61 protein-coding genes and 6 tRNA genes (1 of these 67 running past the window's edge) are annotated in these 57,671 nt (G+C 33.7%); 57 read left to right on the top strand and 10 right to left on the bottom strand.

Annotation, left to right across the window (positions count from 1 at the left end):
* The 4 genes from grcA3 to EDD66_RS14585 form a co-directional block, all read right to left on the bottom strand.
* Nucleotides 1–55, bottom strand: the start of a protein-coding gene (grcA3, locus tag EDD66_RS14600) for an autonomous glycyl radical cofactor GrcA3 (RefSeq protein WP_330511293.1). 182 nt of this gene lie to the left of the window's left edge; the window shows 55 of its 237 coding nt (coding positions 1–55); the start codon lies at nt 53–55; its stop codon lies off the left edge, out of view.
* Nucleotides 56–147: 92 nt separating this feature from the next.
* On the bottom strand, nt 148–351 hold the full coding sequence (locus EDD66_RS14595) for a hypothetical protein (protein ID WP_123610319.1): 204 nt from the start codon (nt 349–351) through the stop codon (nt 148–150).
* 9 nt (nt 352–360) lie between these two features.
* Nucleotides 361–2,409 carry a formate C-acetyltransferase gene (gene pflB, locus EDD66_RS14590; RefSeq protein ID WP_123610318.1) on the bottom strand — a complete coding sequence of 683 codons (2,049 nt, stop codon included), beginning with the start codon at nt 2,407–2,409 and terminating at the stop codon, nt 361–363.
* Between the two features lie 302 nt (nt 2,410–2,711).
* Complete coding sequence (locus EDD66_RS14585; protein WP_123610317.1) at nt 2,712–3,512, bottom strand: adaptor protein MecA; 801 nt, start codon at nt 3,510–3,512, stop codon at nt 2,712–2,714.
* Between the two features lie 391 nt (nt 3,513–3,903).
* Between EDD66_RS14585 and EDD66_RS14580 the strand changes: the two genes are divergently transcribed.
* The 8 genes from EDD66_RS14580 (at nt 3,904) to EDD66_RS14545 (ending at nt 11,550) form a co-directional block, all read left to right on the top strand.
* Nucleotides 3,904–5,361: a serine/threonine-protein kinase gene (locus EDD66_RS14580; RefSeq protein WP_170164375.1), complete on the top strand. Its 1,458-nt coding sequence runs from the start codon at nt 3,904–3,906 to the stop codon at nt 5,359–5,361.
* The gene (locus EDD66_RS14575) at nt 5,333–5,971 is read left to right on the top strand and encodes a hypothetical protein (protein ID WP_123610315.1); all 639 of its coding nucleotides are present in this window, start codon (nt 5,333–5,335) and stop codon (nt 5,969–5,971) included. Before EDD66_RS14580 ends, EDD66_RS14575 begins: the two co-directional genes overlap by 29 nt.
* Nucleotides 5,972–5,997: 26 nt before the next feature.
* Entirely contained in the window at nt 5,998–6,732 is a 735-nt protein-coding gene (locus tag EDD66_RS14570) for a hypothetical protein (protein WP_123610314.1), read from the top strand.
* Between the two features lie 161 nt (nt 6,733–6,893).
* Entirely contained in the window at nt 6,894–7,142 is a 249-nt protein-coding gene (locus EDD66_RS14565) for a hypothetical protein (protein ID WP_123610313.1), read from the top strand.
* Between the two features lie 228 nt (nt 7,143–7,370).
* Nucleotides 7,371–9,074, top strand: coding sequence for a glycosyl hydrolase family 18 protein (locus EDD66_RS14560; RefSeq protein ID WP_243115381.1), 1,704 nt, complete (start codon nt 7,371–7,373; stop codon nt 9,072–9,074).
* A 111-nt stretch (nt 9,075–9,185) separates the two neighbouring features.
* Nucleotides 9,186–9,890, top strand: coding sequence for an N-acetylmuramoyl-L-alanine amidase (locus EDD66_RS14555; protein WP_123610312.1), 705 nt, complete (start codon nt 9,186–9,188; stop codon nt 9,888–9,890).
* 118 nt (nt 9,891–10,008) lie between these two features.
* A complete protein-coding gene (locus EDD66_RS14550) occupies nt 10,009–11,058 on the top strand; it encodes an L-threonylcarbamoyladenylate synthase (RefSeq protein WP_123610311.1) in 1,050 nt (349 codons plus the stop codon).
* Nucleotides 11,059–11,088: 30 nt separating this feature from the next.
* Nucleotides 11,089–11,550 carry an arsenate reductase/protein-tyrosine-phosphatase family protein gene (locus tag EDD66_RS14545; protein ID WP_123610310.1) on the top strand — a complete coding sequence of 154 codons (462 nt, stop codon included), beginning with the start codon at nt 11,089–11,091 and terminating at the stop codon, nt 11,548–11,550.
* Nucleotides 11,551–11,630: 80 nt separating this feature from the next.
* On the opposite strand, the gene EDD66_RS14540 is transcribed toward EDD66_RS14545, so the two are convergent.
* Nucleotides 11,631–12,113 carry a DUF402 domain-containing protein gene (locus EDD66_RS14540; RefSeq protein ID WP_123610309.1) on the bottom strand — a complete coding sequence of 161 codons (483 nt, stop codon included), beginning with the start codon at nt 12,111–12,113 and terminating at the stop codon, nt 11,631–11,633.
* 291 nt (nt 12,114–12,404) lie between these two features.
* On the opposite strand from EDD66_RS14540, the gene EDD66_RS14535 reads away from it, so the two are divergent.
* The 12 genes from EDD66_RS14535 to EDD66_RS14485 all read left to right on the top strand — a co-directional run bounded on the left by EDD66_RS14535 (nt 12,405) and on the right by EDD66_RS14485 (nt 23,078).
* Nucleotides 12,405–12,713 carry a hypothetical protein gene (locus EDD66_RS14535; RefSeq protein WP_123610308.1) on the top strand — a complete coding sequence of 103 codons (309 nt, stop codon included), beginning with the start codon at nt 12,405–12,407 and terminating at the stop codon, nt 12,711–12,713.
* Between the two features lie 37 nt (nt 12,714–12,750).
* Complete coding sequence (locus EDD66_RS14530) at nt 12,751–14,763, top strand: V-type ATP synthase subunit I (RefSeq protein ID WP_123610307.1); 2,013 nt, start codon at nt 12,751–12,753, stop codon at nt 14,761–14,763.
* On the top strand, nt 14,756–15,238 hold the full coding sequence (locus EDD66_RS14525) for a V-type ATP synthase subunit K (RefSeq protein WP_123610384.1): 483 nt from the start codon (nt 14,756–14,758) through the stop codon (nt 15,236–15,238). Before EDD66_RS14530 ends, EDD66_RS14525 begins: the two co-directional genes overlap by 8 nt.
* A 19-nt stretch (nt 15,239–15,257) precedes the next feature.
* Nucleotides 15,258–15,854, top strand: coding sequence for a V-type ATP synthase subunit E (locus EDD66_RS14520; protein WP_123610306.1), 597 nt, complete (start codon nt 15,258–15,260; stop codon nt 15,852–15,854).
* A gap of 23 nt (nt 15,855–15,877) precedes the next feature.
* Complete coding sequence (locus EDD66_RS14515; RefSeq protein WP_123610305.1) at nt 15,878–16,846, top strand: V0D/AC39 family V-type ATPase subunit; 969 nt, start codon at nt 15,878–15,880, stop codon at nt 16,844–16,846.
* Entirely contained in the window at nt 16,839–17,162 is a 324-nt protein-coding gene (locus EDD66_RS14510) for a V-type ATP synthase subunit F (protein WP_123610304.1), read from the top strand. The genes EDD66_RS14515 and EDD66_RS14510 overlap by 8 nt, the downstream gene beginning before the upstream one ends.
* 19 nt (nt 17,163–17,181) lie before the next feature.
* Nucleotides 17,182–18,951 carry a V-type ATP synthase subunit A gene (locus EDD66_RS14505; protein WP_123610383.1) on the top strand — a complete coding sequence of 590 codons (1,770 nt, stop codon included), beginning with the start codon at nt 17,182–17,184 and terminating at the stop codon, nt 18,949–18,951.
* Nucleotides 18,951–20,321: a V-type ATP synthase subunit B gene (locus EDD66_RS14500; RefSeq protein ID WP_123610303.1), complete on the top strand. Its 1,371-nt coding sequence runs from the start codon at nt 18,951–18,953 to the stop codon at nt 20,319–20,321. The genes EDD66_RS14505 and EDD66_RS14500 overlap by 1 nt, the downstream gene beginning before the upstream one ends.
* A 124-nt stretch (nt 20,322–20,445) precedes the next feature.
* On the top strand, nt 20,446–21,123 hold the full coding sequence (locus EDD66_RS14495) for a V-type ATP synthase subunit D (protein WP_123610302.1): 678 nt from the start codon (nt 20,446–20,448) through the stop codon (nt 21,121–21,123).
* Between the two features lie 248 nt (nt 21,124–21,371).
* On the top strand, nt 21,372–22,142 hold the full coding sequence (locus tag EDD66_RS14490; protein ID WP_123610301.1) for a YwmB family TATA-box binding protein: 771 nt from the start codon (nt 21,372–21,374) through the stop codon (nt 22,140–22,142).
* A gap of 233 nt (nt 22,143–22,375) precedes the next feature.
* A complete protein-coding gene (locus tag EDD66_RS18505; RefSeq protein ID WP_170164374.1) occupies nt 22,376–22,552 on the top strand; it encodes a hypothetical protein in 177 nt (58 codons plus the stop codon).
* Between the two features lies 1 nt (nt 22,553).
* Complete coding sequence (locus EDD66_RS14485) at nt 22,554–23,078, top strand: GNAT family N-acetyltransferase (RefSeq protein WP_170164373.1); 525 nt, start codon at nt 22,554–22,556, stop codon at nt 23,076–23,078.
* Between the two features lie 193 nt (nt 23,079–23,271).
* On the opposite strand, the gene EDD66_RS14480 is transcribed toward EDD66_RS14485, so the two are convergent.
* Entirely contained in the window at nt 23,272–24,780 is a 1,509-nt protein-coding gene (locus EDD66_RS14480) for a DUF1846 domain-containing protein (RefSeq protein ID WP_123610299.1), read from the bottom strand.
* A 192-nt stretch (nt 24,781–24,972) separates the two neighbouring features.
* Here EDD66_RS14480 and EDD66_RS14475 point away from each other — a divergent pair, with 192 nt between their 5' ends.
* From EDD66_RS14475 to EDD66_RS14340, 28 genes are all read left to right on the top strand, one after another.
* Entirely contained in the window at nt 24,973–25,749 is a 777-nt protein-coding gene (locus EDD66_RS14475) for an ABC transporter ATP-binding protein (RefSeq protein WP_123610298.1), read from the top strand.
* A gap of 1 nt (nt 25,750) precedes the next feature.
* A complete protein-coding gene (locus EDD66_RS14470) occupies nt 25,751–26,971 on the top strand; it encodes an ABC transporter permease (protein WP_170164372.1) in 1,221 nt (406 codons plus the stop codon).
* Between the two features lie 13 nt (nt 26,972–26,984).
* Nucleotides 26,985–27,713, top strand: coding sequence for a tRNA pseudouridine(38-40) synthase TruA (gene truA, locus EDD66_RS14465; protein WP_243115380.1), 729 nt, complete (start codon nt 26,985–26,987; stop codon nt 27,711–27,713).
* Between the two features lie 163 nt (nt 27,714–27,876).
* On the top strand, nt 27,877–28,425 hold the full coding sequence (spoVT, locus tag EDD66_RS14460; protein ID WP_123610295.1) for a stage V sporulation protein T: 549 nt from the start codon (nt 27,877–27,879) through the stop codon (nt 28,423–28,425).
* Nucleotides 28,426–28,726: 301 nt separating this feature from the next.
* Entirely contained in the window at nt 28,727–30,802 is a 2,076-nt protein-coding gene (locus EDD66_RS14455) for an NAD(P)/FAD-dependent oxidoreductase (protein ID WP_123610294.1), read from the top strand.
* A 13-nt stretch (nt 30,803–30,815) separates the two neighbouring features.
* Nucleotides 30,816–31,772 carry a polyprenyl synthetase family protein gene (locus EDD66_RS14450; protein WP_243115379.1) on the top strand — a complete coding sequence of 319 codons (957 nt, stop codon included), beginning with the start codon at nt 30,816–30,818 and terminating at the stop codon, nt 31,770–31,772.
* A 67-nt stretch (nt 31,773–31,839) separates the two neighbouring features.
* The gene (locus tag EDD66_RS14445) at nt 31,840–32,742 is read left to right on the top strand and encodes a UbiA family prenyltransferase (protein WP_123610292.1); all 903 of its coding nucleotides are present in this window, start codon (nt 31,840–31,842) and stop codon (nt 32,740–32,742) included.
* A 14-nt stretch (nt 32,743–32,756) separates the two neighbouring features.
* Nucleotides 32,757–33,149: a NusG domain II-containing protein gene (locus tag EDD66_RS14440; protein ID WP_123610291.1), complete on the top strand. Its 393-nt coding sequence runs from the start codon at nt 32,757–32,759 to the stop codon at nt 33,147–33,149.
* Nucleotides 33,150–33,160: 11 nt separating this feature from the next.
* Nucleotides 33,161–33,706, top strand: coding sequence for a Gx transporter family protein (locus EDD66_RS14435; protein WP_243115378.1), 546 nt, complete (start codon nt 33,161–33,163; stop codon nt 33,704–33,706).
* Between the two features lie 28 nt (nt 33,707–33,734).
* Nucleotides 33,735–34,820 (top strand): hypothetical protein, encoded by a 1,086-nt coding sequence (locus EDD66_RS14430; protein ID WP_123610290.1) that lies wholly within the window; start codon nt 33,735–33,737, stop codon nt 34,818–34,820.
* A gap of 60 nt (nt 34,821–34,880) precedes the next feature.
* The gene (locus tag EDD66_RS14425) at nt 34,881–35,933 is read left to right on the top strand and encodes an FAD:protein FMN transferase (RefSeq protein ID WP_330511276.1); all 1,053 of its coding nucleotides are present in this window, start codon (nt 34,881–34,883) and stop codon (nt 35,931–35,933) included.
* A gap of 61 nt (nt 35,934–35,994) precedes the next feature.
* Nucleotides 35,995–36,789, top strand: coding sequence for a nucleoside triphosphate pyrophosphohydrolase (mazG, locus tag EDD66_RS14420; protein WP_123610288.1), 795 nt, complete (start codon nt 35,995–35,997; stop codon nt 36,787–36,789).
* A 55-nt stretch (nt 36,790–36,844) separates the two neighbouring features.
* Nucleotides 36,845–37,120, top strand: coding sequence for an HU family DNA-binding protein (locus tag EDD66_RS14415; protein ID WP_123610287.1), 276 nt, complete (start codon nt 36,845–36,847; stop codon nt 37,118–37,120).
* A gap of 64 nt (nt 37,121–37,184) precedes the next feature.
* Nucleotides 37,185–37,424 carry an RNA-binding S4 domain-containing protein gene (locus EDD66_RS14410; RefSeq protein WP_123610286.1) on the top strand — a complete coding sequence of 80 codons (240 nt, stop codon included), beginning with the start codon at nt 37,185–37,187 and terminating at the stop codon, nt 37,422–37,424.
* Between the two features lie 102 nt (nt 37,425–37,526).
* A complete protein-coding gene (gene yabP, locus EDD66_RS14405) occupies nt 37,527–37,814 on the top strand; it encodes a sporulation protein YabP (RefSeq protein ID WP_123610285.1) in 288 nt (95 codons plus the stop codon).
* A 9-nt stretch (nt 37,815–37,823) separates the two neighbouring features.
* Complete coding sequence (gene yabQ / locus EDD66_RS14400; RefSeq protein WP_123610284.1) at nt 37,824–38,324, top strand: spore cortex biosynthesis protein YabQ; 501 nt, start codon at nt 37,824–37,826, stop codon at nt 38,322–38,324.
* A 36-nt stretch (nt 38,325–38,360) separates the two neighbouring features.
* Entirely contained in the window at nt 38,361–38,654 is a 294-nt protein-coding gene (locus EDD66_RS14395; protein WP_123610283.1) for an FtsB family cell division protein, read from the top strand.
* 89 nt (nt 38,655–38,743) lie between these two features.
* A tRNA-Met gene (locus EDD66_RS14390) sits at nt 38,744–38,817 on the top strand.
* Between the two features lie 311 nt (nt 38,818–39,128).
* Complete coding sequence (gene spoIIE / locus EDD66_RS14385) at nt 39,129–41,453, top strand: stage II sporulation protein E (protein WP_123610282.1); 2,325 nt, start codon at nt 39,129–39,131, stop codon at nt 41,451–41,453.
* Nucleotides 41,454–41,539: 86 nt separating this feature from the next.
* Nucleotides 41,540–42,964, top strand: a complete 1,425-nt coding sequence (gene tilS, locus EDD66_RS14380) for a tRNA lysidine(34) synthetase TilS (protein WP_170164371.1) — start codon at nt 41,540–41,542, stop codon at nt 42,962–42,964.
* On the top strand, nt 42,948–43,469 hold the full coding sequence (gene hpt, locus EDD66_RS14375) for a hypoxanthine phosphoribosyltransferase (protein ID WP_123610280.1): 522 nt from the start codon (nt 42,948–42,950) through the stop codon (nt 43,467–43,469). Before tilS ends, hpt begins: the two co-directional genes overlap by 17 nt.
* A gap of 30 nt (nt 43,470–43,499) precedes the next feature.
* Entirely contained in the window at nt 43,500–45,344 is a 1,845-nt protein-coding gene (gene ftsH / locus EDD66_RS14370) for an ATP-dependent zinc metalloprotease FtsH (protein ID WP_123610381.1), read from the top strand.
* Between the two features lie 477 nt (nt 45,345–45,821).
* Nucleotides 45,822–47,900, top strand: a complete 2,079-nt coding sequence (locus EDD66_RS14365; RefSeq protein ID WP_123610279.1) for a glycoside hydrolase family 13 protein — start codon at nt 45,822–45,824, stop codon at nt 47,898–47,900.
* A gap of 362 nt (nt 47,901–48,262) precedes the next feature.
* A tRNA-Tyr gene (locus tag EDD66_RS14360) sits at nt 48,263–48,344 on the top strand.
* A 4-nt stretch (nt 48,345–48,348) separates the two neighbouring features.
* Nucleotides 48,349–48,434: transfer RNA gene (locus tag EDD66_RS14355), tRNA-Leu, on the top strand.
* Nucleotides 48,435–48,484: 50 nt separating this feature from the next.
* A tRNA-Phe gene (locus EDD66_RS14350) sits at nt 48,485–48,557 on the top strand.
* 12 nt (nt 48,558–48,569) lie between these two features.
* Nucleotides 48,570–48,640: transfer RNA gene (locus tag EDD66_RS14345), tRNA-Gly, on the top strand.
* 189 nt (nt 48,641–48,829) lie between these two features.
* A tRNA-Gly gene (locus tag EDD66_RS14340) sits at nt 48,830–48,901 on the top strand.
* 329 nt (nt 48,902–49,230) lie between these two features.
* On the opposite strand, the gene EDD66_RS14335 is transcribed toward EDD66_RS14340, so the two are convergent.
* Together EDD66_RS14335 and EDD66_RS14330 are read right to left on the bottom strand one after the other, a co-directional pair.
* Nucleotides 49,231–49,788 (bottom strand): hypothetical protein, encoded by a 558-nt coding sequence (locus EDD66_RS14335; RefSeq protein WP_123610278.1) that lies wholly within the window; start codon nt 49,786–49,788, stop codon nt 49,231–49,233.
* A 139-nt stretch (nt 49,789–49,927) separates the two neighbouring features.
* On the bottom strand, nt 49,928–50,194 hold the full coding sequence (locus EDD66_RS14330) for a hypothetical protein (protein ID WP_123610277.1): 267 nt from the start codon (nt 50,192–50,194) through the stop codon (nt 49,928–49,930).
* Nucleotides 50,195–50,519: 325 nt separating this feature from the next.
* Here EDD66_RS14330 and EDD66_RS14325 point away from each other — a divergent pair, with 325 nt between their 5' ends.
* From EDD66_RS14325 to EDD66_RS14305, 5 genes are all read left to right on the top strand, one after another.
* Complete coding sequence (locus EDD66_RS14325; RefSeq protein WP_123610276.1) at nt 50,520–50,789, top strand: hypothetical protein; 270 nt, start codon at nt 50,520–50,522, stop codon at nt 50,787–50,789.
* 152 nt (nt 50,790–50,941) lie between these two features.
* Entirely contained in the window at nt 50,942–51,157 is a 216-nt protein-coding gene (locus EDD66_RS14320; protein WP_123610275.1) for a hypothetical protein, read from the top strand.
* Nucleotides 51,158–51,335: 178 nt separating this feature from the next.
* Nucleotides 51,336–51,884, top strand: a complete 549-nt coding sequence (locus tag EDD66_RS14315) for a sigma-70 family RNA polymerase sigma factor (protein ID WP_123610274.1) — start codon at nt 51,336–51,338, stop codon at nt 51,882–51,884.
* 2 nt (nt 51,885–51,886) lie between these two features.
* Complete coding sequence (locus tag EDD66_RS14310; RefSeq protein ID WP_123610273.1) at nt 51,887–52,555, top strand: hypothetical protein; 669 nt, start codon at nt 51,887–51,889, stop codon at nt 52,553–52,555.
* A 212-nt stretch (nt 52,556–52,767) separates the two neighbouring features.
* On the top strand, nt 52,768–53,340 hold the full coding sequence (locus EDD66_RS14305) for a histidine phosphatase family protein (RefSeq protein WP_123610272.1): 573 nt from the start codon (nt 52,768–52,770) through the stop codon (nt 53,338–53,340).
* 87 nt (nt 53,341–53,427) lie between these two features.
* On the opposite strand, the gene EDD66_RS14300 is transcribed toward EDD66_RS14305, so the two are convergent.
* Together EDD66_RS14300 and EDD66_RS14295 are read right to left on the bottom strand one after the other, a co-directional pair.
* Nucleotides 53,428–53,889 (bottom strand): hypothetical protein, encoded by a 462-nt coding sequence (locus tag EDD66_RS14300; RefSeq protein WP_123610271.1) that lies wholly within the window; start codon nt 53,887–53,889, stop codon nt 53,428–53,430.
* A gap of 11 nt (nt 53,890–53,900) precedes the next feature.
* A complete protein-coding gene (locus EDD66_RS14295) occupies nt 53,901–54,149 on the bottom strand; it encodes a hypothetical protein (RefSeq protein ID WP_170164370.1) in 249 nt (82 codons plus the stop codon).
* Nucleotides 54,150–54,579: 430 nt separating this feature from the next.
* Between EDD66_RS14295 and EDD66_RS14290 the strand changes: the two genes are divergently transcribed.
* From EDD66_RS14290 to EDD66_RS14275, 4 genes are all read left to right on the top strand, one after another.
* Nucleotides 54,580–55,071, top strand: a complete 492-nt coding sequence (locus EDD66_RS14290) for a hypothetical protein (RefSeq protein WP_123610269.1) — start codon at nt 54,580–54,582, stop codon at nt 55,069–55,071.
* 5 nt (nt 55,072–55,076) lie between these two features.
* Entirely contained in the window at nt 55,077–55,550 is a 474-nt protein-coding gene (locus EDD66_RS14285; protein ID WP_123610268.1) for a flavodoxin, read from the top strand.
* Nucleotides 55,551–55,660: 110 nt separating this feature from the next.
* The gene (locus EDD66_RS14280) at nt 55,661–56,428 is read left to right on the top strand and encodes a MerR family transcriptional regulator (protein ID WP_123610267.1); all 768 of its coding nucleotides are present in this window, start codon (nt 55,661–55,663) and stop codon (nt 56,426–56,428) included.
* Between the two features lie 42 nt (nt 56,429–56,470).
* The gene (locus EDD66_RS14275) at nt 56,471–57,568 is read left to right on the top strand and encodes a PfkB family carbohydrate kinase (protein WP_123610266.1); all 1,098 of its coding nucleotides are present in this window, start codon (nt 56,471–56,473) and stop codon (nt 57,566–57,568) included.
* The last annotated feature ends 103 nt before the right edge of the window (nt 57,569–57,671 follow it).

Genomic DNA, 57,671 nt, shown 5'->3' with positions numbered 1-57,671 from the left:
GCTCTACATATCCATCTAACATATTAACTAAATTATCAATTTGTTGATTATTCATAATAATGTCCTCCTTTTACAATAGAAACAGTAATGATTCCTATTTCTATCTTTATTTTAGTCTTTCTTTCTATATAAGTCAATACTAATCAGCTATATTTCATCATCAATATCTTTATGAAGAGTAGGGACAGAACAAGCCATATTATTGTTGCAGATTACGCTGTTGAATGTTTCAACTGCTACTTCAGAAATATTTTCTGAGTCACTGACTTGAACATTCATATGTCCACCGCCATTTCCCATAAAACTGTCTAACATAGTAATTAAGTCATCTATACGTTGTTCTTCTGTCATATTGTCACCTTATTTCTCATCCATTAATCGATCCAGATCTAATTCTCCCATAAATACCTGATCATCTTTTCCAAGAGCGCCCGGGATGATTGAGAAAGTATTTGAAATACCATCTTGAGCATCTTTAAATGGAAGTTTTGCAACAGATGCTAAAGATGCGACTGCACCATGGGTATCACGTTTATGCATTGGGTTAGCTCCAGGAGCCAAAGGTTCTCCCATTCTTCTTCCGTCCGGTGTATTACCAGTCTTTTTACCATATACAACATTTGAAGTAATTGTTAAGATTGACATGGTAGGGAAGCCATCACGGTAAGTATGATGTTTGCGGATTTTATCCATGAAAGTATGAACAAGATTTACAGCAATTTGATCCACACGGTCATCGTTATTACCGTATTTAGGGAAATCACCTTCTACTTCATAATCTGTTATGATACCATCTTCGTCACGAATCACTTTTACTTTTGCATATTTAATTGCACTTAATGAATCGGCAACAACAGATAAACCAGCAATACCAGTAGCAAAATAACGTTTTACTTCTCTATCATGTAATGCCATTTGGATTTTCTCATAAGCATATTTATCGTGCATATAATGGATGACATTAAGAGTATTTACATAAAGACCGGCTAACCATTCCATCATATCATCAAATTTTTGCATTACATCATCGTAGTCCAGATAATCACCTTCTATAGCACGATATCTTGGACCAACTTGTATTTTTAGTTTTTCATCTATACCGCCATTGACAGCATATAATAAACATTTTGCTAAGTTGGCGCGGGCACCAAAGAATTGCATTTCTTTACCGATTCTCATAGAAGATACACAACATGCGATTGCATAATCATCACCATGAGTTACTCTCATCAGGTCATCATTTTCATATTGAATTGCTGAAGATTGAATGGACATCTTAGCACAGTAGCGCTTAAAGTTTTGTGGAAGACGTGTTGACCAAAGAACAGTCAGGTTTGGTTCCGGTGCAGGTCCTAAGTTTTGTAAAGTGTGAAGATATCTGTAGGAACTCTTAGTTACCATATGACGTCCATCAACACCAACACCACCAATTGTTTCAGTTACCCAGGTTGGGTCTCCTGAGAATAATGCATTGTATTCTGGCGTACGTGCAAATTTAACAAGGCGTAATTTCATAATAAAATGATCAATATATTCCTGTGCCTGTTCTTCTGTAATAACACCGTTATTTAAATCTCTGGTGATATAGATATCAACGAAGGTTGAAGTACGTCCAAGACTCATTGCAGCTCCGTTTTGTTCTTTCACAGCGGCTAAGTATCCAAAGTATAACCATTGGATTGCTTCTTTGGCATCCTTAGCAGGCTTTGAAATGTCAAAACCATAGATATTACCAAGTTCTTTTAATTCTTCTAAAGCGCGAAGCTGTTCTGCTAATTCTTCACGCAGACGCATATTATCTGATGTCATACGAACAAGAGAAGTTGCAAGCTGATTCTTCTTGTCTTCAATTAAAAAGTCAATTCCATATAATGCTACACGGCGATAATCACCGATGATACGTCCTCTGCCATAAGCATCTGGAAGACCTGTAATAATGGCAGATTTTCTGGCTAATTTCATCTCTGGAGTATAAACATCAAACACACCCTGATTGTGTGTTTTGCGATATTTTGTGAAGATATCTACAATTTCAGGGTCTACTTCATAACCATTTTCATGACAAGCATTTTGGGCCATACGGATACCACCAAATGGTTGAAGAGAACGTTTGAATGGTTTTTCTGTTTGAAAACCAACGATAGTCTCTAAACCTTTGTCAAGATATCCAGCTCCATGTGAAGTGATAGTGGATACTACATGAGTATCCATATCTAAAACACCACCAGCTTCTCTTTCTTGCTTTGATAATTCTAATACTTGATCCCATAATTTATTGGTTGCTTCTGTAGGGCCAACTAAAAATGATTCGTCACCATCATACATGGTGTAATTTTTTTGAATAAAATCTCTTACGTTAACGGTTGAAGTCCACTTTCCTTCTCTAAATCCGTTCCATTCTGTGTACATAAGATAACCTCCTAATAATATAATGAATGAACAGACATGATATTTTCACATCTGCAGTTACCGAAATAATATAATTTTCAAATCTTTGGATACTGTATACAATATATATATCCTGTGTATTTTGTATTATATATGAATACTGTATACACGTCAAGTTCTTTGGATACTAAAATGATAAGAATTCTTGTATTTTTTCAGAAACATAAAAATATTTATCAATAACAAAATGAGATGCGGTTTTTATGTAAGTAAGAGGGATTCCTATTACATAAAAAATGCCCCGCAAATAGGGGGCATTTTGTCTACATGGAAGATAATAATTGTATTGCTTGATCTCTGATTATAATTTGATAATGCTCATCAAAATAAGAAGAACTTGCATAAGTAGTGCGTTCAATCTTTCCATATTCAGATATTATATTACATACTTTATTGTATTCTTTTGGTGAATGATCTGATTTATAAGTTATTAGATAATATCTTTTATTATCCTGATTCTTATAAAGACTATTCTTACCTTTATAGTAGAATACAACAATATTAGCTAAATGAATTACATCATCAAGTGTATCAAAGGAATACACTTTCATAAGATTCATGGCCGGAGTAACTTCTTTCACCTCTTCTTTTTTATTAGACTTACTGGAACCTAAAGCCTTAGGGAGAGGTATAAAGTTAGTATCTTCTTCGGTATTCTTAGATTCAGGATCCAATATTTCATCTAAATGGGCAAAAGAATTAATAATTTCATCTGCATAAGAATTATCGGTATCTTCAGTATTTTCATAGTCGAAATCTTCCATATCGCTGTCACGGGATTCAGAAAACTTTGAGAACCTGGTATCAAGTTCATCTGGATTTTCAACTTTAGTAATTACCAATATTAAGCATTCGCTGGATATTGGTATTGCTTCTATCATGAGAGGAATATCATCTGCTTCAAAGCCAAATTCATATGAAGCTTGTTGCATCATATCACGAAAAAGATTTTTTGCTTTTTCAGTTCCATAAGCTAGTTCACTGATCCTAAGTTCTCTGTCTGCCAAGTCTTCTTTACTTAAAGTGCAACGGATTTGATTATCACTGATCTTTTCTATCTTCATAGAATCACATCCTTTTTATATAATCGGCATCAGCCATTGTTAGTTCTAAATCTTAGTATTAATATAATATATTATCATCTTCTAGTCTATAGTATTGACATGATACATTATATATTATAATGTAAAAAAAGTATAAGTTAAAAACCATATAAAGTCAATAAATAAAGTATTAAATTATTATGACAATACATAACAAAGTATAACATAGTTTCGTATAAAAAAGATATCCTTTTTTCGGTATAATATTACAAACATATACAAAATATTTGTTTATTTTCACCATTAAAAAATTATTGCAACTGTATGTTAATAAGTTTATAATCTTTTTAAGAGATATATGATTCAAAAGATAATATTTCTGATGGAAAGGAGATAATGTATACAGCAAATATTGTTTGACAAGTATCGTATCGTTAAAATACTTGGAAGTGGTGGCAGCGCTACGGTTTATCTTGCTAGGCATATCAAATTAGAATCTTTTAGAGCAATTAAGTGTATTAGAAAAGACAATCCATTCTATAAGGATGCACTTAGGGAAGCTTACATTTTAAAAAATCTTAGACACTCAAATATTCCTATAATATATGATATTGAAGAAGACCCCAGGTGTTCCTACATTATTGAAGAATATATTGAAGGAGAATCTTTAAAGTCATTTCGACTTAATCATCGTTTTATTCAAGAAAGCATCATTATTAATTTCTCAATGCAAATCTGCGAATTAATTCAATATTTACACAAAAATGAAAAACCGATTTTATATTTGGATTTAAAGCCAGAGAATATTATGGTTTCAAATCATACCCTAAAATTAATTGATTTTGGCACGGCAGTCTATTTTAAAGAACCTGAAAAGTATACACATACGGTAGGAACAAAAGGGTATGCTGCTCCTGAACAATATAAAAAGGGAAAGATAGATGAACGCTGTGATGTATATGGTATAGGAATGTTACTTTTCTATCTGGTGACTGGAAGAACATTTGATTGGAAAATCAATGAGTTTAAGAATATTGATAAAGTATCAAACTGTTCCAAGAAGTTAAAAGGGATTATAAATAAGTGTCTAAAATATTACCCCTCACATAGATATCAGTCGGTTTTACATCTGTACAATAAATTATCAGAAATAAGGCAGAACAGTCTAGCTGCAAATCTTTTGAAATCTGACAAATCTCTTACTGTCTCTCTGGCAGGCTCCCAAAACAGGATCGGCACTACTCATACAGCACTTCTTATAACTTCCTATACTAATAAATATGTAGCAAACAGCATTTACATGGAACAAAATGATCATAGAGTTGTAAAATCCATAATCCAAAGATATAAAAATGTGAAAGAGAAAAGACACATCTATACCCTGTTTGACTGTAATATGACAGAAGTACAAGAGCTGGATAAAGAGCTTCTTAAAAATTATCAGATTATAGTGAAAGATTTTGGGGTCTTAACCCAGGAGAATCTCATAGATTTTCTTGATGGAAATATTCGAATTTTAATTCTTGGCGCTAAGGAATGGGAACTTTCTAACTCAGAAAGAGTGTTAAATGAATTAATAGAATATAAAGATATTACTTATTTATTTAACTTTGTTGATGGGAAAGTGTTTAGAGAAGCAGTGAAATCTATGGATGGTAAAAATTGCAGCAGAATTCCATATGTAGTGAATCCGCTAAAGATAACTCATAACGAAAGTATTTCTGAACTTATTAAGGAGATATTGGGTCATAGTTATTTTAATAGGAAAAAATCTAAAATATTCAAGTTCATATATCAAAGAATCAGATCATATACAGTGGATCAGGAAAAGGGGTTGCTGGGTGAAGAAAAACCCGATATTAATACGTAATATAATAAGGGGCAGGAAAAACCCTGATAAGATCGTCATAGGATTAATTGGAACTCACAAAGGAGCAGGAGTGACCCATACCAGCATCATGCTTGCAAACTATTTAAGTAAATGCAGGGGATTTAAAACTGCCTATCTTGAGATGAATGAAGAAGATGATATTAAACATCTTCTGTATGCATATGAAAATAATGGGGATAAATTTTATGAGAAAAGAAAGTTTAAAATATACACTACTACCTATTACAAAAATGTGAGGGAGAAAGATCTTATAGAAATATTAAATGAAGAGTATGAATATTTTATCTTAGATTTTGGGATGGATTTCAATAAGAATAAAAGCGAATTTTTGCGTTGTGATGTGAAATTAGTGATAGGAAGTTTGACAGAATGGAAAAGGCACACTCTTTTTTTGTTTGTTAAAAGCAAAAAAGAATTACCTGGGTTTTTATATTGGAAGTATCTTATAGTTTTTGCTCAAAAAAAAGATATTAAAATTGCTTCAAATGAATTACATTTGAAATTAGATAGTATTGGGTATGAACCAGATCCACTTCTACTTTCCAAGGAAACCAAAGAATTGTTTCAAAAAATAATCTTTCCATCATAACTGACTATTATAAAAGGAGGTGAAATGTGTCAGTTATACGACAAAGAAAGATACGTTTAAAAAGACGTGGTATTATAATAGGTATGGTTTTATTTATAGTTGCTATAATATCTTTATCTTCTATTCTTTACTTTAACTCAAGGGCAGAGCCTGATGGAGAGGATAGACAAGAATATAAAGAAGAAATCACTATAAAAGATGAAATGCAGGCAAAGCCTATTAAGAATCTATTAAGAGAAGAGATTGCAGCGGATTTAAGGCTGCATTATTATAATAATATTAAATTATCAGATAAGATATCAATTGGCGATTACATTGATATCAGAATATCATATGAGAATGGTATGGATTTTATTGTATTGCCAAAGAAAAGAGTGATAGACGTATCAATATCTAATAATAATCTGGAAAGTTGTATATGGCTTGAAGTTTCGGAAGAAGAGATACTTAGAATGTCAAGTGCTTTTGTGGATTTATACCACTATGAAAGAAGTGTGATTTATGCGGTTAAGTATCTGAATGAAGCACAGAATATAGCAAAAGCCAATTATCCAGTCAACGATGAAGTTAGAAAATTAATTGACAGTGATCCAAATATCATAAATAAAGGGATTCATCTGAAAGAATCAATATATCGTAAAGTAATTGATAAATTGGATCATATGTCAGATGCTTTAGTGGAAGACACTGCAACCTGGGGAGAGGGCAGTCATACAACTAATGCAAATGATTATGATGAGGACATTGTATACTTAGATTAACAGAATAAAGCTGAAGAAATAATTACTTTAGATAATTAGTGTAATATATCACAAACATGACCTACTTATCGAATGTAAAATGCACTGTTTTATTTTAACGGTTTTATTGGTATCTTAAAGAATTGGATATTATTATCAGATAAAATAGAGGGAGAATTAGTATGTTAATAAGGGAAACAATCGCTCATCAGAAAAGGGATGAGAATTATTATAAGGGAAATATTGAAGAAATGATCTGGGCACAAGATTTAGGTATTAGTTTTGTAATTGATAATAGAACCTGTTCGTATGTTAATGATTATCATTTTATCTGTAATATACTTTCAGATGACAGCTATATGAGAGACTATATTCCTGATGAACAGGGGAAAATCATTCAGATTCGTCTAGATAAAGTTAGCAATTATTAGCAAGCATATCGTATAATGGGCTGTTGCGAATATATTAATTTTCCTCATAACATTTATAGAAGATATTTATATTTACAACAGCTCCTTAAAAAAAATTCATCATTGGCCTCAAGAAAAAAGGGATAATTTTATAGTAAAAGAAAAATTTGATTGAGAAAAGTCGAATTCGCTAATGACGATTCTAAGAATCAATGTTATAATAAGAAAGATTAAAGTGGAGGTGCAAAGATGGATCGAAGAAAAAGACAAGCTATTATGGGAACACTCATAGTACTTTTTATAATAACAATAGCGATATCAGCAATTTTAATAAAGAAATTAACTCCTAGTAAAAAAGTCATGGATTTAACTGACTATTATCAAATAAAAGGGGAAGAAATCGTAGTTGTTTTGCAGAATGATATACATGAAACCAAAGGTATTCTAAAAGGAAACCAGATTTACATTAATTACAATACAGTGGTAGAATATCTTAATCCCAGATTTTATTGGGATGAAAAAGAAAATATTTTAATCTATACTACTCCTAATGAAATAATTAAATCAGATGCAGCAAGTCAGGATTATTTTATTAATAAAAGTAAAAATACGGTAGAATATCCCATCACCAAAGTGGATGGTGATAATGTTTATATTGCGTTAGATTTTGTTAAAATGTATTCAGATCTAAAATATGAGGTATATAAAGATCCCAACAGAGTTGTTATAGATTATAAATGGGGAGAATATTTATATGCCAGTGTAAAAAAGAAAACTCAGTTAAGATATAAACCTGATATAAAAAGTGATATCTTAGTTCAATTAAAGGAAGGGCAGAAAGTAGAGTTTGTAGATAGTGGTGAAAGTGCAGTAGAAGGTTTTAGCAAGGTTATAACTGAAGATGGTGTGATTGGTTACGTTAAAACAAAATATGTAAAGAACTCTTATTACGAAGTAACAGAAAGTAATTTTAAAGAGCCTGAGTACACAAGCATCCACAAAGACTACAAAATTAATTTGGCATGGCATCAGGTAACGAATCAGACAGCGAATAATAATTTACTTTATATGCTTGAAGCTGTGAAAGGAGTAAATACTATTTCTCCTACTTGGTTTTCTGTCATTAGCGAAGATGGAGAACTATCTTCACTTGCCAGTGAAAGATATGTAGAAAGAGCTCATGATTTAGGAATAGAGGTTTGGGCTCTGGTGGATGATTTTAATCCGGATATAAATATGTATAATCTATTATCTGTAACTTCAAAGAGAGAAAAACTAATTAATAATTTGATTGCATATGGAATTCAGTATAACTTAGACGGAATTAATATTGATTTTGAGAAAGTTTCATTAGATACAGGAGTTCATTTCATTCAATTTATCAGAGAACTTTCTGTGAAATGCAGAAACAATGGTATCATATTATCGGTAGATAACTACGTGCCAACTGCATATTCTGCATATTATAACAGAGAAGAACAGGGTAATGTAGTTGATTATGTTATTACTATGGCATATGATGAAACTCATGGAGGATCAGAAAAGAGTGGTTCTGTAGCATCTTATAATTTTGTGAAATCGGGTGTTGAGAATACTTTAAAAGAAGTACCAAAAGAAAAAGTAATTATAGGAATTCCGTTCTTTACCCGCCTTTGGAAAGAGACCCCGGAAGGTGAAGGCGTTAAGGTAACATCACAAGCTTATGGAATGAAGGAAGCGGCTAACGTGCTTGATAGAAATGATGCAAAAATTGTATGGGATGAGGAACTAAAGCAGAACTACGGTGAATTTGAAGAAGATGGCGCAACATTTAAGATGTGGCTTGAAGATGAACAATCTTTAGAGGCTAAATTAAAAGTAATTAGCGATAACGATGTGGCTGGAGTTGCGGCGTGGAAGTTAGGCTTAGAAGATAAGGGCATTTGGAATACGATTATTAAATATATAAATTAATAACAAAGGCGGAGCTTAAAAACATTTTCATTCATTTTTAACGTTCTGCCTTTGTTCTTTCTTTCATAGAATATATTAAAAATTAGTTAGAGACTATTTAGGAATTCATCTATGAAGAAATATTTTGATACTATATTTTTAGTAATTGTTTTTATAACAATGGTTTTATTCTCAACAAAGGGCAGGGATGCAATAAAAAGTGTTATGAATCATAGTAAAAGCAGACCTGAGAAGTTAGTGGTTCTAATCGATGCCGGACATGGGGGAAGAGATCCAGGCAAAATAGGTGTGAATAATGTACTTGAAAAAGACATTAATCTGGCTATTGCTATGAAATTAAAAAGTTTTCTTGAATTAAATGATATAGAAGTCGTTATGACAAGAACTGAGGATATGGGGCATTATAGCGAGTCTGATAGTAATAAAAAAATGGCTGATCTTAGAAAAAGAATTTCCATGATGGATGAAAGTAACCCAATTATTGCAGTAAGCATACATCAAAATAGTTTTGAGCAAAAGAAATATAAAGGGGCTCAAGTATTTTATCATTCAAAATCCACAGAGGGTAAGGCACTTGCAGAAATCGTTCAGGCACAGATAAAAGAAACTGTCAAAGATGACAATACAAGAAAAGCAAAAGCTAATAGTGATTATTATTTATTAAAAAAATCATCTTGTCCGTTAATTATTGTAGAGTGTGGTTTCTTATCCAATGATCAGGAAGCAGAGCTTTTAGCGAATGAAGTCTATCAGGAAAAAATGGCATGGGCAATCCACCTTGGGATAATGAGACATATTAGCGGGATAGTAGAATAACTTCATAAATAAGTTTAAGTACATAACAACAAAAGGAAATATATGTAAAATATTACTTGCTTTTATTGCCAAGTTTTATAAAGAGTGTTATAATGACAAAGGAAAAGTGGAGATTATTATGAATACAGAAATTATTAAAATAGATAAAGTAAAATTTGAAACGAAAGAGTTAGAAGAAGCAATTAACATATTAAGAAGAGGCGGACTTGTAGCATTTCCAACAGAAACGGTCTATGGTCTTGGTGCCAATGCGTTAAATGAAGAGGCAGCCAGGAAAATTTATGCAGCTAAGGGCAGGCCTTCAGATAACCCTTTAATTATTCATATTGCAGATAAAGATGCATTAAATGAATTAGCAAGTGAAATTCCTAAAGTAGCAGAAAATTTAGTAGAGGCATTTTGGCCAGGGCCTCTAACAATCATATTTAAGAAAAGCGATAAAGTTCCTATGAGTACAACAGGGGGGCTGGATACAGTTGCTATCAGAATGCCGGAAGAGCCTATCTCTCTTGCGCTGATTAAAGAATCAGGAGTATATATTGCGGCTCCTAGTGCCAATACATCTGGAAGACCAAGCCCAACGAAAGCAGAACATGTTATGGATGACCTTAATGGTAAAATCGATATGATAATCGATGGCGGCCCGGTTGGAATCGGTTTAGAATCAACAATTGTTGATGTAACATCCGATATACCGACAATACTTAGACCTGGCTTTATAACAAAGGATATGTTGGAGACGGTGATCGGTGAAGTTGAGATTGATCAGGCGATACTGGACTCAGAGAGCGACATAAAACCCAAAGCTCCTGGTATGAAATACAAACATTATGCACCTAAAGGGGATATTACAATATTTGAAGGAAATTTAGAGGATGTCATATCCCAGATAAACAAAAAAGCCAAAGAGAATGTTTTAAATGGAATTAAGGTTGGTATTATAGCAACGGATGAAACGGTTCATTCTTATAATTATGGGATAATAAAATCTATTGGTACCAGAAAGGATAATACTTCCATTGCAAGAAGTATGTTTGCTTTGCTTAGAGAATTTGATGATCTAGAGGTAGAATATATTTATACTGAAAGTTTTAGGGATGCCGGCCTTGGACAAGCAATTATGAACCGTTTATTAAAAGCAGCTGGACATCATGTGATTAATGCATAGTCCATGTAGGACTATATAAGGAGAGACACAATGATTAAATATGATAAGATTATCTTTGTTTGTACTTCGAATACCAGTCGAAGTGTGATGGCAGAGACGATATATAAAAGCCTGGAAACAAATAGCGATATTGAAGTCATTTCCAGAGGGCTTGTCGTGCTATTTCCTGAGCCGCCGAACCCCAAAGCTGTAATTGTAATGGATAATCATCACCTATCTATAAAAGATCATACATCTATATTATTAAGATCAGAAGATATTACAGAGGATTCATTGTTACTTACAATGAATAACCAGCAAAAAGAAAAATTGATAGAAGACTTCGGATTTGATTTAAATGCCTTTACATTGAAGGAGTTTATTGGTGAAACTGGAGATGTTACAGATCCTTATGGTAAGACACTTGTTGAATATGAAGAATGTTATATTGAATTGGCAAGATTGCTAAAGAAAGCAGTCTATAAATTAAATAAAGATGTGGATAAAGAATAAAATATTTATCTAAAGTAAAATATACAGGGGGGACGTTCTTTGCTAAAGAATGTCCCTATTTTTAAAAGTTATAAAAATATTTAAGATTCATAATCATTTATGTATTTTTGGAGAGTATAAAATCTATCGGTATAGATAATATCTAACAAAGTATCAAGTGTATAGAGAGCCTTTAGGGCTGTTGGTCCATCAATTAAATTCTGTTCAACAGCATCTGCTATTTCTCCTATGTCCAATACTTTAACGAAACCATTCTCATAAATTACTACGTCTGCAAGTAAATCATTAAATATGATGGAATGATTTTTTAAATCAATGATAGTATCAATGATGTCGCAATACCAATATACCAGATTGCCTTCTTCATCATAGATTTTACTGACCTTGATTCCTTTTTTCAGAAAATAAGCGGAAATGCCCCTTGCAATATCTTTTCTGGGTTTTAGGGTATTCCATTTGGTTATAATTAAATCTTCATCTAAAAATAATATTTTATCATCCTTAAGATGAATTGTTTCGTTTGGAATGAAGCGTCTTCGATATAGATTAATTTTATCCTTCAATGGGCTACCTCCAAAATATCGTAAATGTCAGAATTATTATAGGGACGATTTTGACCTTGCAAGAAAGCAAAATTCCCTTCGCGAGTATTATACCATAATTTAATTGGAATAAAAGACAATTTTGAATTTAATGTTTGATATAAATGAATTTAGTATTATTTATTGCTGATAATTAAATATAACAAAATATTATGAATATTAACACAACAAATGTTGAATATTCAGTATATATGTTATATAATTATAAAGCAACCAAAAATAGCCAATATAATGTATATTGGAGGTGATGAGATGGCAAAAGAAGCAATTCAATCTATAAGAGAAGCTGAACTAAAAGCAGAGAAATTAGAGAAAGATGCTTATGTAAAGCGTGAGGAAATTATTAATGACGCATTAGATGAAGCAAAGACAATTGTTTCTAACATGACAAATGAAGTAAAATCAGAAAGTAGTAAAGAACTTGAATTAGCAAGAAGTCAAGGAGAGAGCATGATCGAAGAGGTTATCAATAGAACCGGGAAGGAAATCATGTTGTTAAAAGAATTATCAAAAGGAAAGGAAAAAGAGGCAATACAATTAGTGCTTTCAGAGATAATTTAAAAAATATTACTTTATAAATAAAGGAGGTGTTTGTGCAATGGCAGTGCTGCAAATGCAACGTATAAGCATATGCGCTCTCAAAAAAAATCGTAAGCAGATTTTAGAACTTTTACAGAGGCTTGGTGTTGTTGAAGTGAATGATGTTATTCCTGAAGACAGCTTATTTAAGAAATCCGATGTTACAAAAGGGAGAACTCTATTAGATAAAAATGTAAATAGAGCTAATGATGCTCTTGGGATATTGGATACTTATGCAAAAGAGGATACATCAATGCTTTCTGTTCTAAATGGAAGAACAGAGGTATCAACAACATTATATAATGAATTTTATGATAAACATGATGAAGTATTACGTGTTATCAATCAGATCATTTCCCTTGAAAGATCAATAGCTGAAAATAAGGCGAAGGTTATCAATCTCCAATTACAGATGGAAGCTCTTAAACCTTGGATGAATTTAGATATTCCTATTGATTTAAAAGGTACAAAATCTACAAATGTCTTTATAGGTGCCCTGCCTAATGAATGGACGTTAGATACTGTTTATGAGGAGTTAGCAACATATATGCCAATGCATATTGACATTATTAGTACCTCTCGTGAACAAACCTGCGTCTTAATCGTTTGTTTAAAAGAGAAATCGGACGAGGTCTTAGAAGGTCTTAGGAAAATAGGATTTGCGAAGCCTTCTTCTGCAGGGAAAGAACCGCCTGTAAAGCAGCAGGAAGAATTAGAAAATCAGTTAAATTTGGTAAAACAAGAAATCGAAAATGCTAAGGAGACAATTTCTTCATTAGCATCACGCAGAGAAGATATTCAATTCTTTACTGATTATGATTCAATGAGAACTGAGAAATACGATGTTATCAGTAACCTTGTCCAATCTAAGAATGTATTTGTATTAACAGGTTATATAGCACAAAAAGATGCCCCTCTGGTTGAGAAAGCTTTTGGTGATAATTTTGATGTTGCAATTGAATTTGAATCTGTTGATGAAGATGATAATGTACCGGTTGTATTAAAGAATAATTCATTCTCTGCACCTCTGGAGGGAGTAGTTGAAGCGTTTAGCCCTCCTGGTAAAGGAGAAATTGATCCAACTATGATCATGTCATTATTTTACTATATGCTATTTGGATTAATGCTTTCGGATGCAGCATATGGTGTAATTATGGTACTTGGATGCGGTATCTTATTATTGAAATATAAAAAGATGGAAGAAAATACTAAGAATTCTTTAAAAATGTTCTTATATTGCGGAATTTCTACTATTTTCTGGGGAGTTATGTTTGGCAGTTATTTTGGGGACGTAGTTGATGTAGTTTCACAGACGTTCTTTGGAGTCCATAAAACTATTCCTGCATTATGGTTCTATCCTGTAAATGAACCTATGAGAATGTTAACATTTTCTATGGTTGTGGGTGTGATTCATTTGTTTGCAGGTCTGGGGATGAAGCTTCACCAAAGTTTTAAACTAAAACAATATAAAGATGCTTTTTATGATGTGGTATCATGGTACCTATTACTTATAAGTTCTATATTAGTTCTGTTATCAACTCAACTATTTGTCGATATATTAGGAATTGGTTTTACGCTGCCACCTGTTGTTGGAAAAATATCAGGCGTTCTTGCAGTGGTCGCATCAATTATAATCATCTTAACAAATGGTAGAGAATCACGTAATCCATTTAAACGTTTTTTAAAAGGATTATATGCACTATATGGAATTACTGGATATTTAAGTGATGTACTTTCTTATTCCCGTTTGCTTGCATTAGGGCTGGCAACAGGAGTTATCTGTACAGTTATAAATAAAATGGGAAGTATGGCTGGCGGTGGTATTACTGGAGCAATTTTATTTACCATTGTATTTATTTTTGGTCATACACTTAATATTGGCATTAATGCATTAGGTGCTTATGTACACACAAATCGTTTACAATATGTAGAATTCTTTGGTAAGTTTTTTGAAGGTGGAGGACGTAAGTTCAACCCTTTTAATGTTAAGACAAAATATTATAAATTCAAGGAGAAGACGTATGATGAATAATTTAGGAATTGTATTTGCTTTATTAGGTGCTGTATTAGCAGCGTTATTATCAGGAATTGGTTCAGCAAAAGGTGTTGGCATGGGCGGTGAAGCGGCAGCAGGAGTTATTACAGAAGATCCTTCAAAGTTTGGTAAAGTTCTAATTCTTCAACTTCTACCAGGTACTCAAGGTATCTATGGTCTTTTAATTGCATTCATTACTTTATCTCAGATAGGTATATTAGGTGGTAATGCAGATATTTCACTTGCAAAAGGATTTTTATATTTTGGTGCATGTATGCCTATGGCAATTGTTGGATATGCTTCAGCAATACGTCAGGCACGTGCTTCTGTTGCAAGTATAGCAGTCGTTGCAAAGAAACCAGAACAATTTGGTAAAGCGATGATTTTCCCTGCAATGGTTGAAACTTATGCTATTTTAGCATTACTTATCTCAATTTTAGCAGTCGTAGGAATTGGTGGTTTAAGCATATAATAGTTAGGAGAGTTTGAAGATGACTGGACTAGACAAGATCTTAAAACACATCGAAGAAAATGCTGTTGCTAATGCAGAGGCTGTAATCAATGAGGCAAAAAGAGAAGCTGAAAAAATAATTGCAGATGCAGAGGCAGAAGGAAAGCAAAGATGTGATGAAATAAAGAAACAATCCGAACTAAGTGTAAAAGCAAGTATAAGTCGAGCACAATCTGCAGCCACTCTACAGGAAAAAAAGTTGATTCTTGAAGCAAAACAACAGATTATTACTGATATTATACTGGATGCAAAAAATTATTTACTAGATCTTTCGGATGAGGAATATTTTAAAATTATTATATCAATGATTAAAAGGTATGCACTACCTGAGGCTGGTCAAATTCTGTTTTCAAAAAAAGATTTTAAACGTTTACCAGAACAGTTTGAAGATTTTATCAATTCTACGTTAACAGATAAAATAGGAGCCGCTTTAAAAATATCGAAAGAAACAAGTGATATTAATGGTGGATTTATATTAATATATGGCGAAGTTGAAGTTAACTGCTCCTTTGATGCATTATTTTTTGCTGCTAAGGAAAACTTACAGGATAAAGTACGTGCATTGCTTTTTGAATGAAACAGAAAGGAAGGAGCGATTACATGGCTAAAAATCAATATACTTATGCCGTTGCGCGTATCCGTTCAAAAGAGCTGACGTTACTAAATAATCAGATTTTGGAACAGCTCATTGCCAGTAAAAGTTATGATGAGTGTATTCGTCTTTTACAGGAAAAGGGATGGGGAAACCAGGATACGAAAACAGCAGAAGAAATTCTAGGATTTGAACATGAGAAAACTTGGGAGCTTATGGAAGAGCTCGTTGATGATATTTCTGTATTTGATGTTTTCTTATATGCCAACGATTATCATAATTTAAAAGCAGCAATTAAACAAGCATATGTAGGCACTGAAATCCCCAATATTTATTTATCCCATGGTACCGTGAAAGTTGAAGATCTATATACTTGTGTAAAAGAGAATGATTTTGAGGCTCTGCCAGATCATATGAGAGAAGCTGCCAGGGATGCATACCAAGTTCTGTTTCATACAGGAGATGGACAACTTTGTGATGTTATTATAGATAAAGCGGCTCTTAAAGCGATATATAAAAGAGGGAAGGCATCTGATAATGAAGTATTAGCAGGATTTGCAGAACTTAAAGTGGTTGCATCCAATATAAACATAGCGATCCGAGGGAATAAGACAAGAAAAGGGATAGATTTCTTTCAAAGGGCTCTTGCAGAATGTGATACTTTAGACATTCAAAGGCTGACAGAAGCCGCCCTTGATTCGGAATCGGCAATTCACGAATATCTGTCATCTACAATATATTCAGATGCAGTAGCAGCTTTAAAGGAATCTCTTTCTGCATTTGAGCGTTGGTGTGATAACCGGATTATGGAGCTCATTAAGCCTCAAAGATATAATCCATTTACCATATCACCTCTTGCAGCATTTATACTTGGCAGGGAATCTGAAATGAAATCAGTAAGAATCTTATTGTCAGGGAAGCTAAATGATCTTTCAGAGAATTTGATACGAGAAAGGCTGAGGGAGACATATGTATAAGATAGCAGTAATTGGAGATCGAGATAGTATCTATGGATTTGCTGCGCTAGGCCTTGATACTTATCCTGTAGATGATCCGGGAGAAGCAGGTAAAATGTTAAAAAGGCTGGCCGGAGGTCAATATGCAGTAATATATATCACAGAAAGCTTACAGGCGGAGTTAGAAGCTCAGATAGATACTTATCGTACGGAAAGCCTACCAGCTATTATTCCAATTCCAGGGGTAACAGGCAATACTGGTATGGGAATTTTAAATGTTAAGAAGTCAGTGGAGCAGGCAGTTGGCTCCGATATTATATTTAATAGCGAAAACTAAAGAAGCAGGTGAAAAAGGAATGAGTAAAGGGACTATTAAAAAAGTTGCCGGGCCGTTAGTTATAGCTGAAGGAATGCGTGATGCCAACATGTTTGATGTTGTTCGCGTTAGTGATCAGCGCTTAATTGGCGAAATAATTGAAATTCATGGTGATAAAGCTTCTGTTCAGGTATACGAAGAGACTTCGGGACTTGGACCCGGAGAACCCGTGGAATCTACCGGCGCTCCACTTAGTGTGGAACTTGGACCTGGTCTGATTGGAAGTATCTTTGACGGAATCCAGCGTCCACTTGAAGAGATAATGAATGCCACCGGCAGCAATTTAACTCGTGGTGTTGAAATTCCATCCTTAAAGCGTGATACGAAATGGCACTTTGTACCCAATGTAAAAGACGGGGATATTGTTGAGAGCGGAGATATCATCGGAGAGGTATTAGAAACTGAAATTGTTAGACATAAGATTATGATACCATATGGTATTAAAGGTACAATCACATCCATCAACGAAGGCGATTTTACTATTGAGGAAACGATTGGTGTAGTCACGGGACAGGATGGTACTACAAAAAATATTACAATGATGCAGAAATGGCCAGTTCGTGTTGGACGACCATATAAAGAAAAATTATCACCAGATATGCCGTTAATTACAGGGCAACGTGTTATTGATACACTTTTCCCTATTGCAAAAGGTGGTGTAGCTGCAGTTCCAGGTCCTTTTGGAAGTGGTAAAACCGTAGTTCAGCATCAGCTGGCAAAATGGGCGGAATCTGATATTGTGGTTTATATAGGTTGCGGTGAACGTGGCAATGAGATGACGGATGTATTAAATGAATTTCCAGAATTGAAGGATCCTAAGACCGGACATTCACTGATGGAGCGAACTGTCTTAATTGCCAATACATCAGATATGCCCGTTGCAGCACGTGAAGCTTCTATCTATGTGGGAATTACAATAGCAGAATACTTCCGTGATATGGGTTATTCTGTCGCATTAATGGCAGACTCCACATCACGTTGGGCAGAGGCACTTAGAGAAATGTCTGGACGTTTGGAAGAAATGCCAGGTGAAGAAGGATATCCCGCATATCTGGGAAGCCGTTTGGCACAGTTTTATGAACGGGCTGGAAGAGTAATATCCCTTGGTGCAGATGGGAGAGAAGGTGCTTTATCTGTAATTGGTGCGGTATCACCTCCTGGTGGTGATATCTCTGAACCAGTATCACAGGCAACTCTTCGTATTGTTAAAGTATTCTGGGGGCTTGATTCCAATCTTGCTTATAGAAGACATTTTCCTGCAATCAACTGGTTAACTAGTTATTCTTTATATGTAGATAATATGAGTAATTGGTTCAATAATAATGTAAAAGATAATTGGATGGATTTACGTTTAAGGATCATGCATTTATTACATGATGAATCAGAGTTGGATGAGATTGTTAAATTAGTTGGTATGGACGCTTTATCTTCAAGTGACCGATTGAAATTAGAAGCAGCAAGATCAATTCGTGAAGACTTTTTGCATCAAGATGCCTTCCATGAAGTGGATACGTATACTGATTTGGAAAAACAACATAAAATGATGGAATTAGTATTAAATTTCTATGATATTTCATCCAAAGCATTACCTAAGGGAGTAACAGTAGATGAACTTGTAAAATTACCGGTTCGTGAAAGAATTGGTCGTTTTAAATATGTACAGAATGATAAAACACAAAAAGAATTTCAGGATATCATTGATAGTTTGCATCGTGAAATTGAAGCATTGTCACAAAAGGAGGACTCTTAATGCCAAAAGAATATAGAACCATTCAAGAGGTAGCCGGTCCTCTTATGTTAGTACAAGGTGTAGAGGGAATTGCTTATAATGAACTGGGAGAGATTGAATTAGTAAATGGCGAGAAACGTCGTTGCAAAGTATTAGAAATTGATGGTGGAAATGCCCTTGTTCAATTATTTGAAAGTTCAACCGGTATTAATTTATCCAATAGTAAAGTCCGTTTCCTGGGACGTAGTATGGAACTGGGTGTTTCGGATGACATGCTAAGCCGCGTATTTGATGGACTTGGACGACCAATTGATAAGGGACCGGAAATTCTTCCGGAAAGCCGTATGGATATCAATGGCCTGCCTATGAATCCGGCAGCAAGAAATTATCCTCAAGAATTTATTCAAACAGGGGTATCAGCAATTGACGGACTAAATACATTAGTTCGTGGTCAAAAGTTACCTATCTTTTCAGCCAGTGGACTTCCACATGCCCAGTTAGCAGCCCAAATTGCCAGACAGGCAAAAGTACGTGGAACCGATGAACCGTTTGCAGTTGTATTTGCCGCAATGGGTATCACCTTTGAAGAAGCCAATTTCTTTACAGAAAGTTTTAAAGAAACAGGCGCCATCGATCGTACCGTTATGTTTATTAACCTGGCGAATGATCCGGCAGTAGAACGTATTGCCACACCTCGTATGGCGCTTACTGCTGCAGAATATCTTGCATTTGAGAAAGATATGCATGTACTTGTTATCTTGACAGATATCACGAACTATGCAGATTCCCTTCGTGAAGTATCAGCTGCACGTAAAGAAGTTCCAGGACGTCGTGGATATCCTGGGTATATGTATACTGACTTGGCTTCTTTATATGAGAGAGCAGGACGTAAAAAAGGAAAAGCGGGCAGTATTACAATGATACCGATCCTAACCATGCCTGAGGATGATAAAACACATCCAATTCCTGATTTAACTGGTTATATTACGGAAGGTCAGATTATCCTAAGCCGTGAATTGTATCGTCAGAATGTAACCCCTCCAATTGATGTATTACCGTCTCTTTCCCGTCTGAAAGACAAAGGTATTGGAGAAGGAAAAACTCGTGCAGATCATGCCAATACAATGAATCAGCTTTTTGCAGCCTATGCCAGAGGTAAAGAGGCAAAAGAATTAATGGTAGTATTAGGAGAGGCAGCTCTTACTGATATTGATAAATTATATGCAAAATTTGCAGACTCTTTTGAACAGCATTATGTATCACAAGGATACAATGCAAATCGTGACATTGAAGAGACACTGGATTTAGGATGGGAGCTTCTTTCTATCTTGCCAAGAGCGGAACTTAAGAGAATCAAAGATGAGTTCTTAGATCAATACTATGGTAAGTAAGCAGCTATAGATTAAGGGATTGCGAAACTCCTAACGGCAGTCTAAGAACACGGGAACATCAATAGACACCAAAAAGAGTTTTGTTATTACCTAAATACTTAGATAATAGAAAGGGGGACTATCCTTGGCTAAGACTCATGTAAATCCCACCCGTATGGAGCTTACCAGGCTTAAGAAAAAGTTGGTAACTGCTATACGTGGGCATAAATTACTTAAGGATAAACGTGATGAATTGATGCGTCAATTTCTTGAATTAGTCCGTGAGAATAAGGCCCTTCGTGAAAAAGTTGAAGCAGGAATTCAGGCAGCAAATAAGAATTTTGTATTAGCAAGAGCCAGTATGCAGGATGAAATCTTAAATGTTGCATTAATGGCACCAAAACAGGAAGTTTATCTTGAGATGGATAAACGAAATGTTATGAGTGTTGATATTCCAATTTTTAATTATAAGACGAGAACTCCGGATGCCAATGATATATACTCTTATGGGTATGCTTTTACTTCAAGTGATTTAGACGGAGCAGTAAAATCATTAGCAGATCTTCTCCCAGATATGCTCAGATTAGCAGAGTGCGAGAAATCCTGTCAACTGATGGCTGCAGAGATTGAGAAAACCAGACGTCGCGTAAATGCTCTTGAGCACGTTATGATTCCGGAAATGAGAGAAAATATAAAATATATTGTTATGAAGCTGGATGAAAATGAACGTAGTACCCAGATTCGCCTCATGAAAGTAAAAGATATGATGCTGGAACAGGCGCATCATTATAGTGAACGGGTAAATTCATCAAGTGAAGTTTAATTCAGATGTGGATTGAACTGCAATACAATCTAGATTGAAAACCTGCATATATGATGGATGTCATATATGCAGGTTTTTTATATTATTTATGTATAGAGTAATGCTCCCGGTTGTGGATGAAATATTGTCATAATATAAAAATTGTGGATAAATTTATGAATATCTAAAATATTTTTGGGAACAATCCTAAAAAAGATATAAAAAATAGCAATTGTTGTATTTGGAATTATCTTAGGAGGAGAACTCATATGAAAAGAAATCATAAATTTAAAATGACTTTATATATAATAGCAGTTCTTTGGGTCGCCTTTCTGGCTCAGGTTGCTGTCCATTTTTTAATACAGGATGATGGCAGAATAATAGAGGCGTTTGCGAACACAAATTCCAATGTTGTGGAAAGTAAAGTTGAGGTAGCCGCAGATTACGGAAGCAGATATCTAAATCATGAAGATAAAGAAAAGCTGATAAGATACCTTGCTTCAAGCATAGGAATTAATACGGATTATGAAATAGAGCAAAAGAAAGGCTCAAAATCTTTAGAATATAAGGCCGAGAAGAAGTCAAGAAATGGTGAAGTCTGTATTGAATTAATCAGTATTGAAAAAGAGACGGAGCATGGAACCAGGGAAATTAAACATTATATTTTAGTTAATTTAGGAATCTATGAAAATAGCAATAGTATTATTGAATATAAAGAAATTATAGAAGACGCCATGAAAGAGCTTAATGTTTTGGATTACCAGAGCATCGTCAGATTTAATGGTGTATATAATGGAAGATTGACATTAGATGAAAAAATTCAGATAACAAATGAGTTATTCCAAAATCTTGAGGCGAAAGTGATTAGTGAAAGCCGAGAAGATGATTTATTCATTGTATACGGATATACCGGTTTAATTAAAGAATATATAGAAACCAATGGTAATAAAGTTAACATTAATGTTGTTATCACCTATAATGAGCAAGCAGACAAGACCAATATCTATCTTGCCTCTCCTATTCTGAATGAAGATTATTAATGTTCTTGAGGATTGCCAGAAGATTTGATAACCTTGACGGGTCTGATATTGAAGATATGAATCTGGATCAATATTGGACCTGCAAGGTTTTTTTGTCGTGAGGAATAATAAATAGGGCAAAATCCTAGCTGTATTATTGGAGGATTGTATTCACATTTGATGTGTTGTATAATATTGTAAACAAATTAGAACTATAATACAATAAAAAACAAAGGATAAAAAGGAGAATTAAAATGGATGATTTTGCACAGGGTTTTGCCAGGTTACTACCATTTATCATAGGAGGGGTTATTTACTTTCTTATAACTGCCGGTGCCGTTAAAATCGGTGTTAAGGAAGCATTATATGAGGTAAAAGAAGATATTATAAAAGAATTCAAATTAAGGGACAATAGTAAAAATGATAAATAAAATGAAAAATATAGAAATAAGAGTAGGGAGAAATGGCCAGGACTCAAAATCAGCCAGCTTTATATATGCAATGAGCTGGAAACAAGCATTTAGAGGTATATTTAGTGAAAAGTTATTAGAAAGTATACATACTGGTTTCTGGATTGATACCTTTAATCATAACCATAAGACGAAGAAATTTGATATTGCTATCATAAGTGATAATGGAAAGGATTTTGGAGCTTGTGGATACGGCTATTCCAGGGATTATAACAGCCAGGATTATGGGGAAATTACCTCAATCTATCTATTGGAGGAGTATTGGGGCAAAGAATATGGAAAATTATTAGTGGAGTTCATGATAAATCAATTGAAAGAAAAAGGTTGTTCGAAAATTCATCTATGGGTGATAGAAGAAAATAAAAGAGCCAGAAGATTTTATGAAAAATATGGACTTGTTCCCAGTGGGAATAAGAAACAGCTGGAATTTAAAGGTGAAGTGGTAAATGAATTAGAATATGTATATCAGGAATCAGGAGGACATTAATTACAACGAAACCTAATTTGCATAAATATGTACATAGAAGGGAATGACATAATAGGATAGAAAAACTCGGATTAGTTTTTGTGTCAGTTAAGGATTTGAATGCTTCTAATGATAATCCTTAAGACGATAGCAAACCTAATCAGAGTTTTCTATTCGCTAATAAACCTGGGGCAAAGCGTCATACCCAGAAAACTTATACATAATACAAATTTTCAGAAGGATACACAGGGTCACAGGTAACATCAATACCAAGCTTTTTTAAAGTCTGTTCATCATCTTTATTAAGCATTACCGTAGAATGAGCCTGAGCCCCTTTAAGCCCGGATAATTTTTCAAAAGCAAGCTGGGCAGTTGGATTGGTTACTGCACAGATACTTAAAGCAATTAAGATTTCATTTGCATTAAGGGCAATGATCTTATTATGAAGATCATTTTCCTTAAGATTTTGAATAGTTTCTAGAATCACTGGAGAGAGTAAATAAATTTCATCTGAAATATTAGCCAGTGTTTTAATGGAATTTAATATGGCAGCAGAACAGGAATCCATAAGTGAAGAGGCTCTTCCTGTAATTACTTTTCCATTAGGCAATTGAAATGCAATCACTGAGGCTACATCATTATTTTTTGAGGTTTCTCTTAATTTTTCAGCATATTCTCTTGCCGGAATTACAGGAATACGATCTTCTTTTTTTAATTCAAGCTCTTCCATAATTAATTTCATACGGTTGAGAATTTCTTCGTCTACAAGACCCTTTTTAAAATCACATTCTGTGGTAAAACATCTACGGATAATTTCCTGTTTAGAGGCTTCTTTAATCACATCGTCATTGGTAATACCAAAGCCAACACGATTCACACCCATATCAGTAGGTGACTGATATACAGATTCTTTGCCTGTAATTTTCTCGATAATTCTTTTTATGACAGGAAACATCTCAAGGTCACGGTTATAATTTACGGCAACTTCATTGTATTCTTCAAAATGAAAATAATCCATCATATTTACATCTTTTAAGTCAACCGTAGCTGCTTCATAGGCAATATTAAGAGGGTGTTTTAAAGGAACATTCCATACAGGGAATGTCTCAAATTTAGAATATCCCGTTATCTTACCTTTGCGATATTCATGATATAGCTGGTTTAAGCAGGTTGCAAGTTTACCGCTTCCGGGCCCTGGAGCTGTAACTACCACAATCGGTTTAGAAGTTGGTATGTACGGATTCTTTCCATAACCATCTTCGCTAACAATGGTATCAATGTCTGAAGGATATCCTGCAATGGCTGAATGTGTATAAACTTTAATATCTCTTCTCTCTAGTTTGTTAATGAAGACTTTGGTAGCCGGCTGGTCATTATAACGCGTGATTACTACACTATTTACTTCCAAATCATAGCTTCTTAAATCATCAATTAAACGTAATACATCCATGTCATAGGTGATACCAAAATCACCACGAATTTTGTTTCGTTCAATATCCCCGGCATAAACACATATAATAATTTCGGTGTTATCTTTAAGCTTTTGAAGAAGTTTAATTTTTGCGTCTTCATCAAATCCTGGGAGAACTCTTTTAGCATGCTTATCCCCAATTAGCTTTCCGCCGAACTCTAAATATAATTTGTCATAATTGTTAACACGTTCAAGAATAAATTTTGACTGTTCATCAATGTACTTTTTGGGATCAAAACCGACGTTCATCATTAGATTACCTCTTTGTAATATTTTTTAACTAACTTCATGAATTATAGCATAATCCTCTATTAATGAAAAGATGGTATTCTAATCAAAAATTAATTTGAAAAACTTGTATATCTATGATATTTTATTAATACACTGGGAAATTTTTGAAAAACAAATAGTTTGAGTATAATATTTTATTATAGGAGGAAAATCATGATAGAAATTAGCAACCTTACTAAAATATATAAACTATCATCAAAGCAGATGAAAGAATTAAAAACAAAGAAAAATATAAAAAGAGCAGTAGAGAATGTGAGTATTGTCGCAAATAGTGGTGAGATATACGGACTGCTTGGTCCAAATGGAGCAGGAAAAACTACCACGCTCCGATGTATTGCAACACTATTAAAACCAACAAATGGAACCATTAAAGTAAGCGGTTTTGACACAGTTAAGAACTCAGAACAAGTGAGAGAAAATATCGGTTTTTTAACCAACGAAATAAAATTAGATCCTCAATTTTCACCAGAGTATCTGTTCCACTTTTTCGGGAAACTCCATGGTGTGGAAGATAAAATTATAGAAGAAAGACAGGAAAAACTTTTTTCTTACTTTGAAATAAATGATTTTAAAGACAAAAAAATTGATGAATTGTCTACTGGTATGAAGCAAAAAGCGGCCATAGCCGTAAGTCTGGTCCATAATCCTGAAGTAATTATTTTTGATGAACCAACAAATGGATTAGATATTGTAACTGCCCGCAGCGTGATAGATTATCTAAAGCAATTAAGAGAGGAAGGAAAACTTATAATTATATCAACTCATATTATGTCAGAAGCAGAAAAGATCTGTGACAGGATCGGAATTATTATTAATGGCCAAAAAGTAGCAGATGGAACACTTGGTGAGATTTTGACAAAAACCAATTCCAAAGATTTAGAAGATGCATTCTTTGAATTATATAAGGAATATAATAAGGAGGAGGTGTAATATGAAAACTATAAATTTAATCATTAAAAAAGAATTAACAAGAGTTTTTGCAGATAAAAAATTAGTAGTAAGCCTGTTTGTTCTGCCTGTAGTTCTAATCATTGGAATCTATACACTAATAGGGCAGATGCAAAAAGCGATGCTGAATGATATTGAAAAACATACTCCGATCATATATATACAAAATGAACCGGAAGGGTTTTCTGATTATATTAAGACAACGGGATTTGATGCAGAGATTACCGGAATAAAAGCGGATGATAGTCTTTTGGATTATAAGCAAAAGGTAATGGAAGGGACAATTGATACGATTGTCATTTTTGAGGAAGGATTTCTTGATAAAATCATAAATTATAAAGAAGGGGATCTTATTCCAGAAGTAAAAACTTATTATAATCCATCAGAAGATTATTCGAATAAAGCAAGGAATCAATTTGTTGAGACAGTACTTTTGACATATCAAAAGCAGCTTTTAAGTGGCAGGATCGGAAATCTAAATAATATATTAGTATTTAACATTGATCTAAATCCAGAAGAGTCTGTTATTATAGATGAAGAAAAGGCCACCGGTAAATTTCTGGGCATGCTGTTACCTTATTTTATAACTATGATGTTGTTTGCAGGGGCTATGAGTCTTGGTGTGGATGCCATCACAGGAGAAAAAGAACGTGGAACTTTAGCCAGTATGTTAATTACCCCAATTAAAAGAAGTGAAATAGTTATGGGTAAATTATTATCATTGACCATACTTTCTTGTATGTCCGCTGCCGTTTATGCCATATCTATGGTTATTATCATGCCAATGATGTTAGAAAATCTGTCCGGGGGAGAAACAGAAGGAGTTGTACTTACCTTTAGCAGTATTCAGATAGCTCAATTATTAGTAATTATGCTTGTACTGGTATTTTTATATGTTTCAATTGTTTCATTGGTAGCAGTCTTTGCAAAAACAGCCAAAGAGGCAAATACTTATGTATCTCCTATGTATATTTTGGTAATCGTTGCAGGAATGATAACAATGTTTCAAAAGGGAGATGCCGGACTTTTCTATCATGCTATCCCTATCTACGGCAGTGCAGTTGCAATACAAAAATTATTAATAGGTGAATTGCCTGTTATGGCATTTTTAACAACCATCGGCTCTACAATTGTGGCGGCAGGTTTATTAGTATTTATTATAACGAAAGCATTTCATAGTGAAAAGGTAATGTTTAATGCTTAGCAGAAATATAAAAATGACAATTATGTATGATGGCTCTGGATATTCAGGTTGGCAAAGACTTGGTAAGAAGGCAGTGAAAGAATCAATCCAGGGATGTATTGAGGAATCTTTAAGTAGTATTTTGAATGAGAAAGTTAAAATCATTGGGGCAAGCAGAACGGACCAGGGCGTTCATGCATATGGAATGGCCGCCAATTTTCATACTAAGACAATGATCGATCTGGAGGAGATAAAAAAAGAGCTGAATGGAAATCTAAAAGATGATATACGAATATTAAAAATAGAAGAAGTAAATAATAACTTTCATAGCAGATATAGTGCGAGATGCAAAACATATATTTATAAAATAGACAATAGAGATAAAGGAAGTGTTTTTCATAGGAAATATACTCACCATCATCAAGGTCAGTTAGACATAAAAAATATGCAGACAGCTGCCAATTATCTAATCGGAAAACATGATTTTAAAGGATTTTCATCTCAAATGAATGATAATAGAACGACCATAAGGGAAATTTATTCACTTACAATATCAAGAGAAGGACAAAACATCATAATTACAATTAAGGGAAATGGGTTTTTATATAATATGGTGAGAATTATATCAGGAACCCTGATAGAAGTAGGTGAAGGGAAAATGAAACCAAAAGAAATCAGAAAAATATTAGATACGAAAGACAGAAGCCTTGCAGGTCCCAAAGCAGAATTCCAAGGTCTGACATTAAAAGAGATTGAGTATTAACTCAATTAATTTGTTTAAAAATATAAAAATATGAAGATTTACGAATAAATTCCTCCAATTTACAAATAATAATAAACATAACAACAGATAGAAAATGTGAAATATCTTTTAATCACTTTGATGAAATGATAATAAACAAATGTAAAATGGAGGAGTTCATACTATGAAGGCAACAGGAATTGTAAGAAGAATAGATGATTTAGGACGTGTTGTAATACCTAAGGAGATACGAAGGACATTAAGAATACGTGAAGGGGATCCACTTGAAATTTTTACAGATCGTGAAGGTCAGATAATACTTAAAAAATACTCGCCTATTGGTGAATTAAGCCAGTTTGCGAAACAATATACAGATTCATTAGCACAAACTACTGGACATATTGTGTGTATTGCAGATAGAGATCAGTTAGTCTCAGTATCCGGAAGTTCAAAGAAAGATCTGGTGGGCAAAGCTATAAGTAAAGAATTAGAAACTGCTATTAATGAGAGAGAAAGTATATTAGCAGCTTCAACGGATAAAAGCTATATCAAAATAACTGGTGAGGATGATACTAAATACTATTACGAAGTAATTAGTCCAATAATCAGTGAAGGTGATGCAATTGGAGCTGTAATCATTTTAGGGAAAGAAGAAAAAACAAAGTTTGGAGATCTGGAAGTAAAACTTGCAGCTTCTGCTTCAGGATTTTTAGGCAGGCAGATGGAGCAATAATAAAATAAAGAGGTGGTGGTATGGTCATATTATTGATGATATCACTACTTTTTTTTGAAGTGTTCATCATTCTAAAAATGGGCAAAGATGGAATAAATGTAATAAATTAATATCCTGTTTTATCAAAATCAGTATTCAAATTAATAAGGATATGTTATAATTGATTCATGAAAAAAGTTCTGTCCAATATTGTTTTGAAAAAAAAACATACTAAAAAGATAGGAGTTTGGTTGTTTATATATTGACGAACTTAGTCGAATTTGTTAAAATGCAGTAGTAAAAATCTATTAAGGAGATTAAAATGGAAAAGAGAATTGTAATTGTGGGTGCTGGCTATTCTGGTATTTTGACAGCAAAAAAACTAGCTAAAAAAATCAAAAAGTTAAAAAAACAAAATGATATTAGCGTTACTATTATTGACAAGAATCCATTTCATACTATGCTTACTGAACTTCATGAAGTTGCAGCAAATCGTGTAGATGAAGATAGCATTAAAATAAGCTTGAATAAAGTGTTTGCAGGTAGAAAAGTTGATGTGAAACTTGATACTGTGACATCTATCGATTTTGCTAATAAAACAGTAATCGGAGAGAATGAATCTTACAAATACGACTATATTGTTTTATCCGCAGGTTCTAAACCGACTTTCTTTGGAGTGCCTGGTGCAGAAGAATTTTCATTCAAGCTATGGTCTTATGAAGACTCAGTTGTATTAAAAGACCATATTCAGAACATATTTAGAAAAGCTGCTTGCGAACCAAAAGCAGAGGTCAGAAAGAAATTATTATCTTTCTATGTAGTAGGAGCAGGATTTACCGGTGTAGAGATGGTCGGTGAATTGGCGGAGTACGTTCCTTTTCTTTGTGAAAAATATGACATTAATAAAAAAGAAGTTACAATGTTTAATGTGGATGGCTTAAGCAGGCCAATCCCAAATCTTCCAGAAAAACTTTCTAATAAAGTTTCAAGACGTCTTGAGAAGATGGGTGTTAAATTAATCCTTAATGCTATGGTTAGTGGTGTAGGTAGTGACTTTATTGAATATAAACAAAATGATAAAACTATACGCGGTACTGCTGGAACAGTAATTTGGGCGGCTGGTATTCAAAGCGCCGATGTTACACAGGAGGCAGGCAAAACTCTTGAATTAACAAGAGGGGGACGTATCCAGGTAGATACATATCTTCGTTCTGTAAAAGATGAGAGTGTATATATTACTGGTGATAATATGTATTATGTGCCAGAAGGAGAAGAACGTCCGGTTCCACAGATGGTAGAAAACTGTGAACAAAGTGCTCATACAGCTGCACATAATATTATTTGTGCAATTACAGGACAAGGACATATGGAAGTTTATAAACCGGCTTTCCATGGTGTAATGGTATGTATCGGTGGACGTTACGGAGTTGCCCATGTAGGTCTTCCTAACTTTATGTTCAGCTTACCATCATTCCTGGCAATGTTTGCAAAACACTTTATTAATATAGTATATTTTATCCAGGTACTTGGATGGAATAAAATTTTCAGCTACTTAAAACATGAATTCTTTACAATTAGAAACTGCAGAAGTTTTGTAGGCGGACATTTTTCAAATAGAACACCTAGCTTCCTGTTAATGCCTTTAAGAGTCTGGCTTGGTGCTGTCTGGGTATTTGAAGGAATCTTAAAGATTGTTGAAGGCTGGTTTACTGATCCGAAACTGACAGGTTTCTTTGGTGGAGCCGATGCCTGGTATAACAGTATTCTTGGTATCGCAACAGCATCTACAGATGCAGCAACAGCAGCAACAGGTGCAGTAGAAACAACAGCTGCAGTGGCAGATGCAACAAGTGCAGCAACAGGCGCGGCAGCAGCACCAGTGGCAGATGCGGTAACAGCAGCAACAGGTGCTGTAGGAGAAGCAGTTGGTGAAGCAGCAAAAGCAATTGGTGAAGTGCTCATTAACTTTGACTTTTTAGGCTTGTTTAAGATGATCTTAATTAGTGGTAAAGATTTAGCAGAATCCAAAATTGGAGATTATGCATTTAAACTTGACGTACCTCTAATGAACTGGTTTGTAGACAGTTTTATTTTGCCTAATGATAATATTCAGCTTGCAATGCAGATATTTATTGTAGTAGCAGAGATTTTAGTAGGTCTTGCATTAATCGGAGGTTTATTCAACACTCCAGCATCAGCGTTCTCATTAGTATTACAATTCATGTTTGTTTGTACAACAGGTTTATACCTGAATACATTTTGGATGATATTTGCTTCTATTGCCGTATTAATCGGTGGAGGCAGAACTTTAGGATTGGATTATTATGCAATGCCTAAACTTAAGAATTTATGGAAGAAACTACCAATCGTAAGAAAGTTGTATATTTATAATGACTAATAAGACTTTAAATTTGAATAAAAATGAATGTATAACATATGATAAGGCTATTCAACTTGTAAAGGATGAAGTGGATAATATATTATCCACTTCACCACTCATAATACGTGGATATACAAAACATTTAACTAATTCAAGAGGAAAATTTATCCGTGCAATGTCTGTGATTATGTGTGCAGAAAAGGAAGATGGAAATATCCATCCGGATGCAATTAAAATTGCAGCAGCAATTGAGATTCTCCATCTTGCAACTCTTGTTCATGACGATGTAATAGACAACGCAGACCTTAGAAGAGGTGAAATTACCTTACAAAAAAAGTATGGTAAAAGAACAGCTGTTATCTGCGGAGATTATTTATTATGCACAGCCCTTAGATTAACCACATCTATTGAAAATGCAGGAGATTATTTAAAACTTAATATGCCTGATTATATGGGAAAAGTTTGCCTTGGCGAATTGAATCAACATATAAATAATACAAATCTTAACTTATCTGTATATCAATATCTTAAAATAATTTCTGGAAAGACGGCAGCACTTTTTGAAGCATCTTTCTATGCAGGAGCTTTATTTTTAGAGAATCAAAAAACAGATTTAAATAAATATAGACAATTAGGATTCTATATTGGAATGATATTTCAATTAACAGATGATTGTATTGACTTTGAAAATACAAGAGATGAGGCTTTAAAACCAGTGCAGTCGGACTATGAGCAAGGCGTAATTACATTACCTTTGATTCATGCTTTAAAAAATCTTGGTGGGTTTAAAGATAAGGCAAAGCAGGAAGGTGTCACCAGAGAAGAGATCAATGAAGCTGTTAAAAAAACAGGCGGTCTTGACTTTACCCGTATTATGGTTCAAAAATATCATAATAAATCCATGAAATTAATTACTCAATTAGATGCTCATGATATCAAAAAAGATAAGTTGATTTTAATACTTAATAAGGCAGCTAGACTTGCTTAAGCTAGTATTTAGATAAGCGTAATAGGCTATATATAGCAAAAGCAGTATAATATATAAGGTGATCATTGTGATAAATAGATTTTTAAATTATGTTGAGATTAAGACTAAGATAACCAGCACTTTTACTGCTCTTTTGACAATATCATTTCTTTTGTATAAAAAGCAGGCGATTCACTGGAAATTAACATTGATATTTTTAATGTCCATGTTTCTGTTTGACTTAACTACTACAGCTATTAACAATTATATTGACACGAAAGACAATGGTCAGAGGTTACAATTCAGAAGAAGTACAGCACTTATCATAATTTATATTTTACTTGGCTTAAGTATGGCTCTTGGCCTGTATCTGGCGTATCTTACTGATATAGTTATACTATTAATAGGTGGAATTTGTTTTCTTTGTGGTATCTTTTACACATATGGCCCGGTGCCGATTTCAAGGCAGCCTCTTGGAGAAATCTTATCAGGTTTCTTTTATGGTCTGCTCATACCATTTATAATTATGTATATAAATATGCCAAGAGGTTACTTTCTGCTCTTAGACATTAAATTAGAGACAATTGCTTTGGAATTAAATACACTTCCGTTTATAAGATTGATATTATTTGGAATCACCCCATTTTGTACAACAGCGAATATCATGCTGGCAAATAATATATGTGATTTAGAAAAAGATATTCTTGTAAAGAGGCACACTCTTCCTTATTATATAGGCAGGAAGTCATTATATCTCTTTGCAGGACTTTATTACTTGACTTATATAGCAACAGTTGTTATGGTTATTTTTGGGGTTTTATCCCCGGTAACTTTACTATCCCTATTTACTATATTTTTAGTTCAAAAAAATATTAGTAAATTCTTTAAACAACAGGACAAAGGAAGTACCTTTATTTTAGCAATAAAGAACTTTATCCTGATTATGGGTACGAATACCATAATGATATTTATTAGCGCATTGATTGCCTAATATGAGAGGTTGAAATGAAATTTTTTAAAAAATCCGATTTTATTATTATAACGGTGATTCTGTTTTTGGCTCTTGGTTTGTCAATTTTTTATCGAAGCTCCAACCGTGATAAATCAGCAGTTGCAGAGATTTATTATAATTCAGAATTAGTAGAAACCGTAGATTTGAAAGCTGGAGTTGATAGGACTTTCACAATTCCACAGGAAAAACATGTAATTATACATCAATTTAAAGATGGATCCATACGTTTTGAAGAATCTAACTGTCCGGATAAAGTATGTATCAGGGCTGGGAAATTAAGCATTGTTGGTGAGAGTGCTGCCTGTTTACCGAATAAAATCACGATGAAAATAGTACCTAAGGATGAGTATAGTGATGATGATGTGGACATCATAGTAGGGAAATAGAAAGGTCTATTATGGGCAACAAGAATATGGAAGACAAATCATTGATTAATATAAATAGAACAAAAGGATTAGTATTAACGGGATTGTTATTTGCAATTGCCATAGTACTATCAATTATAGAAAATTCACTTCCATCCATTGTGATTGGAGTCAGTGGGGTGAAGCTTGGATTATCCAATATTGCAGTTATGTATACCCTGTTTTTCCTAACAAAACAGCAGGCATTTATTGTGGCTATATTAAAATCCTCATTTGTTTTTATGACAAGAGGTGTAATTGCAGGGGCATTAAGTTTATCAGGAGGAATTCTCTCACTTATTGTTATGATAATACTTATGCTGATTTTCAAAAAGAAGATATCATATTTGATTATTAGTATTTTTGGAGCTGTTTTTCACAATGTTGGACAGTTATTCGCAGTATCATTAATATTTACGTCAATTTATATATGGGCGTATCTGCCTGTTCTTTTATTTGCAGGTGTGTTAGCGGGAATCGCAACAAGTACATTACTTAAGTTTATTCTACCGGCTTTTGAAAAGCTTGGTTTGAAATAAAAAAAAGAAAAAAATGGAGGAAAAAGTAATGAAAAAAGTATTAGCACTATTATTATGCTCAACTTTAGTAGTTTCAATGTTCACTGCATGTGGAAAAACTAAAGAAGCAGAAAAAGAGGAAGTAAAACAAGAAGAAACAACTGAAGTAGCAGAGGAAACAACTGAAGAAGTTGCTGAAACAACTGAAGGTGCTGCAAAAACTGGTTTAGCTGTTATCACAAGCATTGGAAAATCAAAAGATGCTGCTGAAGAAGATGGTTTAGCTCAAGCAGATTCAGTAGTAGTAGCAGTTCTAGTTGGGGAAGACGGTAAAATCTTAGATTGTGCTCTTGATACTGCACAAACAAAAATCAACTTCTCTAAAGAAGGTAAGATTACAACAGATTTAGCAACTGTATTTAAAGCAAAACAAGATCTTGGCGATGAATATGGTATGAAAAAAGCTTCATCTATTGGAAAAGAATGGTTTGAACAAGCAAATGCTTTAACTGCATATGCTGTTGGCAAAACTGTTGATGAACTTAAAGGTATTGCTGTAAATGAAGAAGGTGTTCCAACAGATGCTGACTTAGCTTCTTCTGTAACAGTTCATATTACAGATTATGTTGCTGCAATTGAAAAAGCTGTTGCGAATGCAAAAGATTTAGGTGCAAAAGCTGGAGACAAACTTGGTCTTGGCGTTTCTACTACAATTGCAAAATCTACTGACGCTGCTGAAGAAGATGGTTTAGCTCAAGCTTACTCAAGCTATGTAGCAATCACTCAAGGCGCTGATGGTAAAATCACAAGCTGTGCAATCGACGCTTCTCAAAGCAACATTAACTTCTCTAAAGAAGGTAAAGTTACTACAGATTTAGCAGCAGCTGAACTTAAAACAAAACAAGAACTTGGTGAAGCTTATGGCATGAAAAAAGCTTCTGGTATTGGTAAAGAATGGTTTGAACAAGCAGATGCATTTGCTCAATATGTTACAGGTAAAACTGTAGATGAAGTTAAAGGTATTGCTTTAACTGAAGGTGCTCCTGCAGATGCAGATTTAGCAAGCTCTGTAACAGTTCATGTAACTGATTATATGTCATTAATTGAATTAGCTGCAGCTCATATCGCTAAATAATATAATTTTAATAATAGGGGGGGTAGTTTACTACCCCTCCTATTTTTTGAGGTGAATCAATTGAAAAACAGGATAATAGGAATCATATTACTTATAACTCTAATTTTTAATACAACTGCCTGCAGTAAGCCTGAGCCGGAACTAAAGCGTTATGAGGCTGAATTTTTAAATTTATTTGATACAGTGACGCAAATTAAGGGATATACCAAAAGTAAGGAAGAGTTCTCTGAGTTTGCACAACTAATATATGATAATCTGAAAAGGTATCATGAACTTTATGATATCTATAACAATTATGAAGGAATTAATAATATAAAAACAATTAATGATAATGCAGGTATTAAGCCTGTTAAGGTTGATCAGGAGATCATCGATCTGCTGAAACTTGCAAAAGAAACTTATGAACTTACGGATGGTAAAATGAACGTCGCATTTGGCTCAGTTTTAGAAGTTTGGCATGAATACCGTACAGAGGGTATTGAAGACCCGGAAAATGCCTCTGTGCCTCCATTAGACCTGTTAAAAGAGAAAGCAAAACATATAGACATTAATAAAATGATCATAAATGAAAAAGATTCCACGGTATATCTTGAAGACCCGGAAATGAGCCTTGATGTAGGAGGTATCGGAAAAGGGTATGCCACAGAAATGGTGAGTCAGATTGCTATTAAAAATGGGTACAAAGATGGAATGATAAGTGTGGGAGGAAATGTCCGTACCTTTGGAAGCAAAGGTGATAAAAAGGAAGCATGGAATGTAGGAATACAAAATCCGGATATGGACAGTGAGAATAAGAATCTTTATATTTTAAGCATAAAAGATATGTCATTGGTAACAAGCGGAGATTATCAAAGATATTATACGGTAGATGGTAAGAAATATCATCATATCATAGATCCAAATACCTTGATGCCATCTGATTATTTCACAGCTGTGACTATTGTATGTGAAAATTCGGGAATGGCAGATGCTCTGACTAAGGCAATATATAATATGCCTTATGAAGAGGGGTTAAAATTTATAGAAAAGTTTCCAGACACAGAAGCTTTATGGATATTTAAGGACGGAACAATGAAATATAGTTCCCATTTTGATGATTATATTAAAAAGTAGTTGAAGTTACGATAATAACTGTGAAATAAAGCTGGATTTTGCCTGGGCTGGAGGAGAAAATATGATAAGACCTTCTAACAAAGAAACAAATCAATATAGCTTTGAAGAATTTATGGAAATAATACATGTCCTACGTAGTGAAAACGGGTGTCCGTGGGATAGGGAACAGACGCATGAATCTCTGAAATCATGTCTGATAGAGGAATGTTATGAAACTGTAGAAGCGATTAATAATGTGGATAAGGAAAATTTATGTGAAGAATTAGGTGATATACTTCTGCAAGTTGCACTTCATTCAGTAATAGCAGAAGAATCCGGGGATTTTGAAATGAATGACATTATTGATGGCATTAGTAAGAAAATGATTCACAGACATCCACATGTCTTTGGAGATGCAATTGTAAATAGTTCAGGTGAAGTGCTCAAAAATTGGGAAGATATTAAGAAAGAGGAAAAGAAAGAAGTAACTGTTTCCCAGTCAATGGAAAAGGTCCCAAAGGCTCTTCCGGCATTAATTAGAGCTGCAAAAGTTCAAGGACATGCTAAAAATGCGGGATTTGATTTTGTAGATTATGAAGATGCTCTAAATAAAGTATATGAAGAAATTAATGAACTTAATCTGGCTAGAAAAGTAGGAGATAAGTCCCAGATTGAGAAGGAATTTGGTGATTTATTGTTCTCAGTTGTGAATTTATCAAGGTTTTTACAAGAAAATGCAGAAAATTCCTTGACAAATGCCACAGATAAGTTTATAAATAGATTTGTAGATGTTGAACGGCTTGTATTAAGGGAAGGTAAGCATCTATGTGATATGTCCATAGATGAGCTTAAAGCTCTGTGGGGACAAGTGAAATAGCTATGTATGTTATTTTACAAAAAAAATACAAATAGTTTAGAGGAGGAGTTTATCCATGAACAAAGCAGAATTAGTTGCAGCAATTGCAGAAAAAACAGAATTATCAAAGAAAGATTCAGAAAAAGCTTTAAAAGCATTCATCGATGTTGTTACAGATGAATTAAAAAAAGGTGAAAAAATCCAATTAGTTGGTTTTGGAACTTTTGAAGTTTCTCAAAGAGCAGCTAGAGAAGGAAGAAATCCACAAACTGGAAAATCTATGACTATAGCAGCTTCTAAAGCTCCAAAGTTCAAAGCTGGAAAAGCATTAAAAGATGTTATTAATGCATAGTTAAAAAAGATTTAAAAGAGTTGCTGAATAAGCAACTCTTTTTTGGCATAGAAAGGATTTATATATGAGACTGGATAAATTTTTAAAAGTATCAAGATTAATTAAAAGAAGAACCATAGCAAATGCAGCATGTGACGCAGGAAGAGTAATGATCAATGAAAAGATAGCAAAAGCATCGGCCAATGTGGTGGCAGGGGATATTATTGAGATTCAATTTGGAAATAAATCTGTTAAGGTTGAGGTTCTTGACGTTGTGGAAACCACAAAGAAAGATGAAGCCAAAGAATTATATAAATATATTTAAGTAAATGCTTGTTTGTCATAAATGAGACCATGGAATAATATACTTTAAGGAGAAACTTATCCCATTTTGGAGTAGGATTTTAATCTTAAGGAGGCTATTCTTATGGAAGATAAACAACAACTACAAAGAGGACATAAAGTCAATCTATCGAGTAGAAAAGAAGCGGTAATAACCGGTGTGAATGATGTATTATCCTTTGATGCAAGAGAAGTACTGCTGGAAACAGAACAAGGGATACTAATGCTTAGAGGAGATGAACTTCACGTTAACAGACTTACTTTAGAAAAAGGTGAGGTTGATATTGACGGAAGGATTGATAGTTTAACTTATTCTGATGGTGGCGGATATTCAAAATCCGGTGAATCGCTATTAGGAAGGTTATTTAAGTAGAGGTTAAATATGAGTGACTCAATTGTCCTTGAAGTTCAATTTTTTCTGGTTTCAATATTAAGTGGAGCAATTCTTCTAGTCGTTTATGATATTATAAGGATATTTCGGCGGATCATCAGACATTCAAAGTTCTTAGTAGCCATTGAAGATATATTGTTCTGGGTAGTGAGCAGCGTATTTATATTTATAATGATGTATAGACAAAATAATGGCAATATCAGAGGCTTTTCGATTTTAGGCATGGTAATTGGGATGCTTATTTATAATCAGCTTTTAAGCAGCATAGTTGTAAATGTTTCTGCTACTATCATCAATAAGATTATATGGGTTATTAAAAAGATAATAATGCTGATCCTGTTTCCTTTTCGAAAAGTATTAGGCTTTATCTTCAGGTACGTTGGACGTTTTCTGCGTTTTTTAAAGAAGAAATTAAGAAAATTACGAATCAATATCTTAAAAATATTGAAAAAATTCCTAAAAACAGTTAAAATAGCAGTTACAAAGGATTAATTGTTGTCAATGAAGGGTAAGGAATAAGGTGATATCATGAGAAAAGGAAAACATAAGAAAAGGCGTACTGGAATTGGGTTAATCGTTATTGTAGTCTTATTAATATGTAGTATAGTATCATTTAAAAGATTTAGCCTTGACTCCGAGAGAAAAGAAAGCAATAAGAGACTAAGCGAAGTAAAAGCTGCTATTAAAGAGGAACAGGAAAGAACCAAAGAGATAGAAGATTATAAGGCGTATGTACAAACTAAGAAATATATTGAGGAAGTTGCGAGAGAAAAACTTGGACTAGTTTATGAAGATGAGATTATTTTTAAATCAGAAGACTAGTGTTGTAAGAGGTCTTTTGACCTTAATTTAAGGAAGTAAAAGTGCTTGACAAGCCCTAAAAAAGAAGTTATAATGTAATTCGTCGGTCTGGCGGAGTAGCTCAGTTGGCTAGAGCACACGGTTCATACCCGTGGTGTCGGGGGTTCAAATCCCTTCTCCGCTATTCCATTTAAAACCTGCATTTATGAGGAATCATAAGTGCAGGTTTTTTTGCGAACCGGCACAAGAAATAATGACTTATTATAGAAATCTGCTGCTGATTTCTATTAAATTCAGATGTTACATAAACCGTACACAAATAAGTTCCACTTGACTATCTTAAAAAAAGTTAGGTCCCTATATTCGATAGAATGACCTTTTTGAAGTAATTCTTGTCAAAAAGTTTTTGGAAATCAAATCTTAATTTTGACAAACATTTCAATACACCAACCATATAATACGGATTAAACCCAAAAAACAGGAGGAGTTATTGAAATGAAAGGAATGAATAAAAGAGCAATATTTATTAATCTAATTGCAGCCATCTTAGCAAGAGCTGTCTTTCTTAATATTAATCCGGTGGCAATCGGATATTTTGGAGCAGTATATTTAAATAAGTCCGGGAGATTTATATTATGTATAGCAACTTTGATTGGAATGACTACAGTAATGCCAATCGTTGATGTTGTAAAATATAGTATTATCATGCTTACAATTATGGTTGTTATCAGTCTGATAGAGAAGAAAGAGAAGAAATTACCAGTTCCGGTGATGGGCGGTATAGCTGGAATTATTACATCGACAATTACCTTGACGAAGGGATTTATGACGATAGATTTTAATTATTACGTTACCTTGGCAATATTGGAAGGAATTCTTGTATTTGCCCTTGTAGGAATTTTTCATAAAGGTGTTAATTATATCATGTATAGTAAGAAAGGTCAGACTATCGGTAACGAAGAGATGATCAGTGTGGGAATTATTTCTGCAATGATTGTATATGCCTTACCGGGTATTACGTGGTATGGTGTTTCTGTTGTCCAGACAGGTGCCTTTTTTGCAATCCTATTATTAGGGTACAAATATGGTGCCGGGGCAGGAGCAATTGCAGGTACCGGTTGCGGTATGGTAATTGGTCTGCAAAGGAACATGCTTGAAATCTCTATGTCCACAAATAATGATCTTCTAAGTATTATCGGTATGTTATGTATGCTGGGAATTCTGGTAGGTATGTTTCGTGGGACAGGCCGCCTTGGAACAGGATTAATGTATGGAGCTACAGGTATACTTTTAACATATATTGCAGAAGGAAATCTTTTGATCTCCAATGTTGGTGCGATTTCATCCAGTGTAATAATATTTATATTATTCCCAGGAAGTGTTATAAATAGAGTGAACAATTCCGAAATAGTATTGGGAGAAGAAATTTTTGCAAAGCAGAATTTGCAGCATATTGGGAAAGATAAATTGAGGGATTTTTCCGATTCCTTTAAAAAGTTATCCAGTACATTCCGTTCCATAGCGGATACCAAAATGGCACTTAGCCGAAGGGACATTAATCAGATTTTTGATGATTTATCAGACAAGCTTTGTAAAAACTGCGAAAACTGTGAAGTATGCTGGAAAAACGAATTTTATGACACGTATAAATCTGCCTTTTTAATGTTAAATTCCGCAGAACATAATGGTGCTGTATTGGAGAGGGACATCCCTGAATCATTTTCTAAAAGATGTATTTTTCTAAAAGATTTCATTTATGAAACAAATAAAGGCTTAGAACTTGCCAAGGTAAATCTTAACTGGCAGAATCGAATGGCAGAAAGCAGGGAAGCAATTGCCGGGCAGCTGCTTGAAGTATCCAATATTATAAATGATTTTTCCAGGGATCTATATGGAACGGTAGAGGTAAAAGACTCAAAAGAAACGTTGATTACCAAAACATTGCTCCTAAACCATATCGATGTAAAAAAAATTGCCATATTAGAAAAAAGAAATAAAAAGCAGGAAATCTATATTACAGCCACGACCAAAAGAGGGAGATGCATCACAACAAGAGAAGCAGCCAATATTATAAGTGAAGTTTTTGGAAAAAAAATGAGACCGGCAGATGGAACTAAGAATATAATATCAAGAGATACTGACACTTTTGTTTTCGTAGAAGAAACAACCTTTAAAACATTGACAGGAATGGCAAAAGCGACAAAAGAAAATGAGAAAATTTCTGGGGATAACTATTCCTTTATTCATCTTGGAAATGGAGAAATGATCATGACACTTTCCGATGGAATGGGAACAGGCGCCATGGCATGTGCTGAAAGTGAATCTGTCATAGAATTATTAGAGCAATTTATGGAGGCCGGGTTTCGAGAGGAATCCGCCATTAAATTGATTAATTCCATTCTTGTGTTAAAATCAGAAAAACAATCATTTTCCACAATAGATATGAGTATTATAAATTTATTTACGGGAATCTGCCAGTTTATTAAAATAGGAGCATCTACTACTTTTATTAAGAGAGAACACTGGGTGGAATCCATTAGTTCCACAAGTTTACCTGTAGGAGTATTTAATCAGGTTGATTTTGATGGGATCACAAAAAAGCTTTATGACGGTGATTTTATAATTATGGTCACAGATGGCGTACTTGATTGCATTATAGATCAGGACAAAGAAAAATTTATGGAAGATGTAATCATGAATATTACAAGCCAGAATCCACAGGAGATTGCTAATATTATATTAGACAAAGCAATTGAGCAGAATAATTATACTGCGGTAGATGATATGACAGTTATCGTGGCTGGAATATGGAAGAAATAATATTGTACATTTCTTTCGAAAGTTGATTGAAATTTTAAATAATGAGTTGTAAAATAGGGAAAGAATGTGAAAAATTAGGAGATACCATGATTAATAAAGTTTTAGATTATGTCAAAGAAAATAAGATGCTTAAGCCAGGTGACAAAGTTGTGCTTGGTGTTTCCGGGGGCGCTGATTCAGTCTGCCTTTTCTTTGCGTTTCTGGAAATAAAGAAAATATACGATCTGGAACTTTATGTAGCTCATGTAAATCATGGCATGCGTGGCATTGATGCCAGGAAAGATGCTATATATGTTGAGGAATTGTGTAAAAGTCACGGGATTCAATTTATCCTTGTGAATGAGAATGTAACAGAAATAGCAAAAAGAGAAAGCATTTCTTTAGAGGAGGCGGGAAGAAATGTCCGTTATGATGCCTTTAATAATATTTTAAGAAGATTTGGAGCCAATAAAATAGCCATTGCCCATAATAGTGATGATCTTGCTGAAACTGTATTATTTAATTTATTTCGGGGAACCGGACTAAAAGGACTTGCAGGAATCAGTCCGGTAAGGGATAATATTATAAGGCCCTTGCTATGCGTAAGCCGTAAACAGATAGAGGAATATCTTGATGAAAGAAATATTACTTATTGCACGGATCTTACTAATCTGGAAACAGATTATACCAGGAATAAGATTCGTCTAAAAGTTTTACCATATATTTCAGAAAATATAAATGAGAATGTAAAAGAACATATTGTTCAGACTTCGGTAATGATTGATGAAACTTTATCATATATTGAAACGAACGCATATGATTGCTTCAAGAAGATTGTGAAAGAAAAAGATGGGCAATACTCTATTCATATGGATGGATTTCGTGCCGAAAATATTGTGATACAAAAAATGATCATTCGAAAAGTCATTGAATGTTTGGCTGGGAAATTAAAAGATATTACCAGCGAACATGTTAATATGGTACTTTCTTTGATTCACAGGGAAACAGGGAAAAGAGTAAATCTTCCATATTCCATTGTCGCAAAGAGGGGTTACGAAGAGATATTTATTTTTATAGGATCAAAGACAAACGATGTGCCAGGAGAGGAAAATAGAAAAATTCTGAATATCAAAGAAATTGTAATACCTGGAAACTATTTCCTGGAAGATAGAAACCTGAACATTGAATTTCGCCTTATGAATTATAAAAAAAATCTTATTATTCCCCAAAATGGGTGTACGAAATGGTTCGATTATGATAAAATAAACAATACTGTTTCCTTACGGACGAGAAAAGAAGGGGATTATCTTCAAATTGACCACAAAGGAAGTAAAAAGAAATTAAAAGCCTTTTTTATTGATCAGAAGATTCCAAGAGAAGAAAGAGATGAAATTCTTTTATTGGCAGATGGCAGCCACATTATGTGGATAGTTGGAGAAAGAATCAGTGAGGCTTATAAAATTGATGAAAATACCAAGAATATACTAATGGTGAAACTATATGGAGGAAATGAAAATGGAGCACAAGATTAAAGTATTAGTTTCTGAAGAAGAAATTAGTGCAAAGGTAAGGGAATTAGGAGCAATAATCAGCAAAGATTATGAGGGAAAAGATGTACATTTGATATGTGTATTAAAAGGTGGCATCTTTTTTACCTGTGATTTAGCTAAGAGAATTTCTGCTCCTGTTACACTTGACTTTATGTCAGTATCCAGTTATGGAGACGAAACAGTAAGTTCAGGCCGTGTAAAGATAGTGAAAGACCTGGATGATCCAATAGAAGGAAAAGATGTTCTGATCGTTGAAGATATTATTGATTCGGGAAGAACACTAAGTTTTCTGATTGATATGTTAAAGAGCAGAAAACCGGCAAGTATTAAATTATGTACTTTGCTTGATAAACCAGAAAGACGGGTAACAGACGTAGAAGTAGATTATGTTGGATTCAATATTCCAGATGAATTCGTTGTGGGATATGGGTTAGATTATGTGCAAAAATATAGAAATTTGCCATATATAGGGGTAATTGAAGGATAATTGAGAGGAGGTTTTTCATTGAAAAAACAGATGAAAGGATTAGGTTTTTACGCGATTATAATAGGCATCATTATCCTGGCGACTTTAACAAACCAATTTGATATTATAAATTCTAAGGATTATAATAAGACAGATTTCATGGCTGATTTAAAGAAAGACAATATTGAAAGTATTGATATTTATCAAAATGAAGAAGTCCCTACTGGTAAAATAGAGGTTGTCTTTAAGGATGATACGAAAGAAGGATTTTACATCGCTGATGTAAAAGATGTGGAAAATGACATTAAAGAGGCCGGCAAGGAATATACCATGCATGATATTAATAAACCAAGCTGGATTCTTACTACTTTGATTCCAATTGTATTAGGATTTATTATTGTCATACTGCTATTTTCATTCTTAATGAATCAAGGAGCGGCAAGCGGCGGTAATAGTAAGGTCATGAACTTTGGTAAAAGCCGGGCTAAGATGACTACAGATGAGAATAAAAAGACCACTTTTAAAAATGTTGCCGGGCTTGAGGAAGAAAAAGAGGAATTAAAAGAAATTGTTGATTTTTTAAAAAGTCCTAAGAAGTATATGATGGTTGGAGCAAGAATTCCCAAAGGTGTTTTACTTGTGGGACCTCCGGGGACTGGTAAGACATTACTTGCGAAAGCTGTTGCAGGAGAAGCAGGAGTACCATTTTTTAGTATTTCCGGGTCTGACTTTGTAGAAATGTTTGTTGGTGTAGGTGCTTCCAGAGTAAGAGATTTATTTGAAGAAGCAAAGAAAAATTCACCATGTATCGTATTTATTGATGAAATTGATGCAGTTGCAAGACGTAGAGGCACCGGTATGGGTGGCGGACACGATGAAAGAGAACAGACATTGAATCAATTACTTGTTGAGATGGATGGTTTCGGAGCCAATGAAGGAATTATAGTCATGGCAGCCACGAACCGTGTTGATATTTTAGATCCTGCAATTTTGCGACCAGGTCGTTTTGATAGAAAGGTTACGGTAGGCCGACCAGATATCAAAGGGCGGGAAGAAATTCTTCAAGTACATGCAAAAGGCAAGCCATTAGCAGAAGATGTTGATTTAAGACAAATTGCTCAAACGACTGCCGGATTTACCGGTGCAGATCTAGAGAATCTATTGAATGAATCTGCTATTTTAGCAGCCAGAAATAATAGAAATTATATTTTACAGGAAGATATCAGACATTCATTTATTAAAGTGGGAATTGGTGCGGAGAAAAAGAGCCGTGTCATTTCTGAAAAAGACAAGAAGATTACAGCTTTTCATGAAGCTGGTCATGCAATTTTATTCCACATACTTCCTGATGTAGGACCTGTATATACGGTATCTATTATTCCTACAGGAACCGGAGCAGCAGGTTATACAATGCCTCTTCCAGAAAAAGATGATATGTTTAATACAAAGGGAAAAATGCGTCAGGATATCATTGTCAGCCTTGGTGGCAGAATAGCCGAGGAATTAGTGTTTGATGATATCACCACTGGTGCTTCACAGGATATTAAGGTAGCAACAAAAACAGCCCGTGCTATGGTCACTCAATATGGATTCTCAAATTCCATAGGTTTAGTAAATTATGGGAATGAGGATGATGAAGTGTTTATCGGTAGAGATCTTGCTCATACAAGAAGCTATAGTGAGGGAATTGCTAAAACAATCGATGATGAAGTAAAACAAATTATAGATTCTTGTTATGAAGAAGCTAAAAAGATTCTTACCAAATATGATAAAATTCTTCATAAATGTGCTGATTTATTGATCCAAAAGGAAAAGATAACCAGAGAAGAGTTTGAAGCGTTATTTAATGAGGAGAATGAACCGGATCATATCGACAATGTAGTTTTAGATATTTAATTTAGGAAAAATTGTTAAAATCTAAAATGTATTTAAAAATCAAGGGTGTTTTGGGAGGTTTTTCAGTATTTGACTTCGACATAAGAGGACAAAGTTGTTAAAACGAACAAAAAAAAATAAAAAAATTGTTGATGTTTGTGCACACTTATTTATCGCATGGTGTTATAATAACTCATGTAAACCCCAATACATTATATAGTTTTTGCTACACCCCATAAGTAACAAAAATACCTTCTCCAAAAAAGGACGGCAGATCGGATGGCCGTCCTTTTTTATGCGTAAAAACCTGTCTCTTTCTGTAATATGAAATTATTAAGTATTAAAAGTTTTTATTATATAATATAATTAATCTGTTAGGGTACAAATGTATAGAGGTACTTTGTATATCTAATAATTAATTAAATGGCATTTTCACAATGAAATTTACGCCAAATGAAATTAAGCCAGCTTAATTTTTGATGGTTTGGAGGATAAAGTATGAATTATGACCGATCTAATGAATATCTGTATATAGATGATTATAGGTCCCCCTTAAATTTAAGGGCTCTTTTTAGCGATACATCAAAGGAATTTTGTTCTGCCGCGTATTCTGGCAGTACTCAATTAGTTGCATTTCGTTTTCGAACTGGAAAAGATAATGTAGAAAGAGTTCATATAATTATAAATGGTGTTAGACAGCTTATGGAGAAAGATTCCGGGGATAAATTATTTGATTATTATTTTCTGGAGATACCTCAGGGGAAGGAAGAGGTTAATTATTACTTTGAAATAAACTCAGGTGAAGTTATTGTTTTTTATAATCATATGGGTGCGTCAATGGAATTGCAAAGTGATTATAACTTTATATTCTTTCCGGAGTTTCAGATACCAAAATGGGCAAAAGGAGCAGTATTCTATCAAATCTATGTAGACCGTTTCTTTAATGGAGACCCTGATAATGATGTGGTTGACAGGGAATATCATTACATTGGAGATAAAATCAAAAAAGTTACTGATTGGAATAAGTATCCTGATGTTATGGGAGTAAGAGAGTTCTATGGAGGAGATCTCCTGGGGGTTATGAATAAACTGGATTATTTGCAGTTTTTAGGGATAGACGCAATTTATTTTAATCCAATCTTTGTTTCTCCTTCCAATCATAAATATGATATTCAGGACTATGATTATGTAGATCCTCATTTTGGGGAGATAGTAACGAAAGAGGGCAATCCGCTTCCACAGGATGAATACAATAATGGGCAGGCATCTTTATATATTAACAGAGTCACAAAGAAAGAAAATCTGGAAGCCAGTAATAAGCTATTCATTAGACTTGTAGAAGAAGCACATGCTCGCGGTATTAAAGTAATTCTGGATGGGGTATTTAATCATTGCGGCTCTTTTAATAAGTGGCTGGACCGTGAAAGAATATATGAGGGACAGGAAGGCTATGAAAAAGGTGCATATATCCATGGAGATAGCCCTTATCGCTCTTATTTTAAGTTTAGAGAGGATAAATGGCCTTATAATGGAAGTTATGATGGCTGGTGGGGACATGATACCCTTCCTAAGCTAAATTACGAGGAATCCGAAAGATTATATAACTATATGATGTATATTGCCAGGAAGTGGGTGTCACCACCTTTTAATGCAGATGGCTGGCGATTAGATGTTGCTGCTGATTTAGGACAGTCTAATGAATTTAATCATATATTCTGGAAAGATTTCCGCAAGAATGTAAAAGAAGCAAATCCCAACGCCATAATCATAGCAGAACATTATGGAAATCCCAACTCCTGGCTAAAAGGAGATGAATGGGACACAGTAATGAATTATGATGCCTTTATGGAACCTGTATCTTGGTTTTTAACAGGAATGGAGAAGCATAGTGACGAATTTAAAGAAGATTTATTAGGTAATTCAGAATATTTTATCTGGGCCATGAATCATAACATGTCTAAGTTTGGGAGGGCATCCCTGGAAATATCCATGAATGAAATATCTAATCATGACCATTCTAGATTTTTGACAAGAACCAACGGCAGAGCAGGGCGGACCAATTCTCTTGGTCCAAAGGCAGCAGAGGAAAATGTAAGCAAAGGTATCTTAAAGGAAGCAGTAATCCTTCAAATGACCTGGCCGGGTGCTCCTACCATTTATTATGGGGATGAAGCCGGTTTATGCGGCTGGACAGATCCTGATAATCGAAGGACGTATCCATGGGGCAGAGAAGATACGGATTTAATAAATTTCCATAAAGATATCATAGGCATTCATAAAAGTTTTGAGGCACTAAAGACAGGTGCTCTTAAGTTTCTCGCCCACCAATATAATTTTATCAGTTATGGACGTTTTGATCATAAAGATAAGATAGTGGCGGCAATTAATAATAACCATCATGAAATAACAGTAACCATACCTGTATGGGAAATTGGCATTGGAGATGGAGAGAATATGGTTCGACTTATAAAAACCAATGAAATTGGATATGATCTTAGTGAAGAATTATACACAGTAGAAGGCGGAAAAATAGTAATTACTATGGAATCAGTAAGTGGTGTTATATTAAAAATATGATGAAAGAAATCATTACAGTTCAGCCCTAAACTCGATTACGCGTTGCTACATCTCGCTTAGGCAGAGCGCCATATAGAAAATAGTACACAAATTGCCCTTAGTGTGCAAGGACCCATGTGGAAGTTGAACCCCTTTTTCATTACAGTTCAGCCCTAAACTCGATTACGCGTTGCTACATCTCGCTTAGGCAGAGCGCCATATAGAAAGTAGTACACAAATTGCCCTTAGTGTGCAAGCACCCACATGCAATTTGTACACTATTTTCTGCATGGCTGAACTGTAATAAAAAAATAAAAAAATGTGCTAATTTCACTTGCAATTTAGAAAATATCTGTTATAATATTACCTTGTCAAGACAATTTGGATGGGTTCCCGAGTGGCCAAAGGGGGCAGACTGTAAATCTGTTAGCTACGCTTTCGAAGGTTCGAATCCTTCTCCATCCACTTTGCCGGCGTGGCGGAACTGGCAGACGCACAGGACTTAAAATCCTGCGGGCCTAATCGCCCGTACCGGTTCGATTCCGGTCGCCGGCATTGTTATTAGGTTCTCTTATTATCTGACAGATGATAAAGAAACACCACCTGCCCAGATAGCTCAGTTGGTAGAGCAGAGGACTGAAAATCCTCGTGTCGCTGGTTCGATTCCGGCTTTGGGCACGTATCATTTATGCGGGTGTAGTTCAATGGTAGAACACTAGCCTTCCAAGCTAGATACGTGGGTTCGATTCCCATCACCCGCTTCCTTTGAACACTTAATGAAAGTGAGGCAAGGCCAAAGCTTGAATTTAGTGAGAATGGACATCTCAAACCTTAATGAGAACGAGAGTAACGAAGTTCGAGTTTAGTTGAGAGATGTAAGGCAGTAACAAGTACCGATACTTGGCAAAGTATTCTAAAGCCTGGTAGAGGGACGTTTAAATTTTATATCTGCACGAGTGGCTCAGTGGTGGAGTATCGCCTTGCCAAGGCGAGGGTCGCGGGTTCGAATCCCGTCTCGTGCTTTGTTTAAAGCTTTAATTTTAGAGGGTTTCGAGGTCCAGTCGAAATCCTCTTTTCATTTTTTCTAAAGTTTTTATATTCTTTATGATACTTTATTACATTCAATTCTATTTTTAGATGTCGTATAACTTTTGCAGAGTAGTGATTATAGTAGGGCACAGTATACATAAGGATGGCAACATTACATCTGCTAGTGGAAGAAAATATGGTGGAGTGAATGAGTATAATTAAGAATTAGCAACTTATGTAATAAAATATTTAAAATAACTGGGGCATGATAGTAGAAAAGTAAGACAAACCCCACTACTTAATTAAGGTGGTGGGGTGATTTTTATGGTAATAAAGAATAAGTTGAATTTTTTAATAAATATAATAATATACTATTATATTCTATTTGTTGTATGTTAGATTTAAATAATTTTATGTCACTTTTTTTAGATAGCGATACATAATCTATTTCTGTAATAATTATATAGTTATCAAAAATAGAATTTATAAATCCAAAAATTTTATCATCATTACTAACAAAACCTGTTAATAACTTATTATTACACTGATATTTTAAAATATAATCTATTAAATTATTGGTAGATTCATATTTTATATTATCAATACTTAATGAATTAAATGCATTTTCATCTTGTAATATTTTTACGAAATTCTTAATCATTTCAAGATAATCATCATCAGATGAGATAATATTACTAATCATGTTTAAATTAATTAACGAATATGATAAAAATCTCCCATAATGATCAACTAATTTAGTCATACAAAAATTATCGTCGTACGTTAGAATATATCCAACATCAAATTTTTCTTCATCTTCTTCATCAAAACCTGTATATATTTCAATTAAATCATTAGGACTAAATTCAGATAAATTCAAAATAAGAATACCACCTTTTTAATTTGAAGCTGAATTTTGAATAATTTAGCTATTCATGTTTTATAATATATAGTTTATACAATAAAGTAGAATCTTTTATACGTATAATAAACTATTTATATATAGAAATCAATATCATTTAACATTTTTTCTTTTGTTTGGATTTGAATCCCAATTTTTGCTGCTTTTTTTCAGTTTCACGGCCAGGTCTAGGTTTAGTATGTTTATCACTGGTACTATTTCTGGCATTTTTCGTATGTTCTTTAAAATAACTAACCGCTTTTTCAGCAACCTTAGTAGGAGGAAGTATGATTCCAGTAGAATAACTTATAAAACTAGTATCTTTAGCATAAACTGTACTGCCATTAGACATAGGACTGGCTAACGTAAGCATTGCAATAAGCAAATAATTTAATTTTTGATTTTTTCATTTACATTTACCCCTATATTTCCTTTTTTAGACTTTATTACCATATAATTAACGATATAAACCAAATAATGTCTAATGTAAAGAGAAAAATGGAAATTGATATTATATTATTTATTTATTTTGGTCAGTTGTAAAATAAGATGCCAGTTTGTACGGCAAGATGCAATGTTTGTAACTACCAACTGAATATTTGTAAACAAAACGCAGTTTTCTAACGTTTTTGTAAACGAAACGCCAGTTTTGTAACCAAAATGCAGTTTGATTTTTATTCCATTTTGTCGTATTATACTTATAAGACTGCATGCCAAAGGGAGGTCAACTCCCTCTCGAATTTCTTGGTTTTAACGAGTGTCCCAGCAAATTACTTGGATTTAAAGCGTGGCATAACAACTATGTTGTTTTAATAGATGGTATAAAATATTATGGAAGAGTAGGCGGAAGCATTGATACAAACTATCATGCAACCTTTTTTGTTGTTAATGATGAAGAACATGATTATATTGAAAATCGCCTAAATAAAAGAACAAGTCAAATATTAGATGCATTTGGAGATAGTACGTATAACAACTAATATATGTAAATTTATCCAATGAATATATATTGATGTTAAACGGTTTATACACTCATTTATGTTAATCGGTACATCAATTTTTAGTATAGGACCAGTGTATTTACTAAGAGATAAAAAATAAGCAAGAATATTATTAGTTGGAGGCAGGTATTTTGAAAATAATAAAGAATGTAATTAAAAATGAATTACGTTTGCTAGGGTTTTTAGTATTTCAAGAAATCATTCGATTACTGATGAAAGCAGGAGCGCATTTAGCTATTGATTTAAAACAATCAATAATAATGTTTATAATTGTGGCAATATCATCTGTTATACAACAAATAATAAAAGAAACATATATTAAAAATCATGACAACCGTAAAAGATGAACGAAATCCCTCGACTTGGAGGGATTTTTTTGTGCTTGAAATAAACACTTTCTACAGAACTAAATTTAATAAATTTTAATAAAGTGTCAGGAATAGATGAAAACATACGTATTAACATATGTACAAAGAAATAGTAGTTGCTCCTAAATTTAGCAGACCTTAAGAAAGGAGGTAATAAATGAAAATTAAAGAAAATAATTTTATGCAGGAATTACGGGAGGGAAATGAAGATGCGCTTTCCTATGTAATTATTAAGTATGGTGGGCTAGTAATGTCGATTATACAAAAGCACTTGTATTTAATGAAAGACAAACAGGAAGAATGTTTTGATGATATTTTTATTAATGTTTGGATTCATATTGAAAACTATGATGAGACACAAACGGAGTTTAAAAATTGGATTGCTGGTGTTGCCAGAAATCGAGCGATTGACTATCTGAGAAAATATAAACGAGAAATCGAAGAATTAAACTTTGAAGAAGAATCAATCAAACTTATCTATGAGGATACGCTTTCATTGGTGGAGAACGAAATATCACAGGAAACAGAGAAAATGCTTAGCTGCTTGTCGAAAAAAGACCGAGAATTATTACAAAAAATATATATGGAAGAAATTCCGGTAGACATACTTAGCCAGAAAACAGGAATGAGTAAAAATCTTATTTATAAGAGAGTATCCCGTAGTAAGCAAAAAATTAGAAGAATTTATTTTGGAAAGGAAGGATAACTATGGAGAAAGGTATTTATGACATTTTGAATCGTGTAGATACAAATTTTGAAGAATATAAAGAAATTAAATTATCAGATTATGAGAATAAAATAAATTCCAAAAGAATTCTTGCTAAAATCAATAGAAGGCAGGATAAGTATAATATGAGATCATGGGGAACACTGAAAAAGATAGCAGTAGCAAGTATGATAGCGGTTATTTGCATGACTTTTGCAACAACAATCTCATTTGCATCAGAAGGAAGACTTTTCAATTATTTGTATACATTTTTTAATGGCAGCGGAATTACACAGGAGTATGATGAGCAAACAGGAGTCGGAAAGGTGACAATAGAGATGAATGCAACTGAAAATCCACCTGTTAAACTGGATGGAGGAAAATTGTACTTTATTGCAGATGGAAGTGAAACAGACATTACAAAACAGATTTCTAATAGAGTGCCTTATATTGGTGAATATATGGATGAACAGAATGTGATTCACAAATTTATTATTGGAGGAGAGCCAGTAGAAGAATGTTATGGATATGAAGAAAATCTTTTTGATGGTAATGGGATGTTCATAGGGGCATCAGGTTATTATGGCAGTAAAGTTGAAGGTATTGGTAGTGATGATGAACCCGAATGGTTAGTGGCGGGAAGAAATAAGATTGGAAGAGACGGATATTAAGTCGCCAAAACTCTATACTACCTCCAATTGACTTCCTTTATTAGGAAAAGTATAATTGATTACGTAGAGACAAATTAATCTGTATATTATCTTAATCCAGAGGGAATAACCATGTTAAAATACAATTGAATCCATTTACGCAATGAAATTGAAAAAGTCGAATCATTATCTGATGGAATTGAAAAAAATGTTTGTTTATGGAGGTCATTTATATGACAAGAATATATTTTGTTCGTCATGCACAGCCAATACACAGCTGGCAGGAAGATTCAACCCGCCCTCTTACAAAAGAGGGAATTACAGATAGTAAAAAGGTAGTTGAAACCCTTGCAAATATAAAATTAGATTACTGTGTATCCAGTCCTTATAAACGGAGTCTGGATACCATTAAAGAATGTGCTAAGAGCCATGGATTAGAAATACATACAGATTATCGTTATAGAGAACGTGAATGTGGTAATAAAAATACCCGTGAGATGATAATAAAGCGTTGGTTAGACTTTGATTTTCATGAAGAAGGTGGCGAATCCCTTAATATGGTTCAGAACAGGAACATGGAAGGAGTTACTGAATTATTATTAGAACATGAAAATGAGAATATACTATTTGGAACTCATGGAACTGCCCTTAGTACCATATTGAATTATTATGACAGTACTTACAATTTTGATAGTTTTTGGAGAATAATTGACTTCATGCCATACATAGTCTGCCTTGAATTTGACGGAACAGAATGCTTAGGGAAAAAGGAAATGTTGATTATAAAAAAGGATTTTAAAGATTAATACAGTATTTACAGGGCTGCCGCACTAATGATTTAATGGGACAGCCCTGCCTTTTTTATCTGAATAATATTTACTGAGGAATATTTTTTACTTTATATAATCCTTCACCTCATATACAATATCTGTTTCTTTATATTCTAATTTATATGTCCATTCCTGAAAATCTTTATTGCTGCGAGAAACAAAAGAATGATTTTCTCCTTTCGGACTATTCTGAAATATTAACCCCAGCTCAAGAAAGGTACCATTTGTCTTTCTTTTCTGTCTTTTCATAAGACACTCATCTAAATTTTCCTGTTCAATCACTTTCATAAAATAGAGCATAATTTCTTCTGCTCCCTTAAAATCTATTTCTTTCTTTGTATAGATAATTATGTCATGATGAGGTCCTACTGCAGATGTCTCCAACTTTTTTATAATTGGATACTGGTTTTTAATATCTCTTGTAAAATCACTCCAGCACTTATCGTATGTAACTGCCTTATAAGCTGCATATGGCAGTATTATACATAAAATAAACAGTATTATAAAAGTAAATAATTTTTTCATAACTTCCTCCGTTACTTTTTCGTGAAGAATACAATTGCTTTATACAGGTTTTCACCGTCCACATAGTCATCCACATCAATATATGCATATCCGCCCCAGGATGAAACTTTCATCTCTTTATTTACAAAATATAGGTCTACTGATATTTCTCTTGACTTTGCAAAATTAACAACACCTTTGGTATAATGAGAAAGTTGCCATACTCCCAACGGCTGGCTGCCTATTCTTTTTGGAGTCACATATTTATACATTTCATTCATATGTTTTTTAAAATCTTCTTTCGTTATAGTAATTGTATCATAGGAATACAATCCAGTCTATTTTTCTACTGTCAGTCCATCCGTCTTTATCTGTATCTACCGTACTATTCCGGTTTGGTACTCTGCTTAGGGTTATGGTTGTCAATCCCGTTCCTCCCATCAAAAGTTGAATTATACAATTACATATTATCATGTGAAAGGGCACACTCTTTTGTGATGCAGAGAATAGACCTTATATATGCCGATTGACTTACTATATTTAGAAATATATAATTAGATAGATTGTAAATTTCTAAATATACAATAAATGGGATGAATTGAGGGGGAAATGAAATGAAAAATAGAGTTCGTAAGATCTGTGATCTGCTTATTGGAATTTTATGTATAATCACAGTAATTGCCGGCTATTATAAGGATGTTACATATATATATGGGAGAGTATTGTTTTATATCGGGAATGCTCACTGGTGCTGTTTTTCTGTTTTCCTTTGTTTATAAGGTACATGATAAAAAGGAATTGCCAGTATGGTTATATTTTGATTGTATGATTTCACTTCTGGTTATTTTAATAGCAACAGTATTAATTGGTTTAAATTTAGAAGGCGCATTTTGGTTTATACATATTATTAACCCGATCATTGTATTTTTATATTGGTGTTTTTTCTGTAATCATCAGAATATTTCTAACCCGGCATTGATTGCAACGGATATTATTTTTCCATTGTGTTATTTATTCTTTGCATTTATATTGAGGGGAATATGGGGAATTACTCCTTTCCCTGCAAGTATGATTTTTGAAATGGGAAGTATAGAAAATGTTCTATTAGCAATGGCTGCTTTGTTAGTGATTTTTTTGATTTTGGGATATGTACTGCATTTGGCAAATTGGTTTATTTATAAAAGATTTTATGAAAGGAAATAGCATATATGAGCAATATACTGATTGTTTATTATTCACTGTTTGAAAACACAAAGAATTTAGCATTAGAAATAGCAGAACAAACGGGAGGTACTATAAGAGAATTAATTCCTGATAAGCATTATTCCTTTGACTATAATACGGCGGCTAAAGAAATAAGAAATGAGATTTCCAGAGGATTCTGCCCTAAGCTAATAACTGGAAATGAGCCGATAGATGATTATCAAACGATCTTTATAGGGACACCTAATTGGTTTAAAACATTAGCCCCGCCAGTTATGAGTTTTCTTAGACAACATAATTTTACAGGAAAAACAATAATTCCATTTTGTACCCATGGAGGGGGCGGATTTTGTCAAATTGAAAATGATATATCCAAAGAATGCATACAATCCACAATTTTACCGGGTATTGCTGTGGGCGGTACTGTTGTATCGGAAGAGGTTACAAATTGGCTTAAGACAATTGGATATGTTATTTAGCAGATAAATTTATCGTTAAAAAAATATATTCATCCTCCCTAAAAGCAAAAAACACTTGACTGTAAAGTTACTTTATACCGTACACTTCCCTTAAGAAGGGGGTTTTTGATATGAAAATCAAAGATGTGGAAGAAATAACAAAACTAACCAGGGCAAACATTCGTTTTTATGAGCAAAAAGGACTATTAAAGCCAGGAAGAGAAGAAAACAATTACAAGGAATATACAGAGGAAGATGTTATCACTCTTAAGAAAATTGTTCTTTTACGTAAGCTGGATATATCCATTGAAAATATTCAATTGATTTTGGATGGGAAAAAAACATTACTGGAAGTATTGCAGAGTACACAAATTGATCTAATGAAGCAGATAGCGGAATTGAATGGTGCATTGGAAATGTGCAATTGTATGCAGGAAAAAGAAGAAACAATCGAGCATATGGATACAGAGTATTATTTGAACATGATCATGCATAAAGAAGAAGAGGGTAAAAAGTTCAAAAATTTGATGGAAGATATCTTTGAAGATTACCAGACTAATCTATTGGAAAAAATCTATGGTCAGCGTCTGGGGAAGAGCTTATTCATTGTTTTGGGATTATCTTGCATTTGTTTTGTAATAATAAATCAGTACATACTTCATACTGAGGACTCTGTACTGTTTGATTTTCTTATGCCATTGATTGTATTTATGATAATATCAGCTATTTATTTCTTAATTAAAATAATTGGGATCAAGAGCAAGAAACTTGCAAAAGAATTATCAAAGATCATTATGGGAGTTTCCATTTTGATTACCATAATTATAGGCATATTGATACTTGTAACCATTTTTGATAAATTAGGAATACATCTATTTGGAATTTGGGTTAATCACTAATTACATGAGTATTTACCCTGCATCCCCAATATGGAGGAGAATATGACAGAAAGAGAACTGGAAATTTTAAAGATAATAAAGCAGCAGCCTTTGATATCTCAAAACGAACTTGCAGATATGCTTGGTATTACCCGCTCTGGTGTTGCAGCCCACATTCATAACCTAACAAAAAAGGGATATATCAAAGGGAAAGGATATATTTTAAGTGAACCTTGCTTTGTCACTGTAGTAGGCGGGGTGAATATGGATATATTTGGTAGTGCAAAGGATAAAATTATTCGAGACAATTCTAATCCGGGTAAAATCGTCCATTTGTTAGGAGGAGCAGGCCGTAACATGGCGCTTACACTAACGAAATTAGATATTCCTAACTATTTTATTTCTGTTTTTGGAGATGATTTAAATGGAAGGAAATTTCAGGATGATGCAAAAGAGAATAATATGGATATTCAATACTGCAAAATGATCAAGGGAGAAGCAACCTCTTCCTTTCTCTATATCAATGATATCAGTGGAAGAAGAATTACTGGAATTGACGATATGAATATATATAATCAAATGACGCCGGCTTTCATTGAAAAAAATTTAGACCGAATTAATCATGCTGAATTTTGTGTCATTGATACCAATCTACCCAATGATACCATTAACTATATTTGTGAAAAGGTGACTTCTCCCCTCATTGTGAAAACTGTTTCATTAAACAAAAATGATCGTCTTATAAAGAATCTTGATAAGATTGAGATTTTAGTAACGACCAGAAGAGAATTATCCCATATGATATCCTATTTAAATGAAACATTCACTTCCATTGATCAGGGGGTTGATCTTTTATTGAATAAAGGAGTGAAAAACATTATTGTTTTTTCTGCCAAAGAAGGGCTTTTCTTTAAAAATGCCAACAGTAAATACCATTATAATATTGAATTACCTCATATCATCAATACAAATGGTGGCAGTGCCACATTAACAGGTACGTTAGTCTGGTGCTTACAAAACAATATGAAATGGACAGATACCTTAAAATATGCTTACACTGCCGCTATAATTTCCATGGAGTCACAAGAGGCAGTAAATCCAGAACTATCCCAGGAATCTCTTTTTAAGAGAAAACAATTATATTTTAAAAATGAGTCATGAACAATAAGAAAGGGGCTGTAAAAAAACGGCCATAAAGAACGGCCATAGTAACACCAGACGGTGAAGCTATGGCTGTTCTCGATTTATTTACAAGATTATATCT

The organism is Mobilisporobacter senegalensis (assembly GCF_003752155.1).
Lineage (GTDB): Bacteria > Bacillota > Clostridia > Lachnospirales > Lachnospiraceae > Mobilisporobacter > Mobilisporobacter senegalensis.
This window is presented reverse-complemented; position numbering and strand designations above follow the sequence as displayed.

What these genes read in the sequence shown, in the direction of transcription:
- EDD66_RS14595 (WP_123610319.1), bottom strand. Translation starts at nt 351, where the DNA reads ATGACAGAAGAACAACGTATAGATGACTTAATTACTATGTTAGACAGT.
- pflB (WP_123610318.1), bottom strand. Translation starts at nt 2,409, where the DNA reads ATGTACACAGAATGGAACGGATTTAGAGAAGGAAAGTGGACTTCAACC.
- EDD66_RS14585 (WP_123610317.1), bottom strand. Translation starts at nt 3,512, where the DNA reads ATGAAGATAGAAAAGATCAGTGATAATCAAATCCGTTGCACTTTAAGT.
- EDD66_RS14565 (WP_123610313.1), top strand. Translation starts at nt 6,894, where the DNA reads ATGTTAATAAGGGAAACAATCGCTCATCAGAAAAGGGATGAGAATTAT.
- EDD66_RS14560 (WP_243115381.1), top strand. Translation starts at nt 7,371, where the DNA reads ATGGATCGAAGAAAAAGACAAGCTATTATGGGAACACTCATAGTACTT.
- EDD66_RS14555 (WP_123610312.1), top strand. Translation starts at nt 9,186, where the DNA reads ATGAAGAAATATTTTGATACTATATTTTTAGTAATTGTTTTTATAACA.
- EDD66_RS14550 (WP_123610311.1), top strand. Translation starts at nt 10,009, where the DNA reads ATGAATACAGAAATTATTAAAATAGATAAAGTAAAATTTGAAACGAAA.
- EDD66_RS14545 (WP_123610310.1), top strand. Translation starts at nt 11,089, where the DNA reads ATGATTAAATATGATAAGATTATCTTTGTTTGTACTTCGAATACCAGT.
- EDD66_RS14535 (WP_123610308.1), top strand. Translation starts at nt 12,405, where the DNA reads ATGGCAAAAGAAGCAATTCAATCTATAAGAGAAGCTGAACTAAAAGCA.
- EDD66_RS14530 (WP_123610307.1), top strand. Translation starts at nt 12,751, where the DNA reads ATGGCAGTGCTGCAAATGCAACGTATAAGCATATGCGCTCTCAAAAAA.
- EDD66_RS14525 (WP_123610384.1), top strand. Translation starts at nt 14,756, where the DNA reads ATGAATAATTTAGGAATTGTATTTGCTTTATTAGGTGCTGTATTAGCA.
- EDD66_RS14520 (WP_123610306.1), top strand. Translation starts at nt 15,258, where the DNA reads ATGACTGGACTAGACAAGATCTTAAAACACATCGAAGAAAATGCTGTT.
- EDD66_RS14515 (WP_123610305.1), top strand. Translation starts at nt 15,878, where the DNA reads ATGGCTAAAAATCAATATACTTATGCCGTTGCGCGTATCCGTTCAAAA.
- EDD66_RS14510 (WP_123610304.1), top strand. Translation starts at nt 16,839, where the DNA reads ATGTATAAGATAGCAGTAATTGGAGATCGAGATAGTATCTATGGATTT.
- EDD66_RS14505 (WP_123610383.1), top strand. Translation starts at nt 17,182, where the DNA reads ATGAGTAAAGGGACTATTAAAAAAGTTGCCGGGCCGTTAGTTATAGCT.
- EDD66_RS14500 (WP_123610303.1), top strand. Translation starts at nt 18,951, where the DNA reads ATGCCAAAAGAATATAGAACCATTCAAGAGGTAGCCGGTCCTCTTATG.
- EDD66_RS14490 (WP_123610301.1), top strand. Translation starts at nt 21,372, where the DNA reads ATGAAAAGAAATCATAAATTTAAAATGACTTTATATATAATAGCAGTT.
- EDD66_RS18505 (WP_170164374.1), top strand. Translation starts at nt 22,376, where the DNA reads ATGGATGATTTTGCACAGGGTTTTGCCAGGTTACTACCATTTATCATA.
- EDD66_RS14485 (WP_170164373.1), top strand. Translation starts at nt 22,554, where the DNA reads ATGAAAAATATAGAAATAAGAGTAGGGAGAAATGGCCAGGACTCAAAA.
- EDD66_RS14480 (WP_123610299.1), bottom strand. Translation starts at nt 24,780, where the DNA reads ATGATGAACGTCGGTTTTGATCCCAAAAAGTACATTGATGAACAGTCA.
- EDD66_RS14475 (WP_123610298.1), top strand. Translation starts at nt 24,973, where the DNA reads ATGATAGAAATTAGCAACCTTACTAAAATATATAAACTATCATCAAAG.
- EDD66_RS14470 (WP_170164372.1), top strand. Translation starts at nt 25,751, where the DNA reads ATGAAAACTATAAATTTAATCATTAAAAAAGAATTAACAAGAGTTTTT.
- truA (WP_243115380.1), top strand. Translation starts at nt 26,985, where the DNA reads ATGACAATTATGTATGATGGCTCTGGATATTCAGGTTGGCAAAGACTT.
- spoVT (WP_123610295.1), top strand. Translation starts at nt 27,877, where the DNA reads ATGAAGGCAACAGGAATTGTAAGAAGAATAGATGATTTAGGACGTGTT.
- EDD66_RS14455 (WP_123610294.1), top strand. Translation starts at nt 28,727, where the DNA reads ATGGAAAAGAGAATTGTAATTGTGGGTGCTGGCTATTCTGGTATTTTG.
- EDD66_RS14440 (WP_123610291.1), top strand. Translation starts at nt 32,757, where the DNA reads ATGAAATTTTTTAAAAAATCCGATTTTATTATTATAACGGTGATTCTG.
- EDD66_RS14435 (WP_243115378.1), top strand. Translation starts at nt 33,161, where the DNA reads ATGGGCAACAAGAATATGGAAGACAAATCATTGATTAATATAAATAGA.
- EDD66_RS14430 (WP_123610290.1), top strand. Translation starts at nt 33,735, where the DNA reads ATGAAAAAAGTATTAGCACTATTATTATGCTCAACTTTAGTAGTTTCA.
- mazG (WP_123610288.1), top strand. Translation starts at nt 35,995, where the DNA reads ATGATAAGACCTTCTAACAAAGAAACAAATCAATATAGCTTTGAAGAA.
- EDD66_RS14415 (WP_123610287.1), top strand. Translation starts at nt 36,845, where the DNA reads ATGAACAAAGCAGAATTAGTTGCAGCAATTGCAGAAAAAACAGAATTA.
- EDD66_RS14410 (WP_123610286.1), top strand. Translation starts at nt 37,185, where the DNA reads ATGAGACTGGATAAATTTTTAAAAGTATCAAGATTAATTAAAAGAAGA.
- yabP (WP_123610285.1), top strand. Translation starts at nt 37,527, where the DNA reads ATGGAAGATAAACAACAACTACAAAGAGGACATAAAGTCAATCTATCG.
- yabQ (WP_123610284.1), top strand. Translation starts at nt 37,824, where the DNA reads ATGAGTGACTCAATTGTCCTTGAAGTTCAATTTTTTCTGGTTTCAATA.
- EDD66_RS14395 (WP_123610283.1), top strand. Translation starts at nt 38,361, where the DNA reads ATGAGAAAAGGAAAACATAAGAAAAGGCGTACTGGAATTGGGTTAATC.
- spoIIE (WP_123610282.1), top strand. Translation starts at nt 39,129, where the DNA reads ATGAAAGGAATGAATAAAAGAGCAATATTTATTAATCTAATTGCAGCC.
- tilS (WP_170164371.1), top strand. Translation starts at nt 41,540, where the DNA reads ATGATTAATAAAGTTTTAGATTATGTCAAAGAAAATAAGATGCTTAAG.
- hpt (WP_123610280.1), top strand. Translation starts at nt 42,948, where the DNA reads ATGGAGCACAAGATTAAAGTATTAGTTTCTGAAGAAGAAATTAGTGCA.
- ftsH (WP_123610381.1), top strand. Translation starts at nt 43,500, where the DNA reads ATGAAAGGATTAGGTTTTTACGCGATTATAATAGGCATCATTATCCTG.
- EDD66_RS14365 (WP_123610279.1), top strand. Translation starts at nt 45,822, where the DNA reads ATGAATTATGACCGATCTAATGAATATCTGTATATAGATGATTATAGG.
- EDD66_RS14325 (WP_123610276.1), top strand. Translation starts at nt 50,520, where the DNA reads ATGCCAAAGGGAGGTCAACTCCCTCTCGAATTTCTTGGTTTTAACGAG.
- EDD66_RS14315 (WP_123610274.1), top strand. Translation starts at nt 51,336, where the DNA reads ATGAAAATTAAAGAAAATAATTTTATGCAGGAATTACGGGAGGGAAAT.
- EDD66_RS14310 (WP_123610273.1), top strand. Translation starts at nt 51,887, where the DNA reads ATGGAGAAAGGTATTTATGACATTTTGAATCGTGTAGATACAAATTTT.
- EDD66_RS14305 (WP_123610272.1), top strand. Translation starts at nt 52,768, where the DNA reads ATGACAAGAATATATTTTGTTCGTCATGCACAGCCAATACACAGCTGG.
- EDD66_RS14300 (WP_123610271.1), bottom strand. Translation starts at nt 53,889, where the DNA reads ATGAAAAAATTATTTACTTTTATAATACTGTTTATTTTATGTATAATA.
- EDD66_RS14295 (WP_170164370.1), bottom strand. Translation starts at nt 54,149, where the DNA reads ATGAATGAAATGTATAAATATGTGACTCCAAAAAGAATAGGCAGCCAG.
- EDD66_RS14290 (WP_123610269.1), top strand. Translation starts at nt 54,580, where the DNA reads ATGGGAGAGTATTGTTTTATATCGGGAATGCTCACTGGTGCTGTTTTT.
- EDD66_RS14285 (WP_123610268.1), top strand. Translation starts at nt 55,077, where the DNA reads ATGAGCAATATACTGATTGTTTATTATTCACTGTTTGAAAACACAAAG.
- EDD66_RS14280 (WP_123610267.1), top strand. Translation starts at nt 55,661, where the DNA reads ATGAAAATCAAAGATGTGGAAGAAATAACAAAACTAACCAGGGCAAAC.
- EDD66_RS14275 (WP_123610266.1), top strand. Translation starts at nt 56,471, where the DNA reads ATGACAGAAAGAGAACTGGAAATTTTAAAGATAATAAAGCAGCAGCCT.